This window comes from Cupriavidus sp. FW305-3-2-15-C-LB2 (genome assembly GCF_058787575.1).
In genome coordinates this window covers 149,105-192,299 of the sequence record NZ_JBYSZW010000005.1, presented here as the reverse complement: position 1 = coordinate 192,299, position 43,195 = coordinate 149,105, and the positions used below count along the sequence as shown (strand labels likewise).

Here is a 43,195-nt window from a genome sequence, read left to right as displayed (position 1 = left end):
GCGCAGTAATGCGTTAAGCTAACCAGTACTAATTGCCCGTAAGGCTTGATCCTATAACCAGTGTGTTTTGCCTGGTGAGTCGATCGCCTTGTGCCAGATACGCACAACCCCAACTACATCCCTATTCGCAGCGTTGACCTCAACCTCAGCGCTGCAACCCCTCATGCCTGGTGACCATAGCGAGCTGGAACCACCCCTTCCCATCCCGAACAGGTCCGTGAAACAGCTCCGCGCCGATGATAGTGCGGATTCCCGTGTGAAAGTAGGTCATCGCCAGGCTCTTATTCCCAAAACCCCTCGACAGCGTGTGCTGCGAGGGGTTTTGTCTTTTCCGGCTCGGAATCTTGCGGGCTCAGTAGTCCGCCAGCTTCTCGCCGTCGACTTCCATGAGCTGGTCCAGGCGCAGGGTCTCGCCAGTCTTGAGCGTCAGATATTCGGCGCCGCCCAGGCTGTACACGTCGGCAATGGTCGCGGTGCGCTGCTGGAGCAAGCCATCGGCGTCGCGGTAGTGGATCTGCGTGGGCCTGCGCACGGTGGCGAGGTCTTCCAGGCGATCGTGGAACTCGCAGCTGATCGGGCTGTACTGGGCGGCTGTGCTGGTCATGGCTATGGATCCTGTGTGCTGGTTCATTCGCTGTCTTTCACCGACTGGATCAGGTTGTTGCGCAGCGACGCAACTGCCTTCTGGATCCGGGCGAATTCGTCCGGGGCCAGGCCGGTCGCTCCGGCGAGGCTGGATTCCAGGCGCCGCTCGCGCAGCTTGCGGCCGGCCTTGGTCAGGCGCACACGTACCTGGCGCTCGTCTTCGGGGTCGCGCTGCCGCTCCACATAGCCCATCGCCTCCAGCTTCTTCAGGATCGGCGTCAGGGTGTTCGATTCGAGAAACAGCTTCTCTCCCAGGCTGCCGACGGTCTGGTCGTCCTGCTCCCATAGCGCAACGATGGTGATGTATTGCGTATAGGTCAGCCCCAGTTGCTCAAGGACCGGTTTGTAGGCCTTGCCGAAGGCGAGGTTCGCGGAATAGACCGCGAAGCACAGGAAGTCCGAGAGCGTCGGGGTTGCGGCGGGCTTGTCGGTGGGTTTCATTTGCTGCCTCGTTGGCCAAAGACGGATGGATCGCAAGCGTCGATTATAGATCGTATGCGATTTTATCGCAGGTGCGATAACTTTCCGCGGCAGTTCCTGGAGCCCGAGGGAAGGGCGCCCGGAACCGGCAGAGAATCGTGCGCACAATCTGGCCTCCGCGGCGCTACGCGGTCTCAGGCGCGTGCGCCGTCGAGGTAAGGGTCGACCTTGCCGCGGGCGCCGTCGTAGTACGGGCTGCGCGTGCCGTGTACCGAGCGTGCGCCGTCGGTGTACGGATCGGCTGCGCTGGTGACCGAGCGGGCGCCCTCGGTGAAAGGGTCGCGCGCCGAACCGGCGGCTTGCGCGGCGGCGGCGGTCAACAGGGCGGCGGCGACAACGGTGTAGCGGGCGATGGAGGTGAGCGTGGTCATGGTATGCATCCTTGTATCAGGTGATGTTTAGTCGTATCCGATTACATCGCATACGACTAATTGGAAATAACGAAAAGGTCAGGGAGTTACGACGTAAACACGTTCAGCGCCACCTCGATATTGCCGCGGGTTGCCTTCGAGTAGGGGCAGATCGCATCGGCGGCGTGAGCGAGTTGCGTAGCGACTTCCTGCGGCAGGCCCGGCGCGCGCAGATTCAGGCGTGCTTGCAGGAAGTATTCCGCGCCGGTCTGGCCCAGGTCGACTTCGATGTCCACGGCCAGGTCGGACGGCAGTTCCAGCTTCATCTCCTTGGCCACGAGGCCGACCGCGGCGATGTAGCACGCCGACCAGGCGCCCGCGAACAGTTGTTCCGCGGTCGGGTGGGGTTGGACGGTCGTGAACACGTGCGCCGGGGTGGTGCTGTTGCCGGGCGACAGCGCGATGTCCAGCGTGCCGTTGTGGCCGCGTGAGGTAACGCCGGCGCTGCTGTGCATGGTGTGGGTCTTGCCGGTGGCGAGGACTTTTTCGATCTTGCTCATGGAATGGATCTCTGGTGGTTGTCAGTTGTATTTGAATCGCATACGCTTAGATCGCATGCGATGGAATGCATATTGGAACATGGAGCTTCCCTTGTCAAGGAAAAATATCGTGTGCCCGGAAGAGGGCCGGAAATGCGTCCTTGCCTACGCTTGCGCAGTGCCGTTTGACATCTTAAGACGACTGGTCATATTATTCCGCCATGGCACGCACTGCAGACAAGACCGACATCCCCAACCGTTTGACGAAGGCGGGGCGCGAACTGTTTACGCGCCACGGCTACAACGCCACCGGCATCCAGCAGATCACCGACCACGCCGGCGTGCCGAAGGGGTCGTTCTACAACCATTTCGAGAGCAAGGAAGCGTTCGCGGCGGTCATCGTCGCGCAATACGCGGGTTTCCTGCAGCGGTCGTGGGAGGCGATGATCGATGAGGCGCCGTCTGCGCCAATGGCAGCGATCCGCTATGTCTTTGCCCGGATGATTGCGTACCACGAATCGAGGAAGCTGCAGGCTGGGTGTCTGATAGGTAACTTCGCGGCGGAGATTGCCTTGTCGAGCGAAGTCTGCCGGGCCGCCCTGCAATCCGCGCAACTGGCGTGGCGCGAACGCCTCGCCAGCATGATCTGCGAGGCCCAGGCGCACGGCGATATCCGTGCCGACATAGCGGCTGCCGAGCTATCCGGGCTGGCGTGGGATGCCTGGGAGGGCGCCTTGCTGCGCATGAAGCTCGAATGCTCTGTCGAGCCGCTGCGCCGCAGCGTCGACCTGATGTTTGACCACCTGTTCCAGCCGGCCGCTAACGGCGGTTCTCGCCGCAACAAGCCATAGACCAACTACGGAGTAAGTGATTCATGGGTGTACAGAACGAAGCCTTCCTCGCCGACGCGCTGTTCCAGCCAATCAAGCTGGGCAAGCTCGAACTGGCCAACCGCATGGCCATGGCGCCGCTCACGCGCAGCCGGGCCGACGACAACCTGGTGCCGACCGACATGGTGGTCGAGTACTACAGCCAGCGCGCCAGCGTAGGCCTGATCATCGCTGAAGCCACCCAGGTCTCGACCACTGCCCAGGGCTACACCAATACGCCGGGCGTCTACACCCCCGAGCAGATTGCTGCCTGGAAGAAGGTGACCGATGCGGTCCACGCTAAGGGCGGCAGGATCTTCCTGCAGATCTGGCACACCGGCCGCATGTCGCACACGCACTTCCAGCCGGACAACCAGGCCCCGGTCGCACCGTCGGCCATCGCTGCCAATGCCAAGACCTATATCAATGGCAAAGGCTACGTCGAATGCTCGGTCCCGCGCGCGCTCGAGACGGCCGAGATCGCTGGTATTGTCGACGACTTCCGCACCGCTGCAGCCAATGCCGTCCAGGCCGGCTTCGACGGTGTCGAAGTCCATGGCGCGCACGGCTACCTGCTTGACGCCTTCCTGCGCGATGGCACGAACAATCGCACCGACGCGTATGGCGGCAGCATCGAAAACCGCGCGCGCTTCCTGCTCGAAGTCATGGCTGCCGTGGTTAAGGAGATTGGTGCCGACCGGGTCGGCGTTCGCCTGGCGCCGGTCTCGCCCGTCAACGACGCGCTGGAGAGCAACCCACAGCCACTGTTCGAATATGTCGTGCGTGAACTGGAGAAGCTGCATCCGGTGTATATCCATGTCGTGGAAGGCCACACCGGCGGCCCGCGCGACAACGCCCCGTTCGACTATGAAGCGCTGCACCGCCTGTACACCGGCGTATGGATGGTCAACAACGGCTACTCCAAGGAGATGGCCGAAGAGGCGATTCGCCGTGGCAGTGCCGACATGGTCTCGTTCGGCCGCAAGATGATCACCAACCCCGACCTGCCGCGCCGCTTCCGCGAAAACAAGCCGCTGAACCGTCCGTTTGAAGACGCGTCGCTGTACGGCGGCAACGGTGCGCACGGCTACGTCGACTACCCCGAGCTGGGCTGACGCGGGCTCCGGCCAGCAAAAAAGCGCCCTTTGGAGCCGGGAGAAATACGTTCCAAAGGGCGCGTAAGCGCGTTTGACGATGGCTGCCTGCCTGAGGCAGGCTTGCTATGCACGGGCTTATGCCAGGGCGCCATCGGTATAGACGTCGAACTTGCGCGCGGGATCTGCCGATACCCCGCTGCGGTCCATGCCGGCCAGCGCGCCGTCGGTGTAGATGTCGAATTTGCGGGCAGGGTCGGCCGACACGCCACTGCGGTCGAGGCCGGAAACGGACTGCTCGTTGGCGGGTGAAGCCTCAACGCGAGTACCGTCGATGAAGACGTCGAAGCGGCCGGCCCGCGCAGCTTCGCTATAGACGTCGCGCATGTCGACGCGGAAGGTGTAGCCGGACTTGTCGCCGGCAGGAGCGCTGTCGCGGGCGGCGGCATGGGCAATGCCGGCAGTGCAGGCGACTGCAATCGCGGCGGTGGCGAAGATCGTGTTGGCGAGCTGGCGGATCATGGCGGTACTCCGATTTGCGGTAAGGAGGGCAGAACGCGGCGGGCGTCCTCTCGCTTATACGCAGAAGCTGTGCCACCGGATGCGGACCGACAAAAATGGAGTCGCAGCCCCGTCATCAGCGAATTCCGCCCGGCTGGCGGAGCAAATGTTGGGCAGAAACAAACTTGCGGCGTATCAGCCGCCCACCCAAACCAACAGCTTCAGCCATCAGCCGCTTCTCGCGCCGGCATCCCCGCCTCCAACTGCTCCCGACAACGTCATGCTCGCCAGGCCAGTGCGGGCATTGCCCGCGCTGATGGACGGCGCCAACGCCATGCTCCCCCTGTAGAATCGGCTTCCACGCAACCCTGGAATGTCCCGCATGGACTCTCACGCCCCGGATCGCGGCGCGCTGGTGCCGCTTGCCTATCACGCAACGGTGGTCGACTACCTGCGCCGCCATGAGCCCGAGGTCTGGCGCTGGGCCGGCGCCCGCGCGACCGGCGCCGATCACCGCGAGGCACTGCGCTCGATGCTGCTGCGCGACACCTACCGCATCGAGGCGGACGCACATGCCGACGTGCACGCGGCGCTGGCCGAGGCGATGGCGCGCCTCGGCATCGACGCCCCCGCGACGCTTTACCAGTCGCCGGGCCATGACATGAACGCGTCGCTGGTCTACGTGCCGGGCGAGGTCCACATCATCCTGCAGGGGCCGCTGCTGGATCGGCTGTCGCCGCCGGAGCTGCTGGCGGTGTTCGGCCACGAACTGGCCCACTACCTGCTGTGGTCGCGCGACGACGGCCAGTTCCTGGTGGCTGACCGCATCCTGAACGACGCGCTGGCCGCGCCCGGCGCCAGCGCCAGCCATCGCGAGACCTGGCGCCGCTACGCGCTGCACACCGAGCTGTTCGCCGACCGCGGCGGCGCCGTGGCCGCCCGTGCGGTGGCGCCGGCCGTGTCGACGCTGGTCAAGGTGCAGACCGGCATCGGCAGCGTGGACGCGGCCGCCTACCTGCGCCAGGCGGCCGAGATCGAGGCCCACGAAGCGGGCGCGAGCGCCGCCCACAGCCATCCCGAGACCTTTATCCGGGCGCGCGCACTGGCGCTGTGGTGGGAGGGCGCGGCCGATCTCGATCCATGGATCGAAACCCGGCTGCACGGCCCGCTGGCGCTGGAGAAGCTGGACCTGCCGGGACAGATCCGCCTGCAGGCGCTGACGCGCGGCTTCCTGGCCCACTTCCTCGCCTGCACGCCGCTGGCGAGCGAGGCAGTACTCGCGCAAGTACGCATGATGTTCCCCGACTGGCGCGACGACGAACCAGCGATCGGCCCCGAGGGGTTGGGGCCGGACGTGGCCGACGACAGCGTGCGCGGCTACCTCAACGCGCTGATGATGGACCTGGCGCTCGCCGACCCCGACCAGCAGGACGCGGCGCTGCTGCGCGCCGGCCAGGTGGCGCAGGCGCTCGGCAGCCTGGAAGCGCTGCATGGCAACCTGCGCCGCGACGCCGGCTTCGGCAAGCGCGAGCTGGACCGCTACCAGCGCCAACTCCACCGCGAACTGGCCAGGGAGGGCCGGGCATGACTGACAGCACGACCCACGGCACCAATACCATTCCGGATATGACCGGCAGCGGGGAGCCGCGCATGCTGCGCGCCCTGATCGAGGCGCAGGCGGGCGCGGCGCTGCCCACCGACGACGTCCTGGTGCTGGTGCTGCCGCTGTTCGCGCAGGTTGCCACGCTGCACGCGCAGGGCAGGGTGGCCGCGCTCGATCGCGACAGCATCCTGGTGGACGAGGATGGGGCGCTGCGCCTGCGCCGGCCCGATGGCGAGGCGCCCGTCATGGACATCGGCGCGGTGCATCGCGTGCAGCCGCATCCGGCCTCGGGCCTGAACATCGTCGGCGCGCTGCAGCTCGGCCATGCCGACGACGGACAGCGCGACCAGGCCGACCTGGCGCTGCAGCTTGACGCTACGGCGCCCGTCGCGCGCCCGGTCTACCTGCCCGGCCCGGCCAGCTGGGAACGGCTCGTCGGCCACCACGACGAAATCGGCGACATCTTCCTGCTCGGCATGGTGCTGGCGAGCCTGGCCTGCGGCCTGGACTTCGCCGACGAGGACGACCTGCGCAGTTTCGTGGCGCATCGCCGCAACCTGTTCCTGCTGCATGAGCGCTTGCATCCGATCGTCGCCGCGGTGATCGTCGAGATGACCGAGATCAACCGCCACGACCGCGCCACCGATGTCGCCGCGCTGGCGACCCGGCTGCGCACGTGGCGCGACCAGCCACTCGGCCTGGACGTCGAGCGTGCGCTGGCCGGCACGACCGGTGCCACGCCGCGCCGCGCCGCCGTGCTCACGCACCTGCGCGACCGCCTGTTCGATCTGTCGCGGCGCAACCGCCTGCTGCATTTCCGTCCGACCGCGGTCAGCGTCAACGTCACCGTGGCCAGCGTGCCGCTGATGCTGCAGATCGAAAGCGTGCGGCCCGAGCATATCTGCACCTGGGGCGGACCGTTCGCAGCCGACCTGGTGGCGGGCAAGCCGGTGTCGCTGCAGCGCTGGCTGCGCTTCGACGACCAGCCCTACCTGCCGGCGTCGCTGGACCGCCTGATCGCCGAGACCCGCCGCGACCGCGCCGAGTACGGCTTCAGCAACCTGCGCCTGGTGGTGGCGTTCCTGCGCTGGCACAACCTGAAGGAGGCGCCGGACGAGCGCATCGTGACGCCGCTGCTGTGGCTGCCGGTGGAGCTGGTCAAACGCAAGGGCGTGCGCGACCAGTACGTGATCCAGTGCGCGGGCGGCGAGGCCGAGTTCAACCCGGTGCTGCGCCACTACCTGAGCCAGCTGTACGACATCCGGCTGGATGAGACGGTGGATCTCGGCAAGACCTCGCTCGAGGAGATCCATGCCGGCATCCTCGCGCAGATCCGCCGCTCGGAACCGTCAGTGGAGCTGCGCCTGGTCGACAAGGCCGCGGTGCGGCTGGTGCGGCAGAAGGCGCTGCAGCGGATGCAGCAGTTCCAGCGCCGCAAGCCGGGCCCGGCCGCCGCGCGCACCGGTGGCTGGCTGCCGCCGTACAGCTATGCGCAGGACGACTACCGGCCGCTGGGACGCGCGCTGTTCGAGCACTGGGTGCGGCCGAGCGAGCTGCCGCAGCGCTTCGAGGCGGGCGCCGCACCGGGCGCCGGTCCGCGCCAGCCACACATGAGCGGCCCCGCCGCCGCGGAAAGCGACGAGTGCCAGGGCTACGTGCTCGAGGAGTCCGAAGGCCACCGTTATGCCTGGGACCTGGACCTGACGCAGGTGACGCTCGCCAACTTCAACTACCGCAAGATGTCGCTGGTGCGCGACTACGCGCAGTTGCTGGACGAGCCCGGCGCCAATCCGGCATTCGACCGCGTGTTCTCGATCGATCCGCGCGACGTGGAGACGCAAGTGCCCGCGCCGCTCGCACCGGCCGAGCAGTGGAACGTGGTGGCGGCCGATGCGACGCAGAACGCCGCGGTCGGCCTCGCGCGCAGCCAGCGCAGCTTCATCATCCAGGGCCCGCCGGGCACTGGCAAGTCGCAGACCATCACCAACCTGATCGCCGACTACGCGGGCCGCGGCAAACGCGTGCTGTTCGTCTGCGAGAAGCGCGCCGCGCTCGACGTGGTGTTCCACCGGCTCAAGCAAAGCGGGCTGGACTCGCTGTGCTCCCTGATCCACGACTCGCAGACCGACAAGAAGGCCTTTATTGCCGACCTGCGTGCCTGCTACGAGCAGTGGATCGCGCAGCCGCACGATGGCGACGCGCTGGCTGCGCGCCGCACGCAGGTCGTCGAGGCGCTGGCCGCATACCAGCAGCGCATCGACGCATTCGAGTCGGCGATGGCCAGCGCGCCCGAGGCACTCGGCGACAGCGTGCGTGCGTTGCTGCGCCGCGTGGCCGCGTTGCCCGCTGTGCCCGAGGCAGGGCCTGCGCTGCGCGAGCGCCTGCCGGCGCTGGCCGCCTGGGACCGTCAGCGCGATCTCGCGCACCGCGTGCACCGCGCGATGCGCGAGCGCTTCGGTGTCGACAGCCTGGCCGCGCACCCGTTCGCGCGCCTGTCGCCGCAACTGCTGGCCGACGAGCGCGCCTATGGCCGCGCCGAGCAGCTGTGCCATGACGCCGAGGCGCTGTTCGATGCGCTCGACCCGCTGCTCGACAGTACCGCCAGCCTGACCGGCCAGGACACCGCGCTGGAGCAGGCACGCGTAATCGCCGCCGACAGCCAGTGGCTGCTCGACACGGGCCTGGCCGCGCATCTGGACCTGCTCGATGCGGCCTCGCCGGCGCAAGCCGCGCTGCGCGAGATCCGCGCGGAGCTGGAGTCGCGCGCACAGGCACTCGCCGACGCGCAAGCCGCAACGTCTAACTGGCAGGACAAGCTGAGCCCCGGCGATACCGAATCGGCGCTGGCGCTCGCGCGGCGGCTGGAGCCGTCGTTCGCGCGCTGGCTGCAGCCCGCATGGTGGCGGCTGCGCGGCGAACTGAAGCGCCGCTATGACTTCGGCAAGCACGCCGTCCATCCGGGCTACGGCAAGGTGCTGGAAGCGCTGGCCGCTGAGCACGCCGCGAGCGCCGCGCTGGCGGCGGCCGATGCCGACAGCCGCCGCCGCTACGGGGTCGGCGAGATGCGGGCTTTCCTGCGCGCGCTCGGCGAACTCGAGCGGCGCCTGCAGTCGGGCGCAGGCCCGCGCGAACTGGTCGCGCACTTGCGCCAGGCTGTCGACCCGGTCGCGGCGGCGCGCGCCGAGGCCGGTGCGCGCGAGTCGCTGGAGAAGCTCGCGCAGCGTGTACGCGACGGGCTGGCGCTGGCCGCCGATGCGCGCCTCGGCGACATCGCCGAACTGCTGCGCGACCTGCGCGAGGCGCTGGACGACCTGCCAGACCTGTTGCCGCTGTTGCGAGCGGTGCATGCGGGCGACCCCGCCTGTGCCGCCACGCTGCAGTGGCTCGATCACGCACCGGTGCAGCTCGAGGCGCTGGTCGCCGATGAGGCACTGCGCCGTCTCACGCGCGAGAACCCGGTGCTGGCGCGCTTTGGCGGCGCGGCGCTGGCGCAGGCTGCGCGCGCCGTGGCGCAAGGGCAGCGTGAACTGCTCGCGCTGAACGCGCAAGTGGTTCGCGCCACGCGGCACCGGCAGTTTGCCGAGCACGTGCGCGTGTCCTCGCTGTCGGCCACGATGCTGGACGCCGACGGCAAGGCGTTCAAGAAACAATACGCCACGGGTCGCCGCGAACTGGAGCACGAGTTCGGCAAGAGCATGCGCCACCGCTCGATCCGCGATCTCTGCGACGACGAGACCGGCCTCGTCATCAACGACCTGAAGCCGATCTGGCTGATGAGTCCATTGTCGGTGTCCGACACGCTGCCGCTGTCGCCTGATCTGTTCGACGTGGTGATCTTCGACGAGGCCAGCCAGATTCCGACCGAGGAGGCCGTGCCGGCGCTGAGCCGCGCGCGCCAGGTGGTGGTGGTCGGCGACGAGATGCAGCTGCCGCCGACAAGTTTCTTCACGGCCGGCGGTGCCGAGGGCGACGACGAGATCGTCGTGGAAGAGGAGGGCGAGCGCATCGCGATCAATCTCGATTCGGACAGCCTGCTGAACCAGGCCGCGCGCAACCTGCCCGCCACGCTGCTGGCGTGGCACTACCGCAGCCGTCACGAGTCGCTGATCAGCTTTTCCAACGCGGCGTTCTACGACGGACGCCTGGTCACCATTCCCGACCGTTTGCTGGAGCAGGCCGAGGACGAGGCGCCTGCGCTGCGTTCGGACCAGGAAGATGCCGGCATCGCGGGCGCCGACGCGCTGCTGGCGCGGCCGGTCAGCTTCCACCGGCTGGCCGACGGCGTCTACGCGGACCGCCGCAATGCGCAGGAGGCGAACTACATCGCCCGGACCGTGCGCGAGCTGCTGCGGCGCGAGACCGGGCTGAGCCTGGGCATCGTGGCGTTTTCAGAGGCGCAGCAGGGCGCCATCGAGTCCGCGCTCGAGGCGCTGGCCGCCGAGGACGCGGACTTCGCGATGCGCCTCGAGCGCGAGTACGTGCGCGAGGACGACGACCAGTTCAACGGACTGTTCGTCAAGAACCTGGAGAACGTGCAAGGCGACGAGCGCGACGTGATCATCCTGAGCATCTGCTACGCGCCGGGGCCGGACGGCAAGATGCTGATGAACTTCGGCCCGATCAACCAGCGCGGCGGCGAGAAGCGGCTGAACGTGATCTTCAGCCGCGCGCGCCATCGGATGGCGGTGGTGTCGACGATCCAGGCCGAGGCGATCACCAACGTGCACAACGATGGCGCGGCCGCGCTGCGTGCGTTCCTGCAGTTCGCGCAGGCCAGCGCGCGCGGGCAGTTCGAACGCGCCCAGTCGGTGCTCGGCGCGCTGAACCCCGGCGCGCGCGACGCCTTCACGCGCGAGGCCACGCCGGACAGCGTCCGCGACGCACTGGCCGAGGCGCTGCGTGCGCGCGGCCACCAGGTGCACGCCAACGTCGGCCGCTCGCAGTTCCGCTGCGACCTGGCCATCGCCGATCCGTCGGGACAAGGCTACGCGCTGGCGATCCTGCTCGATGCGCCGTCCGAGCCGGTGACGGACACCGCCGAGCGCTATGTGTTCCGCCCCGGCGTCCTGCGCGGCTTCGGCTGGCGGGTGCTGGACATCCCCGGCAAGGACTGGCTCGACGATCGGGACGCGGTGCTGGCCCGCATCGAGGCCATGCTGGCCGATGGCGAGGATCGCGCGCTGGACGTGGAGGTCGAGATGCCGGTGCCGTTGGCGAAGCCGGCCGCGGCGCAGGATCCGGCGTCAACGGGCGAGGCCCGGACGGACGCGGCGACGGCATCGGCTGCGCAAGCGGAACTGGTTCGGAGCCTGCGCTTCGAACAGGGCACATCGCGCAAGTTCTGGCGTGTCAGCGTACGCGGGGCGGAGCTCTCCGTCACCTACGGCCGCATCGGCAGCACAGGGCAGACCAGCGTGAAGACCTTCGACAGCGCCGAGCGGGCACGGCGCGAGGCGGACAAGCTGGTGTCGGAGAAACTGCGCAAGGGCTACATAGAGGCGTAGCGCCTGGACAGGGCACAGGAGGCGGCACTACTAGCCGCCTTCGTCCTTGGGCCAGAAAGTAATGAGGATATTGGACGGTGCAACGCCGTTTTCGTCGCGCGGCAGCGGGTCGGATCGCTGCACCGCGCGCAGCACGGCGTTGTCCCAGGCCGCATTGCCGCTTGACTTGGCGAGCCGCGTCGACAGCACCGAGCCATCCGGCGCCATGCCCACGGCCACCACCGCCGCCGGATTGCCGCTGACGTCTTCATTGAAAATGATGTTCGGCTTGACCCGCTGCCGGACCCGCTCGGCATAACCGGACGAAGGCTTGGTGCCGGAGCCGGAGCCGACCCGTGTTCCCGAATTGCCCGCCTGCGACCGCAATCGCGCCAGTTCGCCCTGGCGCTGGGCATTGTCGGCCTGGCGCTGCGCTTCCGTCGCCTTGCGCTGCGCCTCCTTGCGGGCCGCTTCGGCACGGGCCTGGTTCTCGCGCTGCCGTGCTTGTGCCTGGTCGCGCGCGGCCTGCTCGGCCTTGCGCTGCTTTTCCTGCAGCGAGATGTCGGCGTCTTCCTCTTCGACCGGCTTCGGGCTTGGCGCCGGCGTGATTGCAGGCGCTGGCGTTGCGGCTTCCGGGATCGCCTCCCACAGTTCGGCCGCGATACCCTCCGGCGCCGCGCTGCGCCAGCGCACGCCATAGTAGAGCAGGGCACCCAGCAGCAGGTGCATGAACAAGGCCAGCAGGAAGCACCTCAGGGTGCCCCGTTCAGGCACTGGCTGATAGGGATAGGCGACGGTCTGCATGGATCGCGCGCCTTGCCGCTGCTCGTTTTGCGCTTGCTCTCCTAGGTACCGCCAGTTCCGCCGGCGGACGCATCCACGTGCCGCTCCAGTTTCAGATACGAGTCAGCCGCGACCAGGCCGAACACGATGTGGGCAATGGCGGTCACCCAGCCTCGCGCTTCGGCAAACCATGGGAAGACGGCAGTCATGCCGTGAAAATTGACCAGGTACAGGACCAGGCCGAACAGCGCCCCCACCACCGAGGCCATGCCGACGCTCGAATCGAAACGGAACGGCGCCATGATCGCTGCCAGGATCACCGCGAACACGACAGAGAGCACGAAGTGGACCACCACGGCCGCTACCAGCACGCTCATCTGGAAGGTGGCAGCTTGCGCCAGCACATCAGGGCCCAGCATGATGGCCGCGATCATGGTCAGCGGCTTCCAGACGCTGGCCCCCATCAGCATGGCCGCCAGCAAGTCGAGCACCAGGAATACCACCCCGGCGACGAGGCCCGCCAGCGCCGCCGCACGCCAGTCCGGCCACCGGTGCGTGTAGCGATGCGATTGCATATGAAGTTCCATGACATCCTCCTTTGATGCGGCAGAAACCAGAGCCGCTTTCCAAGGCGCAACTTCATTCTATGGGGTGCAACCGCATCAACCAAGCGCAGTCAACGCTGCAAAGCATCGAGCTGGCGTGGCAGGGCGCCAGTGTCTCGTCAAAGGCTCATGACAGGACACTAGCCCTTCGTAAAGATCTCCAGAAAGTGCTTGCTCGGATCCTCGAAGTAGATCCGACGGCCGCCATCGTCGGTGTTGACCTCGCCTGGGCGGCGGCGGTACGGGTCCGCCCAGTAGGTCAGGTTGCGCGCGCGGACGCGGGCAAAGCCCTGATCGAATTCGGCGTCGCTGACCAGGAAGGCATAGTGCTGCAGGGCAACATCGCCCTCCGCGTCCATGAAGTCCAGGGTCACGTCATTGTCCAGCCGCACGCCGAGAAACGGCCCGAACGGCTCGGCCGGGGGACGTCCGAGGATCTCGCAGAGGAAGTCGGCGGATACCTTCTTGTCGTGAGAAAAGACGATGGTGTGGTTGAGCTGGATGGCCATGCCGCAATCTCCGGGAAGGATATGTGCAAGGAACGGCGAGCAAGCCGGCCGGGGACGGCCAGCCGGCCGTCACGCAGAAGCTGGCGTGCGCCACGCTTGCAGCGTAGCCAGCGCGGGCAATGACGGCAACCTTGCCTTGCAGGCCAGGCCTGGCTGGCGCTTCCCTTCAGGCGTGGCGTTAGCGCCTGAAAGTCCGGCCGGGTCAGATGCATCCTGCATGGCTTCACTTCCAACCATCCGCCCCGTAGCCACCATTCGGCCATCACCAAACGCGATGGCAGGCTCGCCATTTATTGCTTTACGACACCCTTCACCTCTTTCATCCTCATCGAATCACGGCTTGCTGCTTATGCTTCACAACTGGTGGCATGCCGCTTCAAAGGAGACATGAATTGAAAGGTATCAAAGGGAAGGCATTGCGTCTTCTCCGTACCGGAGGCTTGGTTCCGGCGCTAATGATAAGCGGCTCAGGCTGGGCGAGTGGGTATCCGGTGAAGCCGGTGACACTGGTCGTTCCACAAGCGCCTGGTGGTGCCAACGATGCCGTGGCGAGAATCGTGGCGCAAAGACTCGGTGCGGTGCTGGGCCACCCCATTGTCGTCGACAACCGGCCGGGCGCCGGTGGCAATATCGGCATCCAGGTAGCCGCGAAGGCACCGCGCGACGGCTACACGCTACTGCTGACAGTCGGCAGTTCGTTCACCATCAACCCGTCGCTATACCGGAAGATTCCGTTTGATCCGGTCAAGGACTTCGAGCCGATTACGCTGGTGGCAACGGCGCCGTACGTGCTGGTCACGAACCCCGCAATCCAGGCCAGGTCTGTCCACGATCTGATTGGCCTGGCCAGGTCGAAGCCAGGAAAACTGGACTATGCCTCCGCGGGCAATGGCACGCTGAATCATCTGCTCGGGGAAATGCTGAAGGCAAAGGCTGGCATCGATATTACTCACGTTCCGTACAAGAGCGCAGCGGCAGCGGCTACTGACGTGGTTGCCGGCCAGGTTCCCATAACGTTCGGCAGCTTGCCAGGCGTGATGCCGTTCGTGAAAACGGGGCAACTCCGCGTACTTGGCGTGGCCACAGAGAAGCGGTCAAGACTGATTCCCGAGGTGCCGGCGATAGGGGAGGCCATTCCCGGGTACAGCGCGGTCTCCTGGTATGGGTTGCTTGCGCCAGCCGGTACGCCAAAGGAAATTCTTGCCCAGCTTCATGCGGAGGCCACCAAAGTCCTGAATAGCAAGGACGTGCAGGACAAGCTGGCCGCGCAAGGAGCAGAGGCCGCATCCAATACGCCAGAGCAGTTCCGCGTTCTGATCAAGGACGATCTGGTGAAATGGGCGAAGGTCGTCAAGGACTCGGGAGCACAGGTCGATTGAGTGACGGGGGGCGAGACAGTCGTGCGTGTCCATCGGGCCGGACGGCATGTCGGCCCGCCTTGCTATCCCCGCTGCCGTTTGCTGCGACATTCTTTCTGGAGCCGGGCCTGCTTTACCTCCGTGGTCGTCTCCGTTTGCGCCCGTTGATCGGGCGCTTTTTCCCGCCACAGATTGGCGCTATGCAATGCAGGTGTTCCAATGGCGAAACCCTTCAGCGGCTGCCCTATTCAATTTCCACCACATCGACAACCTGGTGCTGATTTTTGTAGCGAACTTCCTGGCGCATGACGAATCGCCGGGCGGGACAATACCAGTCGGTCATGTCGAGCACCGTCGGCTCCAGTTCGATATCCGTATCGACCAGCCGAAAGCGGCCAGGATCCACGAACTTGGTATATCGGATCGGCCAGCAGAGGAGGGTGCCGGTGGCAAGCTTCAGGCGCTGCAGCGGACCCACCTTCCGCTCAGACAAGGTCAGGCGAACATTGGAACCAACGAAATCAGAGACCGTGGTGCCGGTGCGGCGATCCACAATACGAAAGTCGTAGCGGGACGCAAACGTTTCCGCCGGGAGTACCTGGCCCTCTGTCAGCGCCGGCGGATACAGCAGCAGTCCGTTCGAGTTGGTACTCATTTCCCCGACCAGCTCGGTGTACTGGCCGTGGGCCTGAACGCGTGCATTGAGGCTGCGCACGACTGGCTGTCCCGAGCGTTCGTCAATCACGAGCCGGTGACGCTGCACGGTCTCGACGGGCGGCCCCATCAAGCGCCGGAGGGCGGACCTGGAATAGATGTCCAGATCGAACGAGCAAAGGTCGCGCTCGAAGTCGTTGACGTTGCGGAAGAAGGCAATGGTTGTCATCGGCGTCAATCCGTCCGCTTCGAAGCGGATCTGTCCGCCGTCATGGACATAGGGCGCATCGCATATCTGTCCGGCGAGCACGCGGTGCGACGCGGTCCCGAGCAGACCGCCTGCGGCGAGCCAGGCCGCGGCAAGCGAACGCCAGACTGGGGCCGCTCGTATCTTCATCACGGTTCGTTTCAGCATTCGAGTGGGAGTTCAAGTGTGTAGGCGCGGTGGAGTCATTCCGCGCCGGCAAGGCTCTATCATGCTGGATAATGAGCAAAACTGTATCCTTCATCTTCATGAAAAGAGGTGTGACAAATGATCCAGATCCTGGGAATTTCCGGCAGCCTGCGGGCACAGTCGTACAACACCGCACTGCTGCGGGCGGCGCAGGCTGAGGCGGGCACGCAGGTCCGGCTTGATATCGCCACCCTGCATGGCATTCCGCTTTACGATGCGGATCTGGAGGCGCGTGAGGGCTTGCCCGCCGCCGTGGTGGCGTTGCGCGAACAGGTCATGGCGAGCGATGGCCTGATTCTGGCCACGCCTGAATACAACAATGGCATCCCCGGGGTCTTCAAGAACGCTATCGACTGGCTCTCGCGGCCGGCCGGGGATATTCCCGTGGTCTTCGGCAATCGCCCGGTTGCGGTGCTCGGCGCCTCGGCCGGGGGCTTCGGCACGGTGCTGGCACAGAACGACTGGCTGCCGGTGCTCAAGACGCTGGGCACGCGGCACTATACCGGCAACCGGCTGCTGGTTGCGCGCGCCGGCCAGGTATTCGACGCGCAGGGCGAACTCACCGATGCCGGCATGCGTGCGCGGCTCAGGGAGTTCGTTGCCGGCTTCGCCGCGTTCGTGGAGGGCCCGCGCGCGGGCTGAGCACAATCGGGCCGGTGCATCCTTGCCGCGCGCCATGATTCGCGCTTCGCGCGAGGCTGCCAGGCCGCAAACTCATAGGGGCGCCAGCACCCGCAGGACGTCTTGCTGCCTTCCGGGCGATTTTTTGCGCCCCATTCCTTGTATGCGTTCAGCAAGACCTGCCAGCCATCACCTTGCACCAGCAGTCCGGGCCCCGCGCCGAACACGCGCTCGCGCGAATCCGCCTGGCGGATGCCGTCGATGCGGTCCTCGCCGAGCTGCGTCAGCATGTAGCGAGCGCTACCAGGCAGGCGTGATTCCGCTGCTGGCCGCAAGCCTGTTTCGCTGCCAGGTACGCTATGACGAGACCTGGGCCGGCCTGGAATTTCCGGTGGCGTACCTGGATCAGCCGCTCAAGACCGGCAATCCCCAGGTCTTTCTTGAAGCCGTAAAGCTGTGCAAGGAACAGTTTGGCAAGCTCAATCGCCAGCAGACGCTGACGGCCCGGGTCAGGCGCCTGATGCTCGAGAAGGAAGGTGGATTTCCCACGCTGCTCGCCACCGCGCGGCACCTTAACATGACGCCGCGAACGCCTCATCGCAAGCTGATGGAGGAGCGGGCCTCCTATCGTGAAATTCTGGACGATATCCGCCGCCGGCTGGCAATTGAGCACCTGAAGGCGAATCGGCTGACTATCCAGGAGATCGCATTCACGCTCGGCTTCAGTGACCTGGCGAATTTCAGACGTGCCTTCAGGCGCTGGGAGGGGATGGCGCCTTCCGATTACCAACGGCAAGTCCCCGGGATCGCCGCAACACCATCGGAACGTCGACGGCCCTGACCGTTGCGCGCATGGCGCAGCGATCCGGCGCCAGCCCTTGCGCTACAAGCTACCGATCCAGCTATTACGATAAGTATCCTTATCGTAATAGATACATCGATGCGCTAAACTGGCGTATATGAAAACTCGCTTGACCCTGACCCCGCCGGAACCGACCCCGCCATCCGGCTTCCCCGATGCCACCTCACTCGCCGCGCTGCGCGCCTGGCATGCCGGGCTGACGACGCGCGAAGCCGTCGCACGATATCTGGGCGAGGAGCGGGCGCAGGGCCAGTCGTCGCGCGGCATCCTCGGGCGCATCCGCCGCCAGCTTGCCGCATACGCCCGCAGCCGCCAGCGCGAGGACCTGGCTGCGCTGTTTGAAATTTCCGCGGCCGAGCGGGCGGAGAAGGGCAGGGCAGCGGACCATGCCATCGAGACGCTGCGTACGCTGCCGCCGCCGGCACCGGCAATCAGCGACGACATCGGCTTGTGGCTGGCGCCGCGCACGGTCGCCGCGCTGCGCGCGCAGGGCATCGACACGCTGGCGGCACTGACCGTTCGGGTGCCGCGCCGGCGCCGCTGGTGGGCCGCGATCCCCGGCCTGGGCGCGGCCGGGGCCCGACAGGTCGAAGCCTTCTTTGCCCGGCACCCCCAACTGACCGAACGCGCCCGGGCGCTGCTCGCGCAGGCGCCGCGGGGCATGGTCGTGCCATGGGAGCAACTGCGGCTGCCGCATGAAGTGGATGGGTCGCAGGGGAAGTTCCGCGCGCCGCGCGCGACCTGCGCCCTCGATGCGGAAAACGATTACGCGGCGATCCAGGCGTGGCTGGCCTTGCATGAGTCGCCAGCGACGCAGCGCACCTATCGCAAAGAGGCCGAGCGGCTGATCCTGTGGGCGATTGTCGAGCGCGAACGGCCGTTGTCGTCGCTGACCACTGAGGATGCGACGGCCTATCGCAGCTTTGTGCGGCGACCGGCGCCCCGGGAACGCTGGGTAGGGCCAGCGAGACCACGTACCTCGCCCGACTGGCGTCCGTTCACCGGCAGCCTCTCGGCGCGCTCCACCGCCCATGCCTTGTCTGTACTGGGGGCGATGTTCCGCTGGCTGATCCAGCAGCGCTATGTGCTGGCCAATCCGTTCGCCGGGATCAAGGTGCGCGGAGGAGGGCGGTCGGTGGCGCTGGACAGCTCGCACGCGTTCACGGAAGGCGAATGGCTGCTGATCCGCACCATTGCTGACGGCCTCGAATGGTCCTATGGCTGGGACGGCCCGGCGGCCCAGCGCCTGCGCTTTGTGCTGGACTTCGGCTACGCCACCGGACTGCGCGCCAGCGAACTCGTCGGTGCGACGCTCGGCGACGTTGAAAGCGATCCCCATGGCGACCATTGGCTCAAGCTGGTTGGCAAAGGAGCCAAGGCTGGCAAGGTGGCACTGCCACCGTTGGCGCGCCTGGCGCTCGACAGCTATCTGGTGGAACGAGGCCTGCCAGTCACGCCAGCGCGATGGGACCCGCATACCCCACTGATCGGCGGCCTTGGCCAGGATCCGGCCAGTGGCATCACCGGCACGCGCCTGTGGGGCGTGTTGCGGCGCTTCTTCAGGCAAGTGGCGGACGTGATCCAGGCGGATCACCCTTCCGCCGCCGACAAGCTGCGGCAGGCGAGCCCGCACTGGATGCGGCACACTCATGCGACTCATGCACTGGCGCGCGGCGCGGAATTGACGACAGTGAGGGACAACCTGCGTCACGCCTCGATCTCGACCACCTCGATCTACCTGCACGGCGACGAGATGAAACGGGCACGGCAAATCGGCGCGGCGTTTTCCGCGCCCTAGTGGCTTAGTGCGATGGCCCGGAGAGCAGCCGGGGAGTGGAGGGCGCTCGAGCCGGTCGAACGCCATTAGCCGGAATCGCGATCTGCAACGGCTATATCGATTTCCTTATCGCCGCATACCTTTCAAGGGTCTGTTTCCGCGCAACTTCGTGCTGCACGATCGGGGGTGGATAGTTCTCTCCAAGCTTCACCCCCGCTGTAGCCAGTACATTCACAGGCGCCGTCCATGGCGCATGGATGTACTGGTCCGGCATCTGTGCCAGCACCGGCAAGTACTTGCGAATAAATCGCCCCTGTGGATCAAATTTCTCCGATTGCTTGACCGGATTGAAGATACGGAAGTACGGCTGTGCATCGCAGCCCGTTGACGCAGCCCACTGCCACCCGCCGTTGTTGGCCGAGAAATCGAAATCATTGAGCTGGTCGGCGAAATATTGCTCGCCGCGTCGCCAGTCGACGCCGAGATCCTTGACGAGAAAGCTCGCAGTCACCATCCGTAGACGATTATGCATGTAGCCGCTCTGGCGGATCTGCAGCATCGCGGCATCGACCAGCGGATAGCCGGTCTGCGCGTCGCACCATGCCTGAAAGTATTTGTCACCCGTGACAGAGTCGACCCACTGCAGCGCATCGTATTCGGGGCGGAAAGACTTGCCGTCGGCCACGCGGGGATGGTGGTGGAGGATCATGAAATAGAAGTCGCGCCAGATCAGTTCGGATAGCCAGACGGCCGCGCCGGCGCTTTCGCTGCCGCCGCGCAGTACGGCGTCAAGCGCGGCTCGCGCCAGCGTGCGGATGGAGATCGTGCCGAAGCGCAGGTGTACCGATAGGTAGCTCGGGCCGCGCAGCGAGGGGAAATCTCGCCGGTAGCCATAATCGCCGATGCGGTCGATGAATTCATCGAACAGTGCACGGGCGCCATCACTGCCCGTGGGCATTGCAATCTCGGCAAGATTGCTGACAGCGAAGCCGAGATCGTGCAGCATCGGCGAAGCCTTTTGATACTGACGGGGCACCGGTGCCAGCGCGCCCAGATACTGGTCGACTGGATACGGTCGAAGGTCGAACGGCTGCACTGCGCGTAACCACGCATTCCTGTACGGCGCGAAGACGCTGAAGGGCTGGCCTTGGCCGGTCAAGAGCTCGTCAGCCTCGAAGATAACCTGGTCCTTGAATGTGAACAGCACTCGGGAGTCGGAAGCCAGTGCCTGACGCACGGCCGTGTCACGCCGCTTCGCGGCAGGTTCGTAGTCGTGGTTCGTGAAGACGGCATCGGCATCGAGTTCGGCCGCCAGCCTGGGAATGGCATCGCGCGCGATATCGTCAAGCACGATCAGACCGCCGCCCGCATCGGTCAGCGTCCTGCGTAACGGCTCTAACGACCTCAGGATGAACTCTACACGTCGATCGACCTTGCGTCCGCGTGCAATCAGCGGGTCAAGGATTTCGCGATCGAAGACAAACACGCACCACACTTGACGGCAGTGCTTGAGGGCATAGTGCAGCGCTGCATGGTCGTCGGCGCGCAGGTCGCGCCGGAACCAGACCAGGCCACGCGCGAACTCCAGGTCGATTCGGTATGGCAGGCGTCCGGTGCCGGCTGTTTCAGAAGCAGGAGAAAGGGGTTTCGGCATTGCCGTAATTTAGTCCCATGCAGCGTTGTCGCACAGCCCCATTTGCGGGTATTGCCTGCACCGCAGCTTGGCAGGATCAGCGTGACCCCAGAAACCGGGCTGCCTTCTGATGGATCCTGGAAGCTGAGCCGTACGTCGAATTGACCGGCGATAGCCTGCATATTCCGCACGGATTCGTGCCCGTTCCCACCCGACATACCGGATGCCAGCAGATTGGTGGATTTCCGGCGGCTTTGGATGCGCTGCGAAGATCTCGCCGACGCGATGATCGCCTCGATTGGCTAGCGCGCGGTTGGCCGCAGCATGTGGGGGAAAGTGAGGCCGGCGCTACCGTAAGGTGGAGATAGGGCTTGGCAGAAGATTTGTGTCTGGAGGTGCCAACCGCCTGTTTGACCGAGCGCCGCTTCAATTCTTGAACTTGTGCGGCGCATCGTATATTTTCGAGGGGCATTCCGGTGGTTGCCGCCGTGCCGGCCGGTGCCTGTCACGATGATCGGGTTCATGCAAGCCGCACTCGATAACGCATGCCCGGAAAACGGTTGTCAACCCCGTCCGCGCAGTGCGCGCGTGACCCTGCGCAGTTGCTTATCGCTGCCCCCCTTGCTCCTGCCCATCAGAAAGGAGCTGCCATGGATGCAGTCCGGACATTGCTCGAAACCCAGCCGCTGCTCACGCTGTTCCTCACGGTTGCACTGGGCTATGTCTTCGGCGAGATCAATATCAAGGGCGTGTCGCTCGGTTCGGGCGCGGTGCTGTTCGTGGGGCTGGCGATCGGCGGGTTCGCGCCGAAGTCCGCGCCGCCTGCCATCCTTGGCACCCTAGGGCTGCTGCTCTTTCTCTATGGCATTGGGATCCAGTACGGGGAGCAGTTCTTTAAGGGTCTGACCAGCCCCGATGGCATCAAGGCCAACGCCGCTGCGGTCCTCGGCGTGGTTGGCTCCGGACTGCTCGCGGTTGCGTTGGTGCCGCTGGTCGGCGTGAAGCTAGACGAGTCGCTAGGCATGTTCGCCGGCGCGGGCACCAGCACGGCAAGCCTGCAGGCCGCGATGGCGGCGATGAAGAGCGACGGCGCCGCGGTGGGCTACAGCGTCGCATACCCAGTCGGCGTGGCAGGGCCGATCCTGTTTCTGTATGCCCTCACCGCGCTGCTCAAGCCGAATATCGTGCGGCCGCCGCCAAAGCTGATCGAGACCGCCGAGATTGCGCTGACGAACCCGGCGTTTATCGGCGCGCGGCTGTCGGAGGTGGTAGCGCGCCTACCGGACGGGGTGGCGATTGCCGCCGTGCGTCGCGCCCACCACAACCACCCCTCCGCCGACGACCTGGTCCTGCAGGCCAACGACGTGCTGCTCGCGACCGCCACTGACCCGGCCGTGCTGCGTGAAGCCACCTCGCTGTGCGGGGAACTGCAGCCGGGCCGCATGACAAGCCATCGCGAAGACCTGGACTATATGCGCGTGTTCGCCTCAAGCCGGCTCGTGGTCGGGCACACGCTGCGCGATATCCGCTTTCCCGAAGGCATGGTCTGCTCGATCGCCCATGTGCGGCGCGGTGATGCGGACCTGATGCCCCGCGATGACCTCACCCTCGAGTTCGGTGACCGCGTCGGCCTGCTGGTCAATCGCGCCCACATGAAGCCGATTCGCGCGCTGTTCGGCGACTCCATCAAGGGCACCGCCGAGCTGAGCTTTATCTCGATCGGCATCGGCGCGGCCCTCGGGCTGCTGGTGGGGCTGATCCCGGTGCCGATTCCCGGCGTCGGCACGCTGGCGCTGGGGCTGGCGGCGCTGCTGCTGGTCGCCCTCATGCTCGGCCGGGTGCGCCGTCTCGGGCCGTTCGTCTGGACCATGCCGCTGTCGGCCAACCTGGTCCTGCGCAACTTCGGGCTGACCATCTTTCTCGCACAGGTGGGCATTGCATCCGGGCCGAAGTTCTTCGCCACCATCGGCGAGACCGGGGTGTCCTTCCTGATCTATGGCGTGGTGATTCTGCTTGCCCTGCTGGTGATTACTGCGATTTTCTGCCTCTGGGTCTTCAGGCTGCCGTTCGACCTGGCGGTGGGCGTGATCTGCGGCGCGACCGGCAATCCCGCCATCCTTGCCTTTGCCAACCGCGTCGCGCCCACCGACCGGCCCGACCTCGGCTACTCGATGATCTTCCCGTCAATGACCATCGTGAAAATCCTGTTCGTACAGGTTGCCGCCACACTGGCTGGCGGATAGTGCAGGGCAACCTGGGCGAAGCGCGCCATGCGATTCGCCGCGGAGACACATCATGGAAATCGCCGTCTTCAGCGCAAAGTCCTACGATCGTCAACATCTCGATGCCGCGAATGCGGCCGAAGGCCATCAGCTCAAGTACTTCGAAGTTCCCTTGGACAATGAGACGGTGGGCCTCGCCGCGGGCCACGGCGCAGTGTGCATCTTCGTCAATGACCGGGCCGATGCGACCGTGCTGGAAGCGCTCGGACGCGGCGGCACCAAGCTGGTCGCGCTGCGCTGCACGGGGTTCAACAACGTCGACCTGAAAGCCGCGCAGGCGCTCGGGATCAAGGTGGTGCGCGTTGTCGACTACTCGCCCAACGCGGTCGCCGAGCACGCGGCGGCCCTGCTGATGGCGGTCAACCGCAAGATCCACCGAGCCTACAATCGCACGCGGGACTTCAATTTCTCGCTCGAAGGCCTGATGGGCTTCGACCTGTGCGGCAAGACCGTGGCCGTGATCGGCACCGGCAAGATCGGGCGCGTGTTTGCGAAAATCATGGTCGGGTTCGGTTGCAACGTGATCGGCTACGACAAGTACCCGTCCCCGGAATTCGAGGCCCTTGGTGGACGCTACGCGGACGAGGGAGAAATCGGCGCAAGCGCGGACTGCATCTCGCTGCATTGCCCGCTCACGCCCGAGACCCATCACATCATCAATGCCGAAACGCTGTCGCGCGCCAAGCCGGGGGCCTTGCTCATCAACACTAGCCGCGGCGGGCTGATCGACACGGAAGCAGTCATCGAAGCGCTCCGGAGCGGGCAACTCGGCGGGCTGGCGATCGACGTGTACGAGCAGGAGGCGGGCCTGTTCTTCCGCGACCTGTCCGGCATCATCGTCGACGACTCCGTGCTGCAGCAGCTAATCACGTTTCCTAACGTGATCGTGACCGGGCACCAAGCCTTCCTCACGCGCGAGGCCGTGACGACCATTTGCGAAACAACCTTGCGCAGCGTGACGGAGTTCGAAAGCGGCAAGCCGCTCACGAACGAAGTCGGTGCCGGTTGAACACGGCTGTTGGCCTCAAATCGTGCCGCGCTAATGGCTTAAACCGCTCCCCGAAAAGCCCACGGTCGGGAGCAGGGCGCATGAAGAAGACTTCGGGAAATTCAAGCCGCTCGAAGGGAATAGGGCAGCAAGGTCAAGGAAGCCAAAGCCGCGATGACCCTGGCGTGGTGGAAATTCTTGCATCGACTTCAACGTTGCGAGCCGTCCTCCGTGGTTCCGCAATGCGCCTGGCTGCCCGCTCCGGCGAATGAACTTGCGAGCGAGCTACTACAAGGCAATTTGCATCAGCGTCCCGACATCGGCTGGGGGACGGTTGAGTTCCTGCGAGCGCATTACGGCAGGCGGCAGGTCAGAAAGGTTGATTGGCGCGAAGCCGAGGCGCGCGAAATAGCCGGATGCGGTCTTGGTCTGCAACACTATTGATGCGACCCCTTGCAGCCGGACGTCTGCCACGATTGCGGAAAGCAGAAGCTCGCCGAGACCTGCAGACCTTGCGCGCTGCGCAACAGCCAGTCCTCGAAGAAGTCCTGTTTCCCCATAGCGCTCCACGCCGGCACATCCGAGGAGCCCGGCATTGTCGCGGACCATGATGAAATGGGTGATATGTTCGCGTACCCCCTCGACGCAAAGTGAGGAAGCACGCAGGAGGGCCTCAACCTCAGGCCAATCCTTCTCAGTCGCATAGCGGGGACGCATGACATATTCCTTCATGCAAAGTTCGTCCCGTCATCCTACTTTTGCCGGGATGCTTCCGCCCGTAGGGATTCTTCTTAAGTAGATTTGCTATCTCCCGGAAGCAGTCTGGCCGGCATGCCGGGAAGACAACATTCTTGCTCTTCAGCGGAGTTCTTTTGCGATGGCATGCGAGCGCGAAGTCCCTTGCCTGCGTCAGCCGGTGGCCCGACATGCGAGATGCCGCCCAACGTATCGCTGTTGGGACAGCATGAACTGGCTAGTTCCAGATCAGCGTGGCTTCTTGCAGCAAGTGACCAGGCAGGATGTAGTCGCCGTGCTTGATAGCGAGTGCCTCGAGTTCGCACAGACAGTCCTCGGATAATGCCGTCATGTCGAACCGGCAGTAGAGGTGTCGCTGTCGGAATGTGAGTTTTTCTCCGCGGAGCCCTCTGGCTAGCGCATCTGCAGACTCCACACAGACATGTTCGATGGTTCGGAACTGTACGACGATGCCGCGCTGTTGCCCAAGTCGTCCGAGTTCGAGCGCGTCTTCCCACGCGGTTTCATAGTCTAGATCGACAGTACTATCTACGCGCGAACTGATGTGCTCAAGCGCGCTTGCTCGATCACGTGCGACGTATACGCTCATAGGGGAGTCTCCCCGATGGGGTCTTTGTGGAGAAAAATATATTCCGAAATCGGGGGCTGGGCAACCCCAATCGTACATGCCTTCGCAGCCCAGTTATATCCCGCGCAATCGACCGGAGTCGGTTGGGCCGCAGCAGCCGGGCGGCTCGGCGCAGTGTCAGGGCCCGCACTGGGTGGCTACCTCCTGAGCCAGCAGTTTCCTAACACGTTCAACTTCATGGTGTTTGCCATCCCCGGCGTGGTGGCCGCGATCGCGGTCTTCCTAATCTCGGATCACGGCAAGAGGGAGTCAGGCGTCGTGCGGGTTCTGGCCGGCTCTGCCGATTGATGACGCTGGCGATATTCCTACAGTATTTGCGGAGACATTAATGACCAATAGCAATTCATGCGCATGGGAAGGGCGGATCTTCTCGAACGGTTGGGTGCCTGGCACTGGCAGCGTTGCGGACGTCGTCGAGCCGTCGACGGGGAAGATCCTGGCGACGATCGGAATCGGCCTTGCGGATGATATCGACCGGGCAGCTAATGCCGCGCAGCGTGCGCAGCCAGGATGGGCGTCCACAAGCTTCGATAAACGCGCTGAAATCCTCCGCGAAGCCGCGCGCCTATTGAAGGCGCGGGCCGACGAGATCAACGGATGGAACGTCCGCGAGTATGGCTCGACGGCGGCGAAGGCAGAATGGGAGCTGCACGCTACCTACGAGCAGCTGCTCATGGCGGCGGCAATGCCGATGCAACCCGAAGGCGCGCTGTACGCATCGGCGATGCCTGGCCGCATGAATATCCCACAGGCCCAGGATGTCGCGCGTGCCATCCGGCAGCACGCCCAAGGCCAGGTTGACGGCCTTGTTACGTACCACGCCGTCCTCACGCATCTTGACACGGTGGCGTGGGATATCGACCCGCAGTGGACCGTCCTCGGTCAGGACAGTCTACTCCGCCCAGGGCGCGCTCAATCAGGGCCTTTTTGAATGCCATCGAGGCGTCTTGAACCGCCTCGGCAGGCATCGGACCCATTTACGAAATGGGCAATCAGGTCCTCGGGAATGGGGCGGCGGTTCACGGTTGGCAGCCTGACTGGTCGTGGTTTTTAGTGGCATACATGCTCCTTGGTGACATGTTATGCCTAAACACAAAATTTCTGACGGATCCATCGGTTGCCCTAGTGATGTGACGCACTTTCGCTTTCAGGAAGACCCAGCCCTTGGTACTGTCGGTAGGACCACCAGGCGAGAAGCACGGATACCAACAAGCACACCAAAAGCGGAGCCAGACACAACGATCAGGCCAGTCTGGCAACCAATCGTGCAGACGCCGCTCGCAAAGCTACAGACGGCAGCGACGATAAAGGAAATCTGTCCGCGTATGTAAGACCACGGCCTTGAGCATGGCGATGAGGATTGCAACGAAGCGCGAGCTGGCGATTGCGAGGGTGTTGCGTCCGCTTGGGACGGCTCCCCTCACGCTTAAGCAAGCTGAGACTGCTGGCAAATTGCTTGGAATCCATTGGGCCACGGTTTATCACTTGCGCCGGCGCTTTCTCGCGGATCCTGTGGCGAGCGCATTGATACCTTATGACCGAGGCCCAAAAGTGGGAAAGCCGCGTCTACCAGCGACCATCGAGGAAATCGTGAATGAGGTCCTGACCGATTGGCTGCCGCGACAGCCTCATCTCGCTCATCCGCTCTTCGAGCTCGACGTCGAAATTCGGAAGCGATGCGCAGGGGCAAGTGTTAGTCCGCCAAGCAGATCTACCATTTCGCGACGATGGGCCGCCCATCGGAAAGAGGACGCCCTTCGGCTCGCAACGCAGCCGGGCTCTGAGATTCCACCAGGTCATCTTGTGGCGCGCTGTCCGATGGATATTGTGCAGATTGATCACACGCTGGCCGATCTGATCCTGGTTGATGATGCGAGCCGACGCCCAATTGGCCGGCCATGGCTAAGCATAGCCCTCGACGTTTCGACAAGATGCGTCGTCGGCGTATATGTCGGGATGGATCGCCCTAACGCCATGGTGACGTTCGGCGCACTTTTGTCCCATCCCGCTCACATACGTAAAGTAGTCACCGCTTGCACCTAATGTTGTCGCTGCTCACGGCCATGCCGCATGGGCTCAGACCACTTCAAACCGGGCGATAGCGAAGCAGGGAGGACCGTAATTCCATAATTGCTGCCCGGGGCGTTTCGCTCACTGCCTGAATCCGCCCTTTGCACAGGCGCGCGACAAACGTGCCGCCGCCTTCCCGGAAAATCCAAAACCTCGCGCCGCCATCTCGCTCGCCGAGCAGGCGCCGCCTGCGGATATCGGCGCTGGCCGGGGCGAGGGCGGCAGCGACCGTTCAGCCGCTCTCAGCCGAGTACGTCAGCCCTGGCCCTTGCGCGTGCCATTGCGCAACGATGCCTGGCCAGCAGGCCATGGGCGTTACCCTGCAGCCACTGATGGAACTGCGACAGCAGCGGCACGGCCTCGGCCTGGCGCACCGCCAGCTTGTGCTCCGGTGACCTGTACTTGATGCCGGCTTCGATGGCATACAGCTTGGCGATCCACGCCAATGCCCCCGCGCGGCCAGCCCTGGCGTCTTCTGGGCCTTGGCGATCTCGAAGAAGCGTCGGCGGCAATGCGCCCAGCATCCGCCCTCGATGATCCGGCCGGTACGGCAAAGCGCATCGTGGCCGCTGTAGGCAGCCGCCTGCAGGTAGCCATGATAGTCGCGCAGGAAGTTCAGGGGATGGGCGCCGGCGCGGGATTCCGCGAACTCGAACAGCACCGCTGGCTGGTGGTCGACCCATAATCCGTTCTCCTGCCGCAGCCCGGCCACGAGGTAGCCCCATAGATGGGCCTGCCGCGTGGTGGCGCGCCTGCGCTCGAGTAGTGGCAGCGTGGTGTCGTCCAGATGCAGGCGCGGCGCCTGCTGGACGTGGTTGCGCAAAGGCGGCAGCAGCTTTGCCAGCAGCTCGGCAGAAGCCAGCTTCCATTCGCACAGAGTGGCCCCTTGGCAGGTGCACGCCCAGGCGCGCATAGCGCGTCTCCTGCCGATTGATCGGCAGGTGGACCACGAAGGTGTCGACCTGGATGCTGGCCAGCACCCCTGCGCTGGCGTTGCTCTTGGGCAGCGGCGAGGGCTGCGCGGCAGCGGTCACGATGGTGGACTCGCCGTCCTTCGTGTCCGCTACTGCCATCTCGATGTTCGGCCATCGCTTCACTCCTTATACCGTGAAGCCGCTACCCTTCTCATCGCTGCTCCTGCCTCACCAGATGGTTTCCGCTGACGCTTACGCTTCACCATGCTGGATGGACATAGAGCTGTCGGCGTACGGCGTCGCGCAGGCGAAGCAAATCGGCGATCAGATGCACGCGCTGTCGTTGCGATTCGATCTGGCTCTCACGTCGGTGCTGCGCCGTGCAGGGCATTGGATCTGATCCTCGATCGCAGGTCGCTTGCCGTTTCAGACTGGTGGCGCAGCACATCCTGTTCCAGAAAAGAAAGGGCGTCTCAATTCCTGAAATCGGCTTGGGTGACTTGGGTCTCGAACTACTGTAGCAATTGGTTTCCGTCATTTCGGACCGCGCCACTGTCGCTCTGGATTCTGGCGGCGAGGCCATGGCCCCGGAAGAACCGGTCTTGGGGTGCACGGTCTGATTCCTGCCCCATCAAGCTCAGTTGCACATGCGAGGGATGCCGCACAGAACGGCGCATCCCACCTCTGCCACGCTCACAAGGAAGTGAGATGGGTCCAATTGTTCAACGGTGCGCCATTGTGTAGCGCCCCTGTCGGTTATGGACCTGAATTCGGTGAAGAGGCGGGAGAAGGCCACTGTGAATGACGATCTGAAGTTCGGCTTGACGGTGCTTGCTGTGCTAGGGGTCGTAATCTTTGCGACCACCCAAGCCATAAGTATGGACATGAGCATTGCCGATCTGGTTGTGCAACTGGTGCAACATGCCATTGATCTGCTGCGCCATCTGTTCACACAGGTGCGCGCGGAGAATCCACCTCTCAACTTGGCTTAGCGGTCATGGGCCTCTTCTCCAGGATATTTGCGCCAAGTCCCAGCAGGTGCATGGCCTTTCAGTAATTGTCGCGCTCAGGATCATTAGGCTGACGCCCGACCACTTCCAGCGGTTGCCACTGCCCGCCTGCAATAGCCACTCGGGGAACTTCGCCGCGGGCGATTGGACGCCAAGAACGGGAATACATCGGCTGTCGCTCGACACGGCTTGGCTTGAGAGGGCTGACGAGTCGCTCGATTTTCCGGACGGCGACGACCCGGACTCAAACGCGTCGTAACCGCCGTAGCACCCTTTCGACTGCCGACAGGTGCTCCGGCGATGCGTGGGCAATGGCCTGGAATGCGGCCGCCATGTCCATATGCACGCGCAGATCGATATGCCCGGCCATCGCGCAGCAGGCGCTTGACCATGCGGATCGCATTGGCAGGATGTCGGCGATGGCGTGGGCGAGTGCATTTGCATCCCGCATCAGGTTGTCGCCCTCGGCAACTGCGGAAGCCAGGCCGATCCGTAGCGCCTCGCTGGCGTCGATTGGCGCGGCGGTGAAGGTCATCTCCATCGCCTTGGACAGGCCGAGCAATTTCGGCAGGCCCCATGAGCCGCCATCGCCGGAGACGATCCCGAATTGGGCGAACGTTACGCAGAAGGTGGCATGCGGGCTGGCGAAACGGATGTCGCAGTAGGTGGGGATGTCGGCTTGCTGCAAGGCCAGCGGCACCGCTGTACGGTATCGCGATATCGCAACTGCACGTCTTCGGGCGTGCCTGCGGAAAAGCCTTCGCGCCGGGCCATCTGGCCCAGGTCGCCGCCGGCGCAGTAATGAACATTCCTACCGCGATAGGGAATGAGGTAAAGCGTCAAGGTCTCGACATTGGCGGAAATAGCGATCCGCAACACTTGCTGCGGCGCAGCGCATGACAGGAAACGTTGTAGAGCAATCATTAGTGATGGCGCCATCGCAGAATACGATGGCGGACCTCCGCACTTCGATATATATAGGGAAGGACGGTCGGTCGAGCGTAAGTTTCCAAGATTCCCACCTTGAGTTGCTCGAAGTGAGCATGCATCTTCCCCATGAAGGTTCTCGTGGGGACGACGAGCTACCGGGGGGAGCTGCCAGCAACTATGCGTATTGCTACAAAACCGCTCAACGCATATGCAATCAGTGGTGCTAGCGGACACTTTGCGCCGTGCTTCAGAAGCCCTCGCATTTCGTGGCGATGGCACGCCCGGGACCGGCCAGCCGCGCAGAACGCCCTCCAGAGGTTGACGGAGAGCTATTAGGGACATACAAATTTGCAAGTATTGCCAGCCGTACCCGCAGTGCAGCAGGTATGACCAAGCGTGTTTGGGCCGTGCAAATTCTTGTACCCGGACGCGCATCTACGAGGAGCCCAAGATGAGCAAGACCTACAAGCGTCTGGACAAGAGCCAGGCGGCGGTATTGATGGTGGATCATCAGGCCGGCCTGCTGTCGCTGGTGCGCGACATTGAGCCGGACAAGTTCAAGAACAACGTCCTCGCGCTGGCGGATCTGGCGAAATACTTCAAGCTGCCGACGATCCTGACCACCAGCTTCGAAGACGGCCCTAACGGCCCGCTGGTGCCGGAACTGAAGACGATGTTCCCCGACGCGCCGTTCATTCCACGCCCTGGCCAGATCAATGCCTGGGACAATGAGGACTTCGTGAAGGCTGTCAAGGCAACGGGCAAGAAGCAGTTGTTGATCGCCGGAGTGGTGACCGAAGTCTGCGTGGCGTTTCCCGCGCTATCTGCGATCGAAGAAGGATACGATGTGTTCGTCGTGACCGATGCGTCAGGGACATTCAATGAAGTGACGCGCGAATCGGCATGGCACCGCATGGCCGAAGCCGGTGCACAACTGATGACCTGGTTCGGCGTCGCTTGCGAACTGCATCGCGACTGGCGCAACGACATCGAAGGGCTGGGAACCTTGTTCTCGAATCATATTCCGGATTATCGGAACTTGATTACGGCATATACGACCGCGAAGGGCGGAAGATAACGCAATCCGCCCACGATCAGCCATCAAAGAAGAACGCGATCAGGCCACGCGAGCCTTTGACAGGCGACGAGATTCGAGCGACCGTTGGCGTTGGTAGATAACCCGGTCAGCTTCATCGCTGACCACAACCACACTGTTGTTCGAGTGCAGGTCGATTCCACTAAACTTGTTCATGCCGGCCTCCTGTGCGTCACGTCGGTATTCGCAATTCGACTCTACGCCAGCCGTTCGACCCGAACGGAGGGAGGCTGGCTATATGATTATCAGAACCTCTTCTCGCCCCGCTGGAAACGAGAATGGCTGAATCCGTCGGCCGACGGTCTGCGAGGTTCACGACCGCCGCCTCGAGACCATCCCTTCGTCCACAGCGGCAATCTCAATGCTGTGATCAGTCGGATCGGGCGAGGAGCGGTCCGGCGTCGCGAACGCTACCAATACCTTGCCGACACGCCACGGTCGCGGAGTTAGTGGCCGCCAGTCATAGAATTAGCGGTCCTCAACAGCAATGTTGGCGAGGGAAGGAACAGCCAGCGGCTTCATGGCAACGACAGGACCGAAAGCCGACACAATAGCTTTCTGCGCCATTGAACGGCGGTCGTCTGCACCCGCTCACGCCACCTCAGGGAGCGACGGTGCGTCAGCCCGCCTGCGCCGTTGCGAGCTCCGGCACCACGCCACTCGTCTGCAGCAACGTCTTGCGGAAGATCTCCACCAGCGGCCGCAGGTTGACCTTGTGCCAGGCCGCCCACAAGGGCGTGCGATAGCTGAACCACGACAGCTCGTGCAGCACCACGCCCGGTGGCGCCTGGTGGCGCAGGCTTTGCTGGATCGTGGTCACGCCGAGTCCCGCGGCCACGAGTCCCAGGGCGGCTAGCGGTTCGGTCGCCTCCATGGTGATCGTCGGCGTGAAGCCGGCTCTGGCGCAAGCCGCGATGAACGTGTCGTGCCGCAGCGCGGTTTCTTGGTGCATCACGCCGATCCATTTTTGCGCAGCCAGGTCATCCGGGCTGAGCTGCTCCGCTTTGGCAAGCGGGTGCCCTTCGGGCAGCGCCAGCAGCATCGGATCATTGAGCACCTGGGCAGCCTCGAGGTCTGGATCGTCAGGTGGCGGCGGCTCGCAGACGAGTGCGATGTCGAGGCTGCGCTGGCGCAGCCCCTCCAGTTGAACGTCCGACTGCTGGTTGTACAGCGCGATATGCACCGCAGGCCGGCTGTCGCGCAGTTCGCGCAAGGCATTCGGCAGCACGCCCGAGTGCATCGCGTATTCCAGGTAGCCGATGCACAGCCCGCCTTCGTCGCCGCGGCCAAGCCGTCGCGCCAGCGATTCGAGCCGGTTGGCATGCGTGAGGAATGCGCGGGTTTCGGCCAGGAACGTGCGGCCGTCGCGTGTGAGCCGGATGCGTTGCTGGGAGCGCTCGAACAACACCAGCCCGAGCTTTTCCTCGAGCTGGGCAATCTGCCGGCTAAGTGGCGATTGGGAGATATGGAGCCGTTCGGCGGCGCGTCCGACGTGCTCGTCTTCGGCCACGGCCACGAAATAGTGAAGTTGGCGGATATCTAGCATGTCCAGTCCTGAATTCAGACCTCTAAGGAATCAAGTCTTTCAAATTCTGTCTTGGACAGACTTAATTGGCAACCCTAGACTGCCTTCACCCCAACTTAATTTGTGGAGCAGTCATGAGCATCAAGGACAAACTGGCCGGTAACGTACTCGGCTTTGGTACCGCCCCGCTGGGCAATATGTTCCGCGACATCCCGGAAGCGGAGGCGCAGGCCACCGTGGACGCGGCCTGGGCGCAAGGCGTGCGCTACTACGACACCGCGCCGTTCTACGGCGCGGGCCTGGCCGAAATCCGGCTGGGCGAAGCGCTGTCCCGGCACCCGCGTGACGAATACGTGCTCAGCACCAAGGTCGGCCGCCTGATCCTGGACGAAGTCGAAGACGCCAGCGCGCGGGCGCTGGGCGAGAAAAGTGGCCTGTTCGCCGCCGGCCGCCCGAACAAGCTGGTCAACGACTACTCGGCGGACGCCACGCTGCGCTCGATCGAGGACAGCCTCAAGCGGATGAAGGTCGACCGCCTCGACATCGTGTGGGTCCACGACATCGCCCAGGACTTCTACGGCGACGAGTGGCTGGCCTATTTCGAGACCGCTCGCAAAGGCGCTTTCAAGGTGCTGACCCGGCTGCGCGAAGAGGGCGTGATCAAGGCCTGGGGCCTGGGCGTGAACCGCGTCGAGCCGATCGAACTGACGCTGGACCTGACTGAAGCGCAGCCGGACGGCTTCCTGCTGGCGGGCCGCTATTCGCTGCTCGACCATGAGCGCGCGCTGCAGCGCCTGATGCCCAAGGCCGCGGAGCGCAAGACCGAGATCGTGGTCGGCGGCCCGTACAGCTCGGGCATCCTGGCCGGCGGCTCGCACTTCGAGTACCAGAAGGCGCCGCCCGAGATCATCAGCAAGGTCGAGCGCATCAAGGCGATCGCGCAACGCCACGGCGTCAGCATCAAGGCCGCCGCGCTGCAGTTCGTGCTGGCCAACCCGGCGGTCGCCGCCGTGATCCCGGGTGCAAGCCGGCCCGAGCGCATCGCCGAGGACACCGCCGCGCTGAAGGCGGTCATTCCCGCCGATTTCTGGCGCGAGCTGCGCGAGCAGCACCTGGTCGCGGCAAATGCGCCGCTGCCTGGCGACAGCAACTGATCCGGGACCACATTCGATTCAAGGAGTCCACCATGGCACAAGCTTCTGCAACGATCACGCTGCCGGTTGCACCGGACCGCGTCTGGCAACTGATTGGAGGCTTCGATTCGCTGCCCGACTGGCTGCCGTATATCCCCAAGAGCGAACTGAGCGAGGGCGGCCGCGTGCGCAGCCTCGTCAATCCGGACGGCGACGCCATCGTCGAACGTCTCGAGGCCTTCGACAACAGCGCGCGCAGCTACACGTACTCGATCCTGCAGGCGCCGTTCCCGGTCACCGGCTACCGCTCCACGCTGCGCGTGGTCGGCATCGACGGGGACCAGGCATCGCGCGTCGAATGGTCCGGCCAGTTCACGCCGGCCGGCGTGAGCGATGACGACGCATCGCGGCTGTTCGAGGGCATTTATCGGGATGGCCTCAAGGCACTGGAGGCAACGCTGGCCGGGGCGGCATCATGAGAGGGCCGATGGCCTTGTCGCTGGCTTTCGCGCTTATGTTCGGCGCGTTTGCACCGGCGCAGGCGGCTGTTGGCGTGCCTGGCGAAGGGCGCCTCCTGTTCCAGTACGGCGAGTAAATCCGTGGGATGGCGCGCCGTCGCGCCACCTGCAGTGCCATTACGACGGTATCTTCATCAAGCCGTTATCGATGGAAATCCGATTCGCATCGATGGCGCGAGGCTGCAGAGGAGGGAGCGACTCTGCCGTGGTCGGTGCGGCTTGCCCGGGCCTGCCGGCGCGGGGAACGGGATGAATCACCTGGCTGTCCGGCAGCGGCTTCCCTTCACGGAGATGCGCCAGCATGGCCTCCAGCGCGCGCACTTGATAAATGGAAACCGGTGCCATGCGCACATCGAAGCCAGGTGAAGAGATACGGCTCTCTCCGTGCATGCCGCCGACGACCTCGATATAACGCAGCCGGCTCGCGCTCGGCTCATTCCGCGATTGGGTCGCGGCGTAAGGGCGACTGGTGAAATTCGGGCCCTCGATTTCGTCGCTTCTGCCATGAACGATGATGGCAGGCTTGCCGCGCAGTCGCGCCGAAGCCGCAATCGCATCGATGCCCCGGCGCACCCGCATGGCGGCGGGGTCTTCGCCGGTGAACAGGCGGCGCAGGCAAAGGGCGGCATCCATATCGTAGTCGTTGCGTCCCGTCGAGCGGGAGATCGATCGACCGTCTTCGCGAGGCCCGCGCGGATCGTCGTCATTGATCAGCGCAACTTGCGATCCATCGGGCGTTCCGCCCCAAAGCCGGGCGAAACGCTGCGCCAGCAATTGCGGGTCCGCCGCCCTGGGTGCGCCGTCACGGTCGACCGACGCGAAGCTGAGCTTGCACAGGTGCTCGTGGACCCGGAACTGGCCGAACTGGCTGGCCTGGCCCAGCACGCCCTGGTTGCCGATAGCAGAGGCTGCCGTGGCGATGTCGGCATCCGGCAGGAAGCCGAAGTCATGCAGCTTGCGTAGCGCCTCTTGCGCCTGGGCTTTCACGGTCTGGCTGCGTAGCAATCCTTTCTCGGCGAGGGACTGGCAGCGATTGCTGGCAAAGGCGAGTCCGGAGGCGAGGGGATCGTCGGCGACTGCCAGTGCCGCACAGGCCTTGTACAGGTTTGCATACGACAGGAAGTCATAGCTGCTGCGAGCGGATCCGGCCCAGCGCCTGCCCCGGTCGTCGATCACGATGTCCGGGTCGGCACGGATATAGATCTGCGGCGCAAGCGAAACGACCCCGTCGAGCAAATGGTGGTGGTCCTGCTCGGCCGCCCGCAGCACTGCCCCGCCGCCGTTCGAATATCCCGATGCAATCACCGTGATGCGCTCACGCGATAGTCGCTGCTGGCCTGGCCACGTGCGCGATTCGAGCTCGGCAAGCGCGAACGCGGCGGCATTCAGGACGGCGCGCCCCCAATCCGCCTCCTGGTTCCACCCGGCACTCGCCCATTTGAAGGCCAGCCGGTTTGGCTTGGCATGGGCGAATTGCCGGGCTTCCGGCGCCCCTGTCAGCACGTCAAGACGCAGGTCGGGGGCTGCCGTGGCGGTGGTCCCATCCTGCGTCGTCGAAGTTCCGCTATCGAGATCCTGGATGCCTGCGCCCGTGCCCTTGTCAGTCCACGCGACGGCACAGCCGCGCCTCAGTCCCCAGTACCCCGCCCGTTGCATGTCGGCCCAGACATTCTGGCTGCCCGGCGTGGCGGTGACCACCAGGCAAGCTGCGTCGGGCCTGAACGTGACCGGAACCTGAAGCAGGATGCTTGTGCTTCGCCCGGATGGACCGGCAGTGAACGCCAGCACTTCATCGCCGGCGAGCTTGCCGTCATCCTCATACAGTTTCCCCGTCGACGGATCGACGTTGGGTCCATACAGCGTGCCGAAGCCATTGGCGGGATTGCCAGGCCTGAGCAATACGGCGCGTCTCAATTCGGCCGCCGAGGGACGCAGCGGATCCTCGTAGGCCGGCCTGGCGGATCCGGAGAGCATGGCGGCGACGCCGTAGCCGCCGGTGATCAGGTCATCGCGTATCCCATCGTAATGGGTACGCCGGACAATATGCGTGTCCGGTGGCGGCATGGTCTGCGCCATCGATCCCGTTGCCGACAGAGAGGCCAGGCATGCGAGCAGGCCGAATTTGGCGCGCGTGGCGCCACGATGTATCAATGTGTTCAAGATTCCGTCTCCTGAGCCATGCGGATGGATTGCCGCTGCATCCCAATGAGTAATCGTTGTAGCGGTATGGGACCGGCATAGATTAGGAGGCTGCTCCCGCCGCGAAAAATTCTTTTTTTTGCGACAAGAATAATTTTTTGTTATAGGCGTGGCATGAAGCGCGTTTGCACCGCGCGTTTGCGACGGTACGGCTACCCTCCGCGTGCAGCAGGCCCCGTGGATTCCCGGCGCACAAGCTTGATGGGCAGGATATCGTGGACAGGCGGCGTCAGCGCTCCCGCGCGAATGCGCTCTATCATGCGGCGTGCCGCCGTCCGGGCCATGGCCTCGACGGGTTGCTGGATCGACGTCAGCCCCACCAATGGCGATCCGGCGAGCGGCATGTCGTCGAAGCCAATGATGGACAACTGCCCCGGGACTTCGATGCCTTGCCGCTTTGCGGCCTCCAGCACACCCAGGGCAATCGTGTCATTGCCGGCAACAATGGCCGTGACCCGGTCCGGCCCATCGAGCATTCCCATCGCGCTGGAGTAGCCCGACTCGCTGGTGTAATCCCCCCACACGAGCGCGATACGGTTCGCATCCACGCCCGCATCCGCCAGCCACCTGAGTGCGCCTTGTGTCCGATCGCGGCTGGTCGAGGTGTTCTGCGGCCCCATGAGCAGGCCGATGCGCCGATGGCCAAGCTGGAACAGATGCTCGACGGCGACCGCGCCGGCGTGGATGTTGTCGATCTCGACAATGTCGGTCCTGACCCTGTCCACGGACCGCACGACGAGAACCGGCGGCACGCCTCGGGCCTGCATTTCCGCAACGACGGGCGAATCCAGCGTCGCGGTGGCGAAGATCAGCCCATCCAGGTATCCGTCGATCAAGGGCCGGAACGCCAGGAGATTGCGGGCATCGTTCATCGAATCGATCATCAACGTGATCTGATAGCCGTACTCCTGCAAGGCATCGTGCAGATGCGTCAGGAACAGCGTCATGAAGCGGTTATGCAGCGCCCCGACGACGACGCCAATCAGCTTCGTCGATGTCTTCTTGGCGCGCCGCCCCTCCGTTGGCACGCGGTAGCCCATGTCTGCTGCCACCGCCATCACCGCGTCACGCGTTTGCATGCTGATGGCAGGGTGCCCGGCCAATGCCCGGGACACTGTCGAAACGGATACGCCAAGCCGTTGCGCGACCGCGTCCAGCGTGACCTTGTTCGTCGGCTTGTCGCCTCGCTTGATGTTTTCTGGCTGCATGATTTGCATTCGTTTGCGTGAATGCTAATGCCTGTTGGGCCGGATGCTGGTGCCAGATAGGGAAATTCTTGAGGTTTTGCACCAGCCTTGCATGCAAATCTGCGCGTACATTGCATTTCACTGCGCTTGCCGCATCACAGGGCAAGTTTCCTTTCCCACCTCAGGAACAGCAAATGGCAATCCAGCACCTCAAGCATGGCCGCAGCGCCAACGCGTCGTCGCAGGACGCAGCGAAAGTACGCGACACCGTGACCGCGATTCTCGCGGATGTCGCCGAACGTGGCGACGCAGCGGTCGCGGAACTGTCCGCGACGTTCGATGACTGGCAGCCGGCAAGCTTCCGTCTGTCCGAAGACGAGATCGCAGCCTGCGTACGTTCCCTGTCGCCGGGGCAGCTCGATGACATCAGGTTCGCCCAGGCACAGGTGCGCAACTTTGCCCAGGCGCAGCGCGAATCGCTGCGCGATATCGAAGTGGAAACGCTCCCCGGTGTAGTCCTCGGCCACAAGAACATGCCGGTCGACAGCGTGGCCTGCTATGTGCCGGGCGGCAAGTTTCCCCTGGTGGCTTCTGCCCATATGGGTGTCGTGACGGCCAAGGTGGCAGGCGTGTCCCGCATCATCACCGCTTCTCCGCCGGTTCAAGGCAGGCCGAATCCCGCAGTCGTCGCGGCCATGCATCTCGGCGGCGCGGACGAGATCTACACCTTCGGCGGGGTGCAGGCCATCGCTGCCATGGCATTGGGCACGCAAACCATCGATCCGGTATCAATGGTGGTAGGCCCCGGCAACGCGTTTGTCGCGGAAGCGAAGCGCCAGCTCTTCGGGCGGATCGGCATCGATCTGATTGCCGGGCCCTCCGAAACGCTCGTCATTGCCGACGACAGCGTGGATGCCGAACTGTGCGCGACGGACCTGTTGGGCCAGGCCGAGCATGGCTTCAATACGCCGGCCGTGCTGCTGACGAACTCGCTCAAGCTGGCGCAAGAGACCATGGCCGAGGTCGAGAGAATCCTGAACATTCTGCCGACGGCCAACACCGCCGGCGTGTCCTGGCGCGACTATGGCGAGGTCATCGTCGTCGATACGCTGGAAGAGATGGTCAGCGAGGCGGACCGCATTGCATCCGAGCACGTGCAGGTGATGACGCGCGACCCGGACTACTTCCTGAAGCACATGAAGCACTACGGCGCGCTGTTCCTCGGTCCGCGCACGAACGTCGCTTACGGAGACAAGGTCATCGGCACGAACCACACGCTCCCCACCGGAAAGGCGGCCCGCTACACGGGCGGCTTGTGGGTCGGCAAATTCATCAAGACCTGCACCTACCAGAAGGTGCTGACCGATGAAGCCAGCGCCATGATCGGGTCGTATTGCTCGCGGCTGTGCGCCATCGAGGGCATGACCGCGCACGGCGAGCAGGCCAACATCCGCGTACGGCGCTATGGGCACAAGGACGTTCCGTACGGATCGGCGGTTCCCGCCTGAGTCAGGCTTCTCAGTGAGAGGCAAGCGGGCACTCGTCACCGGCGCGGGACGCCTGCTCTCTCACTGGATTGGTGCGAGACGCGTGGGCGCCGACACAGCGCTCACGAAGCGACCAGGGCGCGCCTGTCTGCCCGGCTGAGCCACACCACCAGGAATCCCGCCGCAGCCAGCAGGCCGCCAGCGACTGGCACCGCACTGTAGCCGAGGTCCAGGCTGATGACACCGCCACCGAGCGCTGCGCCCAGGGCATTGCCGAGATTGAACGCGCCGACGTTGATCGACGAGGCGAGTCCCGGTGCTTCCGCCGCGGCTTCCATCACCCGCATCTGCACCGGCGGGACGACCGCGAAGGTCGCGGCTCCCCAGGCCAGTAGTCCAAGGGCCGCGGTGACGTGGTGGGAGAGGGCGAAGGGGAGCACCAGCATGATGATGGCGAGCGCCGAAAGGACGATCTTCGTCGCGCCATCGAGCGACCAGTCCGCGAGCCGTCCCCCCACGTGATTGCCGACCGTGAAACCAATGCCGATCAGCACGAGCGAGACGGTGACGAAGGTGTCGGATGCGCCGGTGAGATCGGCAAGCACCGGCGCGATATAGGTGTAGAGCGTGAACATGGCGCCCGCGCCCAGCACCGTTGTCGCCATCGCCAGCAACACCGGCGGGCGGGTGAGCACGGCCAGTTCCCGGCGCACATTGGGCGGGGTGCCGCGCTCGCCCTGCGGCAACGCCAGCCAAAGCGCGGCAATGGCGACCAGCCCCAGCACCGCGGTGCCGGCGAACGCCAGGCGCCAGCCGACCTGCTGCCCGATCCAGGTTGCCGCCGGCACGCCGCCGATGTTGGCGATGGTCAGTCCCATGAACATCGTTGCCACGGCGCTGGCCTGCTTCTCCTTCGGCACCACGCTCGCGGCCACCACGGCGCCAAGGCCGAAGAAGGCGCCATGGTTGAGGCTGGTGACCAGGCGCGACGCCAGCAGCGTGGCGTATCCCGGCGCCAGCGCCGACAGCAGGTTGCCAACGGTGAAGATGGCCATCAGCGCCATCAGTGCGGCGCGCTTGCCAAAGCGGCTGAACAGCAGGGTCATCACCGGCGCGCCGACCATCACCCCAACCGCGTACGCGGTAATCAGCATCCCCGCGGTGGGGATGCTGACGTCGACGCCTTCGGCGATCACAGGGAGCAACCCCATCGGGGCGAATTCGGTGGTGCCGATGCCGAAGGCGCCGATGGCGAGCGCTAGCAGTGCGGTATTGGATTTCATCGTGGCAGATCCTGGCAGGTGCCTTACGCCGCGGCCTTGCCGTCGTAGGCGGGATAGTCGGTGTAGCCTTCGGCGCCGCCGCCATAGTGGAGCGCGCGATCGGACATGGCCAGGGGCCAGTCATTCTCGAGGCGTGCCCTCGGTCACGATCAGGCCGGCGTCAGCGCGTTGGCTGTAGTAGAGCGCGTTGAGGTCGTTGGGAATCCCGTCCGGATTGCGGGAACGGGTCAGCGGCGCCATGGCGATCCGGTTAGCGAGCTGGCGCTCGCCCATGGTAAAGGGCTTGAACAGTAGACTCATTTTGGGACCTTGATCAGGGAGGGTGCGGCCACCGGGGGTACGTGGCCGCGGGCTCGGGAAGTTCGTCGATGGACCGCAGTTTGCGCGGTTTATATTTGTTGATTAAGCCGTGTATGGGTCAAATACTTTTGATTTCATATCAAATGTCAGGACCCGTCGTGCCGGGAGGGCAGGGCAGCAGCGGAGGCCGCCGCGCAGACCAGGCACGGGTGACCGCGATGACCCGGCGCTTATGCCGAAAAGTGCTCACCGGACCCATTGGCGCCGCGAGCGCCTTCTGAATAGGGATCGCGCGGGCTGTTGCCGCGTGCGCCATCCAGGTACGGGTCTGCCTGGCGCGCAGGACTGGCCGAGACACCGGTGCCGTCGAGTCCGGCAACCACGTGCAGGTCGGGATGCGAATCGGCTGCGTTGGCGCCGTCGTAGAACGGGTTGCGACGGTCATTGCCGCGCGCACCGTCCAGGTAGGGGTCGACCTTGCGGGTGGCAATGTAGCCATCCCGATTGGTGATCCTGGCGCCATCGGTATAGCCGTCCCGGTTGCTGATGCGGGCGCCGTCGGTGTAGGCGTCACGAGGCGTGTTCACGCGGAATGCTCTGCCGGCGGTTTCCGGCTGAGCGGCGGCGTGGGCCATGCCGGCGGTCAGGGCGGCGGCCAATGTGATGGCCGTGAGGATGGTCTTTGCTTGCATGATGCTCTCCTGTCTAGTCCGATCGGCCAGGCAACCCTTGGGTTTGGTCGCAGGGCCAGTCTGTCATCGAGATTGCAGCTTTTAAGTGATGCTATCTACTGGTAGATAGATGAGCGAATCAAAAAAAAGACTGCCGGGTTTCACTGTTAAGAATCCGGGCATTGCCCGGGGGTGACTGGAGTCTAGGTAGGGGCGATATGTCTGTCCAAGACGGAATACGTCGGACTTGAGACCTTGCAGGTCTTGTGGGCCGGTTTGCTCCCCTCTTCCGCCCGCGGGAGGGGCCCGGGGGTGGAGGCTGGCGCCTCAACGAAGTCCGGCCGCCACCCCGCAGCTCAGCGATGCCCCTTACTTTTCGACAAGACGGCCCAGCGTCTCCGGCACGATCGTAGCGCCCACCAGATAGACCAGCGTGACGGCCGCGAGGAAAACACCAAGGATCACCGGAAGGTCGGCGGGCGTGCCGGCGGCGAGCGAGGCCAGCGTCGGCATCATCCCGCCGATGGCGAAGCCGATGTTCCACGACAAGCCCGTGCCGGAGGCGCGGATGCTGGTGGGAAACCGCTCGTTCAGGAAGATGAGGATCGGCGCGAAGCCGGCGCACCCGAGCATGCTGAGCGCCACCGCGTAGACGCCGCGCAAGGTGGCGGTTGGCGCGGCCGGCATCCACTGGTAGAGCAGGGGCATCAGCACCAGGCTGAGGGCGCCGATCAGCAGGAAGGCGCGCTTGCGCCCGACCAGCGTGCTGAAATGCCCCGCTGCCACCGATGCGACGATCACACCGAGGCTGCTCAGCATCAGGATGGCCGAGGACTCGCCGGGGGATGCCTTGACCACGACCTTCAGAAAAGTGGGAAGGTAGCCGGAAGTCAGGTAGTAGGCGCTGCCCGCGCCCACGGTCAGCAGGATGTTGACCAGCAGGATGCCACGATACTCGCGCGAGAACAGCGTGCGCAGCGGATGCGCTTGCGGCTTGGCGTGGCCGCTGGCGGCCTTTGCCGCCTGTAGCTGCTTCCACAGCGGCGACTCCTCCAGCGAGTTGAAGATGACCAGCCCCAGCACCGAGCTGACGATGCCGGCAAAGAACATGCAGCGCCATCCCCAGACCTCGAAGGCGTCGCCGGGAAACAGCGCCGTCATTGCCATGTAAGTGATCGACGCCAGCAGCGCGCCGATGCCCGCGCCGCCGCCGCCCACCAGGCCGGAAACCGCGCCGCGCCACGACGGCGGCACCGATTCCGTGCCTATGGTATGCGTCGAAGCGACCACGCCGCCGACGAACACGCCCTGCACCAGCCGCAGCAGGATGAACAGCGCCGGCGCGAAGAGGCCGACCTGGGCGACCGTCGGCAGCAGCCCGAACGCCGCAGTCGACAG

The 43,195-nt window shown here is 64.6% G+C and carries 39 protein-coding genes, 1 rRNA gene and 5 pseudogenes (1 of these 45 only partly in view); 20 read left to right on the top strand and 25 right to left on the bottom strand.

Going from position 1 to position 43,195, the window contains the following annotated elements; translation table 11 throughout:
* Positions 1-166 precede the first annotated feature (166 nt).
* Positions 167-279, top strand: a 5S ribosomal RNA gene (gene rrf / locus AC3WRR_RS06605).
* A 73-nt stretch (positions 280-352) separates the two neighbouring features.
* Here rrf and AC3WRR_RS06600 read toward each other — a convergent pair.
* The 4 genes from AC3WRR_RS06600 to AC3WRR_RS06585 all read right to left on the bottom strand — a co-directional run bounded on the left by AC3WRR_RS06600 (position 353) and on the right by AC3WRR_RS06585 (position 2,035).
* Positions 353-604, bottom strand: a complete 252-nt coding sequence (locus AC3WRR_RS06600; RefSeq protein WP_492296492.1) for a hypothetical protein — start codon at positions 602-604, stop codon at positions 353-355.
* A 23-nt stretch (positions 605-627) separates the two neighbouring features.
* Positions 628-1,086, bottom strand: a complete 459-nt coding sequence (locus AC3WRR_RS06595; protein ID WP_018314951.1) for a MarR family winged helix-turn-helix transcriptional regulator — start codon at positions 1,084-1,086, stop codon at positions 628-630.
* Between the two features lie 173 nt (positions 1,087-1,259).
* Complete coding sequence (locus AC3WRR_RS06590; protein ID WP_234788249.1) at positions 1,260-1,505, bottom strand: hypothetical protein; 246 nt, start codon at positions 1,503-1,505, stop codon at positions 1,260-1,262.
* 77 nt (positions 1,506-1,582) lie between these two features.
* Positions 1,583-2,035: an Ohr family peroxiredoxin gene (locus AC3WRR_RS06585; protein ID WP_492296489.1), complete on the bottom strand. Its 453-nt coding sequence runs from the start codon at positions 2,033-2,035 to the stop codon at positions 1,583-1,585.
* Between the two features lie 200 nt (positions 2,036-2,235).
* Here AC3WRR_RS06585 and AC3WRR_RS06580 point away from each other — a divergent pair, with 200 nt between their 5' ends.
* Both AC3WRR_RS06580 and AC3WRR_RS06575 read left to right on the top strand, forming a co-directional pair.
* On the top strand, positions 2,236-2,865 hold the full coding sequence (locus tag AC3WRR_RS06580; protein WP_010811762.1) for a TetR/AcrR family transcriptional regulator: 630 nt from the start codon (positions 2,236-2,238) through the stop codon (positions 2,863-2,865).
* 23 nt (positions 2,866-2,888) lie between these two features.
* Positions 2,889-3,998, top strand: coding sequence for an alkene reductase (locus AC3WRR_RS06575; protein WP_011615218.1), 1,110 nt, complete (start codon positions 2,889-2,891; stop codon positions 3,996-3,998).
* Between the two features lie 117 nt (positions 3,999-4,115).
* Here AC3WRR_RS06575 and AC3WRR_RS06570 read toward each other — a convergent pair whose 3' ends face one another.
* On the bottom strand, positions 4,116-4,499 hold the full coding sequence (locus tag AC3WRR_RS06570) for a hypothetical protein (RefSeq protein ID WP_492296487.1): 384 nt from the start codon (positions 4,497-4,499) through the stop codon (positions 4,116-4,118).
* A 361-nt stretch (positions 4,500-4,860) separates the two neighbouring features.
* On the opposite strand from AC3WRR_RS06570, the gene AC3WRR_RS06565 reads away from it, so the two are divergent.
* Both AC3WRR_RS06565 and AC3WRR_RS06560 read left to right on the top strand, forming a co-directional pair.
* Positions 4,861-6,066 (top strand): M48 family metalloprotease, encoded by a 1,206-nt coding sequence (locus tag AC3WRR_RS06565; RefSeq protein ID WP_492296485.1) that lies wholly within the window; start codon positions 4,861-4,863, stop codon positions 6,064-6,066.
* Positions 6,063-11,585 carry an AAA domain-containing protein gene (locus tag AC3WRR_RS06560; protein ID WP_492296483.1) on the top strand — a complete coding sequence of 1,841 codons (5,523 nt, stop codon included), beginning with the start codon at positions 6,063-6,065 and terminating at the stop codon, positions 11,583-11,585. Before AC3WRR_RS06565 ends, AC3WRR_RS06560 begins: the two co-directional genes overlap by 4 nt.
* Before the next feature lie 30 nt (positions 11,586-11,615).
* On the opposite strand, the gene tolA is transcribed toward AC3WRR_RS06560, so the two are convergent.
* The 3 genes from tolA to AC3WRR_RS06545 all read right to left on the bottom strand — a co-directional run bounded on the left by tolA (position 11,616) and on the right by AC3WRR_RS06545 (position 13,461).
* Complete coding sequence (tolA, locus tag AC3WRR_RS06555) at positions 11,616-12,368, bottom strand: cell envelope integrity protein TolA (RefSeq protein WP_010811767.1); 753 nt, start codon at positions 12,366-12,368, stop codon at positions 11,616-11,618.
* Positions 12,369-12,409: 41 nt separating this feature from the next.
* Positions 12,410-12,934, bottom strand: a complete 525-nt coding sequence (locus AC3WRR_RS06550) for a hypothetical protein (protein WP_010811768.1) — start codon at positions 12,932-12,934, stop codon at positions 12,410-12,412.
* A 158-nt stretch (positions 12,935-13,092) separates the two neighbouring features.
* Positions 13,093-13,461 carry a VOC family protein gene (locus AC3WRR_RS06545; protein WP_010811769.1) on the bottom strand — a complete coding sequence of 123 codons (369 nt, stop codon included), beginning with the start codon at positions 13,459-13,461 and terminating at the stop codon, positions 13,093-13,095.
* Between the two features lie 392 nt (positions 13,462-13,853).
* On the opposite strand from AC3WRR_RS06545, the gene AC3WRR_RS06540 reads away from it, so the two are divergent.
* Positions 13,854-14,840, top strand: a complete 987-nt coding sequence (locus AC3WRR_RS06540; RefSeq protein WP_492296481.1) for a tripartite tricarboxylate transporter substrate binding protein — start codon at positions 13,854-13,856, stop codon at positions 14,838-14,840.
* A 223-nt stretch (positions 14,841-15,063) separates the two neighbouring features.
* Here the strand turns inward: AC3WRR_RS06540 and AC3WRR_RS06535 are convergent, their stop codons facing one another.
* The gene (locus AC3WRR_RS06535; protein ID WP_492296479.1) at positions 15,064-15,888 is read right to left on the bottom strand and encodes a hypothetical protein; all 825 of its coding nucleotides are present in this window, start codon (positions 15,886-15,888) and stop codon (positions 15,064-15,066) included.
* Positions 15,889-16,005: 117 nt separating this feature from the next.
* Here AC3WRR_RS06535 and AC3WRR_RS06530 point away from each other — a divergent pair, with 117 nt between their 5' ends.
* On the top strand, positions 16,006-16,569 hold the full coding sequence (locus AC3WRR_RS06530; protein ID WP_010811772.1) for an NADPH-dependent FMN reductase: 564 nt from the start codon (positions 16,006-16,008) through the stop codon (positions 16,567-16,569).
* Positions 16,570-16,727: 158 nt separating this feature from the next.
* Here AC3WRR_RS06530 and AC3WRR_RS06525 read toward each other — a convergent pair.
* Positions 16,728-16,838, bottom strand: a pseudogene (locus AC3WRR_RS06525) (SphA family protein); the annotation flags it as partial.
* Positions 16,839-16,861: 23 nt separating this feature from the next.
* Here AC3WRR_RS06525 and AC3WRR_RS06520 point away from each other — a divergent pair.
* Together AC3WRR_RS06520 and AC3WRR_RS06515 are read left to right on the top strand one after the other, a co-directional pair.
* Complete coding sequence (locus AC3WRR_RS06520) at positions 16,862-17,389, top strand: helix-turn-helix domain-containing protein (RefSeq protein ID WP_439668863.1); 528 nt, start codon at positions 16,862-16,864, stop codon at positions 17,387-17,389.
* Between the two features lie 118 nt (positions 17,390-17,507).
* Positions 17,508-19,208, top strand: coding sequence for a site-specific integrase (locus AC3WRR_RS06515; RefSeq protein ID WP_492296477.1), 1,701 nt, complete (start codon positions 17,508-17,510; stop codon positions 19,206-19,208).
* A 91-nt stretch (positions 19,209-19,299) separates the two neighbouring features.
* Here AC3WRR_RS06515 and AC3WRR_RS06510 read toward each other — a convergent pair whose 3' ends face one another.
* Positions 19,300-20,841 carry a cryptochrome/photolyase family protein gene (locus tag AC3WRR_RS06510; RefSeq protein ID WP_492296475.1) on the bottom strand — a complete coding sequence of 514 codons (1,542 nt, stop codon included), beginning with the start codon at positions 20,839-20,841 and terminating at the stop codon, positions 19,300-19,302.
* Between the two features lie 629 nt (positions 20,842-21,470).
* Between AC3WRR_RS06510 and AC3WRR_RS06505 the strand changes: the two genes are divergently transcribed.
* Both AC3WRR_RS06505 and AC3WRR_RS06500 read left to right on the top strand, forming a co-directional pair.
* Complete coding sequence (locus AC3WRR_RS06505) at positions 21,471-23,063, top strand: aspartate:alanine exchanger family transporter (protein ID WP_492296473.1); 1,593 nt, start codon at positions 21,471-21,473, stop codon at positions 23,061-23,063.
* Between the two features lie 52 nt (positions 23,064-23,115).
* Positions 23,116-24,111 carry a 2-hydroxyacid dehydrogenase gene (locus AC3WRR_RS06500; RefSeq protein WP_010811777.1) on the top strand — a complete coding sequence of 332 codons (996 nt, stop codon included), beginning with the start codon at positions 23,116-23,118 and terminating at the stop codon, positions 24,109-24,111.
* A 267-nt stretch (positions 24,112-24,378) separates the two neighbouring features.
* On the opposite strand, the gene AC3WRR_RS06495 is transcribed toward AC3WRR_RS06500, so the two are convergent.
* Positions 24,379-24,822 carry a GNAT family N-acetyltransferase gene (locus AC3WRR_RS06495; RefSeq protein WP_011615230.1) on the bottom strand — a complete coding sequence of 148 codons (444 nt, stop codon included), beginning with the start codon at positions 24,820-24,822 and terminating at the stop codon, positions 24,379-24,381.
* 241 nt (positions 24,823-25,063) lie between these two features.
* The gene (locus AC3WRR_RS06490) at positions 25,064-25,435 is read right to left on the bottom strand and encodes a hypothetical protein (RefSeq protein ID WP_010811779.1); all 372 of its coding nucleotides are present in this window, start codon (positions 25,433-25,435) and stop codon (positions 25,064-25,066) included.
* 15 nt (positions 25,436-25,450) lie between these two features.
* On the opposite strand from AC3WRR_RS06490, the gene AC3WRR_RS06485 reads away from it, so the two are divergent.
* Together AC3WRR_RS06485 and AC3WRR_RS06480 are read left to right on the top strand one after the other, a co-directional pair.
* The gene (locus AC3WRR_RS06485) at positions 25,451-25,762 is read left to right on the top strand and encodes an MFS transporter (protein ID WP_010811780.1); all 312 of its coding nucleotides are present in this window, start codon (positions 25,451-25,453) and stop codon (positions 25,760-25,762) included.
* Positions 25,763-25,802: 40 nt separating this feature from the next.
* Positions 25,803-26,201, top strand: a pseudogene (locus AC3WRR_RS06480) (aldehyde dehydrogenase family protein); the annotation flags it as partial.
* Positions 26,202-26,219: 18 nt separating this feature from the next.
* On the opposite strand, the pseudogene AC3WRR_RS06475 reads toward AC3WRR_RS06480, so the two are convergent.
* Positions 26,220-26,534 (bottom strand): annotated as a pseudogene (locus AC3WRR_RS06475) (transposase); the annotation flags it as partial.
* 287 nt (positions 26,535-26,821) lie between these two features.
* Here AC3WRR_RS06475 and AC3WRR_RS06470 point away from each other — a divergent pair.
* Entirely contained in the window at positions 26,822-27,517 is a 696-nt protein-coding gene (locus AC3WRR_RS06470) for a TnsB C-terminal domain-containing protein (RefSeq protein WP_492294485.1), read from the top strand.
* Between the two features lie 269 nt (positions 27,518-27,786).
* On the opposite strand, the gene AC3WRR_RS06465 is transcribed toward AC3WRR_RS06470, so the two are convergent.
* Entirely contained in the window at positions 27,787-27,990 is a 204-nt protein-coding gene (locus AC3WRR_RS06465) for an IS66 family transposase (RefSeq protein WP_051398473.1), read from the bottom strand.
* Between the two features lie 83 nt (positions 27,991-28,073).
* Positions 28,074-28,457 (bottom strand): annotated as a pseudogene (locus tag AC3WRR_RS06460) (IS66 family transposase); the annotation flags it as partial.
* Between the two features lie 53 nt (positions 28,458-28,510).
* On the opposite strand from AC3WRR_RS06460, the gene AC3WRR_RS06455 reads away from it, so the two are divergent.
* Together AC3WRR_RS06455 and AC3WRR_RS06450 are read left to right on the top strand one after the other, a co-directional pair.
* Positions 28,511-28,858: a hypothetical protein gene (locus AC3WRR_RS06455; RefSeq protein WP_492296470.1), complete on the top strand. Its 348-nt coding sequence runs from the start codon at positions 28,511-28,513 to the stop codon at positions 28,856-28,858.
* 397 nt (positions 28,859-29,255) lie between these two features.
* Positions 29,256-29,450, top strand: coding sequence for a hypothetical protein (locus AC3WRR_RS06450; protein WP_454750538.1), 195 nt, complete (start codon positions 29,256-29,258; stop codon positions 29,448-29,450).
* A gap of 262 nt (positions 29,451-29,712) precedes the next feature.
* Here the strand turns inward: AC3WRR_RS06450 and AC3WRR_RS06445 are convergent, their stop codons facing one another.
* Complete coding sequence (locus AC3WRR_RS06445) at positions 29,713-30,156, bottom strand: enoyl-CoA hydratase/isomerase family protein (RefSeq protein ID WP_492296468.1); 444 nt, start codon at positions 30,154-30,156, stop codon at positions 29,713-29,715.
* A 693-nt stretch (positions 30,157-30,849) separates the two neighbouring features.
* Between AC3WRR_RS06445 and ycaC the strand changes: the two genes are divergently transcribed.
* On the top strand, positions 30,850-31,476 hold the full coding sequence (gene ycaC, locus AC3WRR_RS06440; protein ID WP_010811785.1) for an isochorismate family cysteine hydrolase YcaC: 627 nt from the start codon (positions 30,850-30,852) through the stop codon (positions 31,474-31,476).
* Positions 31,477-31,515: 39 nt separating this feature from the next.
* Here ycaC and AC3WRR_RS06435 read toward each other — a convergent pair whose 3' ends face one another.
* Both AC3WRR_RS06435 and AC3WRR_RS06430 read right to left on the bottom strand, forming a co-directional pair.
* Positions 31,516-31,650, bottom strand: a complete 135-nt coding sequence (locus AC3WRR_RS06435; protein ID WP_255266305.1) for a hypothetical protein — start codon at positions 31,648-31,650, stop codon at positions 31,516-31,518.
* Between the two features lie 463 nt (positions 31,651-32,113).
* A complete protein-coding gene (locus AC3WRR_RS06430) occupies positions 32,114-33,040 on the bottom strand; it encodes a LysR substrate-binding domain-containing protein (RefSeq protein WP_011615232.1) in 927 nt (308 codons plus the stop codon).
* 113 nt (positions 33,041-33,153) lie between these two features.
* Between AC3WRR_RS06430 and AC3WRR_RS06425 the strand changes: the two genes are divergently transcribed.
* Positions 33,154-34,173, top strand: a complete 1,020-nt coding sequence (locus tag AC3WRR_RS06425) for an aldo/keto reductase (RefSeq protein ID WP_492296465.1) — start codon at positions 33,154-33,156, stop codon at positions 34,171-34,173.
* 32 nt (positions 34,174-34,205) lie between these two features.
* A complete protein-coding gene (locus AC3WRR_RS06420; RefSeq protein ID WP_010811788.1) occupies positions 34,206-34,631 on the top strand; it encodes an SRPBCC family protein in 426 nt (141 codons plus the stop codon).
* Positions 34,632-34,787: 156 nt separating this feature from the next.
* Here AC3WRR_RS06420 and AC3WRR_RS06415 read toward each other — a convergent pair whose 3' ends face one another.
* Both AC3WRR_RS06415 and AC3WRR_RS06410 read right to left on the bottom strand, forming a co-directional pair.
* The gene (locus AC3WRR_RS06415) at positions 34,788-36,830 is read right to left on the bottom strand and encodes a 3-hydroxybutyrate oligomer hydrolase family protein (RefSeq protein ID WP_492296463.1); all 2,043 of its coding nucleotides are present in this window, start codon (positions 36,828-36,830) and stop codon (positions 34,788-34,790) included.
* A 191-nt stretch (positions 36,831-37,021) separates the two neighbouring features.
* Positions 37,022-38,086 (bottom strand): LacI family DNA-binding transcriptional regulator, encoded by a 1,065-nt coding sequence (locus AC3WRR_RS06410; RefSeq protein WP_492296462.1) that lies wholly within the window; start codon positions 38,084-38,086, stop codon positions 37,022-37,024.
* Positions 38,087-38,250: 164 nt separating this feature from the next.
* Between AC3WRR_RS06410 and hisD the strand changes: the two genes are divergently transcribed.
* On the top strand, positions 38,251-39,564 hold the full coding sequence (gene hisD, locus AC3WRR_RS06405; protein ID WP_492296495.1) for a histidinol dehydrogenase: 1,314 nt from the start codon (positions 38,251-38,253) through the stop codon (positions 39,562-39,564).
* A 101-nt stretch (positions 39,565-39,665) separates the two neighbouring features.
* Here the strand turns inward: hisD and AC3WRR_RS06400 are convergent, their stop codons facing one another.
* The 4 genes and pseudogenes from AC3WRR_RS06400 to AC3WRR_RS06385 all read right to left on the bottom strand — a co-directional run.
* Entirely contained in the window at positions 39,666-40,826 is a 1,161-nt protein-coding gene (locus AC3WRR_RS06400; protein WP_011615236.1) for an MFS transporter, read from the bottom strand.
* Positions 40,827-40,958: 132 nt separating this feature from the next.
* Positions 40,959-41,126: pseudogene (locus tag AC3WRR_RS06395) on the bottom strand (oxidoreductase); the annotation flags it as partial.
* Positions 41,127-41,356: 230 nt separating this feature from the next.
* A complete protein-coding gene (locus tag AC3WRR_RS06390; RefSeq protein ID WP_492296460.1) occupies positions 41,357-41,818 on the bottom strand; it encodes a copper resistance protein CopQ in 462 nt (153 codons plus the stop codon).
* Between the two features lie 348 nt (positions 41,819-42,166).
* On the bottom strand, positions 42,167-43,195 hold the 3' portion of the coding sequence (locus AC3WRR_RS06385) for an MFS transporter (RefSeq protein ID WP_010811794.1). It continues 333 nt past the right edge of the window; only the last 1,029 of its 1,362 coding nucleotides appear in the window; its start codon lies beyond the right edge, outside the window; it ends in the stop codon at positions 42,167-42,169.

Excerpts from the sequence above, each read along its gene's own strand:
- tolA (WP_010811767.1), bottom strand. The coding sequence starts at position 12,368 with ATGCAGACCGTCGCCTATCCCTATCAGCCAGTGCCTGAACGGGGCACC.
- AC3WRR_RS06490 (WP_010811779.1), bottom strand. The coding sequence starts at position 25,435 with ATGAGCGTATACGTCGCACGTGATCGAGCAAGCGCGCTTGAGCACATC.
- hisD (WP_492296495.1), top strand. The coding sequence starts at position 38,251 with ATGGCAATCCAGCACCTCAAGCATGGCCGCAGCGCCAACGCGTCGTCG.
- AC3WRR_RS06585 (WP_492296489.1), bottom strand. The coding sequence starts at position 2,035 with ATGAGCAAGATCGAAAAAGTCCTCGCCACCGGCAAGACCCACACCATG.
- AC3WRR_RS06420 (WP_010811788.1), top strand. The coding sequence starts at position 34,206 with ATGGCACAAGCTTCTGCAACGATCACGCTGCCGGTTGCACCGGACCGC.
- AC3WRR_RS06485 (WP_010811780.1), top strand. The coding sequence starts at position 25,451 with ATGGGGTCTTTGTGGAGAAAAATATATTCCGAAATCGGGGGCTGGGCA.
- AC3WRR_RS06430 (WP_011615232.1), bottom strand. The coding sequence starts at position 33,040 with ATGCTAGATATCCGCCAACTTCACTATTTCGTGGCCGTGGCCGAAGAC.
- AC3WRR_RS06595 (WP_018314951.1), bottom strand. The coding sequence starts at position 1,086 with ATGAAACCCACCGACAAGCCCGCCGCAACCCCGACGCTCTCGGACTTC.
- AC3WRR_RS06515 (WP_492296477.1), top strand. The coding sequence starts at position 17,508 with ATGAAAACTCGCTTGACCCTGACCCCGCCGGAACCGACCCCGCCATCC.
- AC3WRR_RS06590 (WP_234788249.1), bottom strand. The coding sequence starts at position 1,505 with ATGCATACCATGACCACGCTCACCTCCATCGCCCGCTACACCGTTGTC.
- AC3WRR_RS06550 (WP_010811768.1), bottom strand. The coding sequence starts at position 12,934 with ATGGAACTTCATATGCAATCGCATCGCTACACGCACCGGTGGCCGGAC.
- AC3WRR_RS06470 (WP_492294485.1), top strand. The coding sequence starts at position 26,822 with ATGGCGATGAGGATTGCAACGAAGCGCGAGCTGGCGATTGCGAGGGTG.
- AC3WRR_RS06400 (WP_011615236.1), bottom strand. The coding sequence starts at position 40,826 with ATGAAATCCAATACCGCACTGCTAGCGCTCGCCATCGGCGCCTTCGGC.
- AC3WRR_RS06495 (WP_011615230.1), bottom strand. The coding sequence starts at position 24,822 with ATGAAGGAATATGTCATGCGTCCCCGCTATGCGACTGAGAAGGATTGG.
- AC3WRR_RS06565 (WP_492296485.1), top strand. The coding sequence starts at position 4,861 with ATGGACTCTCACGCCCCGGATCGCGGCGCGCTGGTGCCGCTTGCCTAT.
- AC3WRR_RS06600 (WP_492296492.1), bottom strand. The coding sequence starts at position 604 with ATGACCAGCACAGCCGCCCAGTACAGCCCGATCAGCTGCGAGTTCCAC.
- AC3WRR_RS06535 (WP_492296479.1), bottom strand. The coding sequence starts at position 15,888 with ATGCTGAAACGAACCGTGATGAAGATACGAGCGGCCCCAGTCTGGCGT.
- AC3WRR_RS06530 (WP_010811772.1), top strand. The coding sequence starts at position 16,006 with ATGATCCAGATCCTGGGAATTTCCGGCAGCCTGCGGGCACAGTCGTAC.
- AC3WRR_RS06575 (WP_011615218.1), top strand. The coding sequence starts at position 2,889 with ATGGGTGTACAGAACGAAGCCTTCCTCGCCGACGCGCTGTTCCAGCCA.
- AC3WRR_RS06510 (WP_492296475.1), bottom strand. The coding sequence starts at position 20,841 with ATGCCGAAACCCCTTTCTCCTGCTTCTGAAACAGCCGGCACCGGACGC.
- AC3WRR_RS06545 (WP_010811769.1), bottom strand. The coding sequence starts at position 13,461 with ATGGCCATCCAGCTCAACCACACCATCGTCTTTTCTCACGACAAGAAG.
- AC3WRR_RS06455 (WP_492296470.1), top strand. The coding sequence starts at position 28,511 with ATGCTGGCCAGCACCCCTGCGCTGGCGTTGCTCTTGGGCAGCGGCGAG.
- AC3WRR_RS06410 (WP_492296462.1), bottom strand. The coding sequence starts at position 38,086 with ATGCAAATCATGCAGCCAGAAAACATCAAGCGAGGCGACAAGCCGACG.
- AC3WRR_RS06580 (WP_010811762.1), top strand. The coding sequence starts at position 2,236 with ATGGCACGCACTGCAGACAAGACCGACATCCCCAACCGTTTGACGAAG.
- AC3WRR_RS06500 (WP_010811777.1), top strand. The coding sequence starts at position 23,116 with ATGGAAATCGCCGTCTTCAGCGCAAAGTCCTACGATCGTCAACATCTC.
- AC3WRR_RS06570 (WP_492296487.1), bottom strand. The coding sequence starts at position 4,499 with ATGATCCGCCAGCTCGCCAACACGATCTTCGCCACCGCCGCGATTGCA.
- AC3WRR_RS06560 (WP_492296483.1), top strand. The coding sequence starts at position 6,063 with ATGACTGACAGCACGACCCACGGCACCAATACCATTCCGGATATGACC.
- ycaC (WP_010811785.1), top strand. The coding sequence starts at position 30,850 with ATGAGCAAGACCTACAAGCGTCTGGACAAGAGCCAGGCGGCGGTATTG.
- AC3WRR_RS06425 (WP_492296465.1), top strand. The coding sequence starts at position 33,154 with ATGAGCATCAAGGACAAACTGGCCGGTAACGTACTCGGCTTTGGTACC.
- AC3WRR_RS06435 (WP_255266305.1), bottom strand. The coding sequence starts at position 31,650 with ATGAACAAGTTTAGTGGAATCGACCTGCACTCGAACAACAGTGTGGTT.
- AC3WRR_RS06390 (WP_492296460.1), bottom strand. The coding sequence starts at position 41,818 with ATGCAAGCAAAGACCATCCTCACGGCCATCACATTGGCCGCCGCCCTG.
- AC3WRR_RS06505 (WP_492296473.1), top strand. The coding sequence starts at position 21,471 with ATGGATGCAGTCCGGACATTGCTCGAAACCCAGCCGCTGCTCACGCTG.